Below are 47,347 nucleotides of genomic sequence, written 5' to 3'. Positions count from 1 at the left end.
CAGCGGCCGGCACTACCGTGCCCGTTTACCGGAAGGGCTGGCGCTCCTCCAGCACACAGTTGCTCCAGGGACGGATTCACGGCGTCCCCCGCGAATCCAACCCGCCCCGCCAAACCCTCAGACCAGCTGTTGCTGTTGCCGTTGCCCAGCGGGTGCAGGGCCGCAGGCCCTGCGATGCAGAAAACCCTACTTCCCGCGCAGGCGGCTGTGCCTGAACCCGTAGAAGAAGTAGATCACGAAGCCGACGAACGTCCACACGCCCATCAGCATCCAGTTGTGCAACGTCATCGCCGACAAAAGCGCCAGGCAGCTGATCACGCCCAGGCTGCAGACCAGCCATGCACCCGGAATGCGGAACGGGCGCGGCAGGTCGGGCTGCGTGCGGCGCAGGATCAGTACGCCGGCGCAGACCGCCGCGAAGGCGATCAGCGTGCCCATCGAGGTCAGCTCGCCGAGGATGTCCAGCGGGAACAGCGCCGCCAGCAGGGCGATGCCGATGCCGGTGATGACGGTGTTGATATGTGGCGTGCGGTACTTCGGGTGGATCTTGGTGAACACCGGCGGCAACAGGCCGTCGCGCCCCATGATCATGAAGATGCGCGGCTGGCCGATGATCATCACCAGCACCACCGACGACAGGCCGATCAACGCACCGATTTCCACCACCACGCGCAACCAGCCCAGCTGCGGATGCGCGGCCACGGCGGTCACCACCGGCTCATCGGTGCCCAGCAGCTGGTAGGGCACCAGGCCGGTCATGACCGCGGCCATCGCGATGTACAGCACCGTGCAGATCACCAGCGACAGCATCATGCCGATCGGCATGTCGCGCTGCGGTTTGTGTGATTCCTGCGCGGCCACCGAAACCGCTTCGAAGCCGATGTAGGCGAAGAACACCATCGCCGCGCCACGCAGCACGCCTTCCATGCCGTACTTGCCGGGGCCTTCGTTGGCCGGGATGAACGGGGTCCAGTTGCTGGTGTCCACGTACTTCCAGCCGACCACGATCACCAGCACGATCAGCCCGGTCTTGAGGATGACCATGGCCATGTTCATCGCCGAGGATTTGCTGATGCCGACGTAGCACAGCCAGGTCAACAGCAGCACCAGGATCGCGGCGGGAATGTTGGCGATGGCGCCGGTGGGCCGCAGCTGCGCATCCAAGGGCGCGCTGACCAGCGCCGCCGGTAGATGGATGTCGAAATGGCTGAGCAGGCTGAGGAAATACCCGGTCCAGCTGACCGCCACGGCCGAGGCGGAGACGCCGTACTCGAGCACCAGCATCCAGCCGATGAACCAGGCCGAGAGCTCGCCGAAGGTGGCGTAGGTATAGGTGTAGGCGCTGCCGGAAACCGGCACCATCGCCGCGAACTCGGCATAGGCCAGGGCGCAGAAGGCGCAGCAGATCGCGGCCAGCACGAACGAGAGCATGATGGCCGGGCCGGCGTGGTTGGCGGCGGCCTGGCCGGTGATGACGAAGATGCCGCCGCCGATCACGGCGCCGATGCCGAGTGCGGTCAGGCCCCAGGGGCCGAGGTGGCGACGCAGGCTCAGGCCGTTGGCGTCTTCATGGGCGGCATGCGGATGCTTGGTGGCCCACAGTTGCTTGAACATGTGTGGTGGTCTTGTGCGATGCGCCCGGTGACCGGGCGCGGGCGGAAATGCTTGCGGATATCGACGGGCCGGCGCAGGGGCCGGCCCGTCGGGAGGATCAGGGCGACTTGGCCAGCTTGCTGTGGCGCATGCCGTAGCCGAAGTAGATCAGCAGGCCCAGCACGGTCCAGCCTACGAACAGGTGCCAATGCACCACGAACGCCTGCCAGAACAGGAACAGGCACGACAGCGCGCCCAGCGGGCAGATCACCCACACCAGCGGCACGCGGAACGGACGGTGCAGCTCCGGGCGGGTGTAGCGCAGGATCAGCACGCCGATGCAGACCGTGGCGAAGGCCAGCAGGGTGCCCATGGAAACCAGTTCGCCCAGCACGTTCAGCGGCACCAGGCCGGCCAGCGACGCGGCGATGACGCCGACCACGATCGTGGCCCAGTACGGCGTGCGGAAGCGCTTGTGGACCTTGCCGAACACTTTCGGCAGCAGGCCATCGCGCGAGATGGTGTAGGCGATGCGGGTCTGGCCCATCATCATCACCAGCACCACCGAGGACAGGCCGGCGATCGCGCCGATTTCCACTGCGGTCTTCAGCCAGGACAGGCTCGGGTAGGCTTCCAGCGCGGTGGCCACCGGCTTGTCGGTGCCCAGCAGGTGGTAGGGCAGCATGCCGGTCAGCACCGCGCAGACGATGATGTAGACGATGGTGCACACCGCCAGCGAGCCGAGCAGGCCGATCGGCATGTTGCGCTGCGGGTCCTTGGTTTCACCGGCGGCGGTGGAGACCGCATCGAAGCCGATGTAGGCGAAGAACACGATGGTGGCCGCGCGGAACACGCCGCTCCAGCCGAACTCGCCGGACACGCCGGTGTTTTCCGGGATGAACGGGTGCCAGTTGGCCGGGTCCACGTGGGCCGCGCCGATGCCCACGAACAGGCAGATCACGAAGACCTTGATGGCCACGATGATCGCGTTGACGAACGCGGACTGGGTCACGCCCACGTACAGCAGGCCGGTCACCGCCGCCACGATCAGCACCGCCGGCAGGTTGAACAGCTTGCCGGAGGCGGCGAACTCGTGCCCGTTCCAGGCGATCGGCGCCGCGCTCAGCGCGTCCGGGAACGGCATGTGCAGCGTGGTGGTGATGAAGCTGATCAGGTACGCCGACCAGCCCACCGCGACCGAGGCCGAGGCGAACAGGTACTCCAGCACCAGGCACCAGCCGATGAACCAGGCCATGCCCTCGCCGAGCGTGGCGTAGGAGTAGGAATAGGCGCTGCCGGAGACCGGCATCATCGCTGCGAACTCGGCGTAGCACAGGCCGGCCAGCGCGCAGGCGATGCCGGCGAACACGAACGACAGCATGACCGCCGGGCCGGCGTGGTTGGCCGCGGCCTGGCCGGTAAGCACGAAAATGCCTGCGCCGATCACCGCACCAATGCCAAGCATGATGAGGTGTTTCGCCGTGAGGGTCCGTTTCAACGTGGCTTCGCCATCCAGGCTGCCTTCGATGGGTTCGCCGGCATCGACGTGCCCGGCCGGTTCGACCGGCTTGACCCTCAACAGAGCTTTCAGCATGCAGTACTTCCTGATGATCGGATTGGGAGGGCCGCCAGTACATTGCCGGCGGCCTGGAATCGTGAAAGCCGTGCGAACGGCCCGCTGTACCTTAGCCAATGCTGAAGGCACCGCACAAGCGCAAACGCAACAATGAACGGCGATAATGGCAGGTATTTTTCCAAGCACCCCGCATTCATGAGCGAAACCACCGAATCCCTTGCCGCACTTGACGATCGCTTGCGCGGCCTGCTGCATGACTATGCGCGCAAAGAACCCGCCCACGACGCCCTTGCTGCCGAATTCAGCACATTGATCGACGATGTGGAAGATGCATTCCGCCGCGAACGCCTGGCCGGCCACTTCACCGCCAGCTGCTGGCTGGTCAGCGCCGATGGCCAGCGGCTGCTGCTGACCCACCACCGCAAGCTGCAGCGCTGGCTGCAGCTGGGTGGCCACGCCGACGGCGACCGCGATCTGGCCCGGGTAGCGTTGAAGGAAGCCGAGGAGGAATCGGGCCTGAGCGGCCTGGTGCTGGATGATCCGGCCATCTTCGATATCGACAAGCACTGGATTCCCGAGCGCAAGGATGTGCCGGGGCACTGGCACTACGACGTGCGTTTCGTGATCCGTGCGCTGGGGGGAGAGGATTTCGTGCTCAGCGAGGAGTCGCTGGAGCTGGCCTGGCGCCCGGTGGCCGAGGTCGCCAGCGATCCCCAGTCGGACGAATCGATGCAGCGCATGGCGCGCCGTTGGCTGGCGCGCTGAAAGACGCATCCACGCACGGCGTGGATCCACTCCGGGATCGCCCTGGTAGATCCACGCCACGCGTGGATGACGCAATGCCGGACGCATTCCGCCGGGCCACGCCCGGCGACGTACATCTCAATACAGGATGCGGGTGCGCAAGGTGCCCGGAATCGCCGCCAGCTCGTCACGCACCGCGCTGGCCTGCTCCTCGCTGGCGGTGATGTCGATCACCACGTAACCCACCTTCGGGTCGGTGCGCAGGAACTGGCCGTCGATGTTGACGTTGTGCCGCGAGAAGATCTCGTTGACCTTGGACAGCACGCCCGGCACGTTCTGGTGGATGTGCAGCAGGCGCAGGCTGTCGGCGTGCTCGGGCAGGGTCACTTCCGGGAAGTTGACCGCCGACAGGGTGCTTCCGTTGTCGCTGTAGCGCACCAGCTTGGCCGCCACTTCGATGCCGATGTTGTCCTGCGCTTCCAGCGTGCTGCCGCCGACGTGCGGGGTCAGGATCACGTTGTCGTGGCGGGTCAGCGGCGATTCGAAGATATCGCCGTTGCCCTTCGGCTCGACCGGGAACACATCCAGTGCAGCGCCACCGATGTGGCCGCTGGCCAGTGCGGCATCCAGCGCATCGATGTCGACCACGGTGCCGCGCGCGGCGTTGATCAGGTGCGCGCCGCGGCGCATCTTCGCCAGCTCGGTGCTGCCGATCATCCACTGCGTGGACGGTGTCTCCGGCACGTGCAGGGTCACGATGTCAGCACGCGCCAGCAGGTCGTCCAGGCTGGCCGCCGCACGGGTATTGCCCAGCGACAGCTTGGTTTCCACATCGTGGAAGATCACCTGCATGCCCAGCGATTCGGCCAGTACGCCGACCTGGGTGCCGATGTGCCCGTAGCCGATGATGCCCAGGACCTTGCCGCGCACCTCATGGCTGCCGCTGGCCGATTTCGACCAGCCGCCGCGATGGCATTCGGCGTTCTTCTGCGGGATGCCGCGGGTCAGCATGATCGCTTCGGCGATCACCAGTTCGGCCACGCTGCGGGTATTGGAGTAGGGCGCGTTGAATACCGGAATGCCGGCCAGCTCGGCCGCATCCAGGTCGACCTGGTTGGTGCCGATGCAGAAACAGCCGACCGCGATCAGGCGCTTGGCCTCGGCCAGCACCTCGGCACTGAGCTGGGTGCGCGAGCGGATGCCGACGATGTGGGCTTCGGCGATGCGCGCCTTCAGTTCGTCCTCGGGAAGCGCCTTGGTGTGCGCCTCGATCTGGCTGTAGCCGGCGGCGCTGAACACCTCCACGGCGGTCTGGCTGACCCCCTCCAGCAACAGCACGCGGATATCCTGCTTCGGGAACGAGGTCTTCTTCGGCGACATGGGGCGGCACGGCCAGTGGGACAGGGGCTGACCACTATGCCAGATCGCAACGCCCATGGTGCAGTGCGCAATTGGTTGCAACTGCAGCTATTGAAGGCTCTGCAGGGCTGGACGCTGGGCCCGGCCACTGGCACGCTTGCCCGTTCTTCACGCCCCGCGCTGGACCGTCATGACCGATTCCCGCATCGCCTCGTTGCAGCAGGCCTGTCCCGGCCTGAAGCTGAAGACCGACCCTGCCGACCTGGAGCATTACGGCCGCGACTGGACCCGGCGCTGGACACCGGCGCCGCTGGCGATCGCGTTGCCGGCCACGGTTGAAGAAGTGCAGGCGGTGATGCGCTGGACCGCGGCCGAGGGCGTGGCGGTGGTTCCCTCCGGCGGTCGCACCGGCCTTTCCGGCGGTGCGGTAGCGGCCAATGGCGAGCTGGTGCTGAGCCTGGAGCGGATGAACAAGGCGCTGGACTACGATGCGGTCGACCGCACCCTGGTGGTGCAGGCCGGCATGCCGCTGGAGGCGCTGCACAACGCGGCCCTTGAACATGGCCTCATCTATCCGGTGGACTTCGCGGCGCGCGGGTCGTGCTCGATCGGCGGCAACATCGCCACCAATGCCGGTGGCATCCGGGTGATCCGCTACGGCAATACCCGTGAATGGATCGCTGGACTGAAAGTGGTTACCGCCACGGGCGAACTGCTCGAGCTCAACAAGGGCCTGATCAAGAACTCCAGCGGCTACGATTTCCGCCAGCTGCTGATCGGATCGGAGGGCACGCTGGGCGTGATCGTCGAGGCCACGGTGAAGCTTACCGACCCGCCGCCGGCCAGCAACGTGATGCTGCTGGCGCTGCCCAGCTTCGATGTGCTGATGCAGGTGTTCGCCGCCTTCCGTGCGCGGCTGCAGCTGCAGGCCTTTGAATTCTTCACCGACCGGGCGCTGGAACATGTTCTGGCCCATGGTGCGCAGGCACCGTTCGATGAAGTGCATCCCTATTACGTGGTGACCGAGTTTGCTGCCGGTGACGAGGCGCAGGAAGCGGCGGCGATGGCGGCCTTCGAGGACTGCATGGGCAACGGCTGGGTCAGCGACGGCGTGATCAGTGCCAGCGATGCCCAGGCGGCGCAGCTGTGGCGCCTGCGCGAGGGCATCACCGAGGCGCTGGCACCTTACAAGCCCTACAAGAACGATGTCTCGGTGCGGATCTCGTCGATGCCGGCGTTCCTGGCCGAGACCCAGGCGCTGATCGGCGAGGCCTACCCGCACTTCGACGTGGTCTGGTTCGGCCACATCGGCGACGGCAACCTGCACATCAACGTGCTCAAGCCGGACGGCACCAGCGATGCGGACTTCGTAAGCCAGTGCGAGCATGTCACCAAGCTGCTGGCGCAGGTGCTGGCGCGCTTCAATGGCAGCATTTCGGCCGAGCACGGCATCGGCCTGGTCAAGAAGGGCTACCTGGACAGCACCCGTGGACCGGCCGAGATCGCGCTGATGAAGGCGGTCAAGCGCGCATTCGATCCCGAAGGGCGGCTGAATCCCGGCAAATTGTTCGACCTTTGACACAGGCAAAGTCTTCACCCAGCCGTTACGCTCCACCCACCCAATCGATGAACTCCCCGACCATGATCCGTCCGTTCCTGCTGCTTGCCCTGTTGTCCCTGCCGCTGGCCGGCGTCGCTTCGAGTTTTGCCGGCACCTCGGCCGGTTCGGCGACGGGCGCCTCTTCGGGTTCCTCGGGCAGCAGTTCCGGCGATGACAAGGTGGTGCTGGCTGCCCGCGATGATGCGGCTGCGTTTGTCGCCAGCGATGGCCAGATCCGTGGCGCGCGCCTGCAGGCGGCACTGGTGCACCTGCGTGAGCAGGATGCAGCTGCGCAGCAGCAGAGCGACCTGCAGCTGGCACGCGCCCTGCTGGCGCGTTGATCCAGCGCCCGGGTAGTGCCGGCCGCTGGCCGGGAACCTCATGACACCTGCGTGGAACGCTGCCGGGCATGGCCCAACGCGACGGAGGCGGATGGGCTGGCTCGCTGCGTTGGCGTGGCTGGTCATTCCAACAGCCCATGCCGCCGACCGCCTGCAGCTGGACCCGGCCGGGCTGAGCCCGGCGCAGCAGCAGGTCGCAATGCAGACACTGGCTGATGTGCAGTCGTTGCTGCCCGACGGCCTGCTGCGTGCCTTGCCCGCGCAGGTGCAGGTCGGCTGGCGTGACGACCTGCCCGCCAACGTGCATGGCCGTGCCTTCGCCGGGGGCATCGCGCTGCGCCGCGACCTGCTGGACGACGATGTAGCCGGTGCCCGACGCGCACGGCGCAGTGCGCTGGTGCACGAACTGACCCATGTTGCCGACCGCACGGGGGCGCACTGGTCACGCAGCGCCCGTTGGCGTGACCTTGCAGGTTGGCAGCGCAAGCCCTGGCATCTGGGTCGCGGTGACAACGCCTTCCGCGACCGCAGTCCCGATGCCTACGAACTGACCGACCCGGCCGAGTACCTGGCGGTGAACGCCGAACACTTCGTGCTCGATGCAGAGTTCGCCTGCCGCCGTCCGGCCTTTGCGCAGTGGTACCAGGCGCATTTCGGTACGCCGCCCTCGCTGCCCGCGCCGCACTGTGCGGGCACCGTTCCGCTGCTGCAGGCCGATGCGGAAGAGGGCGCTGCATCGCTGCTCGCACTGGACCCGGCGCGGGTGTATGCCGTGGACTACCTGTTCGCCGAGGGCAGTGCGCAGCCGATGAGCCGCTGGGGCCACAGCATGCTGCGGCTGGTGATCTGCCGTCCTGGACGCGCACCGGGCCCGGACTGCAGGCTGGACCTGGAGCATCATCGGGTGCTGTCCTTCCGCGCCTTCGTCGGCGATGTGCAGATCTCCAACTGGCGTGGCCTGACCGGTGGTTATCCTTCGCGCCTGTTCGTGCTGCCGCTGCAGCAGGTGGTGGACGAATACACCAAGGTCGAACTGCGCGGACTGGCCTCGCTGCCGCTGCAGCTGGACCGCAGCGAGATCGCCAGCCTGCTCGAGCGCACCGCCCAGGTGCACTGGAGCTATGACGGTCGCTATTACTTCGTCAGCAACAACTGCGCGGTGGAGACGGCGAAGCTGCTGCAGGCCGGTGTCCCGCGCCTGGGCGAAGCCGGGCTGGCACAGCTGAGCCCGCGCGGGCTGCGCCGCCGCCTGGCGCGGCTGCACGCACTGGACGAGCAGGTGCTGGCCGATCCCGTGCAGGCCCAGGCGCAGGGCTATTACTTTGCTTCTGCGCGCGACCACTACCAGCAGCTGTTCGCGGTTGCCGCCGCGCAGATGGCGTTGCCGGCGCGCGATGTGCGCGCATGGCTGGCGCTGCCGGCGCAACAGCGCGCACCGTGGTTGCTGCGTGGTGATGTACGTGCCAGTGCCGGCCTGTTGCTGCTGGAACAGGCGGCGCAGCGGCGCGCGGAGCTGCGTGCGCGCGATGCACTGAAGCGACGGTTGCTGGCCAACCCGGACAGCAGCGCTACCCGCTCGCTGCGCGCGTTGCTGGAACAGAGCGGGCAGTGGTTGCGGCCGGGCCAGTTGCTGGCCGACGCTGGCTACGGCCTGCCGCAGGCGGACGAACAGGCGGAGGTGGCACGGGCAGCGGCCGCTGCCAGCGTACAGGCGGTACCCGCTTGGCAGGCGCTGCGCGTGCAGCTGCGCGCGCAGTTGCCGTCATCACAGCAGCGCGAGCTGGATGACATCGACCGCAATCTCGCTGTGTTGGGTGCGCACGTGCGTGAGCAGGCGGCCGCAGTGCCGCCTACTGGCGCGGCAGCTCGATGATGAAACGACTGCCGCCGCTGGTGCCCGGGGTGCAGTAGACCTGGCCGCCGTGCGCATCGGCGATGGCCTTGACCACCGCCAGGCCGAGGCCACTGCCACCGCCCAGGCGCGATCGTGAGCCGTCGCCGCGCATGAATGGATTGAAGATGTCCGCATGCAGGGCCGGGTCGATGCCCGGGCCTTCGTCTTCAATCGCCACCTGCACATGGGCCACGGTGTCATGCACGGCGATGCGTACCTTGCCCGGGTTGGCATAGCGGCGCGCGTTTTCCAGCAAGGCCAGCAGCGCCTGCCGCAACCGCGTCGGGTCGCAATGGGCGGGGTGCTCCTCGCGGCTGGTTTCCAGCTCCAGCACGAAGCCGGCGCTGCGGAACGCGGGATCCACCAGGGTCATCACCGAATGCACCTCGGCCACCACATCGGTACGGGCGCGGCGCACGTCGAGGCGGGCGTTGTCGGCCAGGCTCAACACCCGCAGGTCCTCGATCAGCCGTGACAGGCCCTCGACCTGCGCGAGCAGGCTGCGAAACTGCGACTCATCGGGCTGGAACACGCCTTCGGCCAGGCCCTGCAGGCGGCCGCGCAGGATCGTCACCGGCGTGCGCAGTTCGTGGGCGATGGCCGCGTGCCACATCACCCGTTCGCTTTCCATATGCTGCAGGCGGCGTGCCATTGCGTTGAAATCGTCCACCAGCGCTGCGACCTCGCCGGGCGAGTTGGCCTCGGCCGTGGCGCGCGCGCCGAGATCGCCGCCAGCCAGCGCACGCACGCTGTCCACCAGTGAATTGAGCGGCGACAGGATGCGGTGGGCCAGTCGAAACGAGGCGGCAATCGCCAGCGCCAGCCCGGTCAGGATCACCCCGACCATCCAGGCCAGCTCCGGTCCGCTTGGCAGCCAACCTTCCGGCTCTTCGGCGCTGGCCGGGAAGAACTCGATCAGTACGGCGTACAGCAGCCACGAAGAGAGGATCACCATCACGATGACGCCGACGACCATCAGCGACATCGACACGATGATGTGCCGGCTGAGCCCGGAGCGGCGCATCAGCGGTCGGCCATCAGGCGGTAGCCGACACCGCGCACGCTGGCCGGAATCTGGGTGAGACCCACTTCGTCCAGCTTGCGCCGCAGCTTGCTGACATGGCTGTCCACGGTGCGTTCCAGTGCTTCGCTTTCCGGCAGGCATTCGTGCATCAGTTCGCTGCGGCTGAAGATCCGTGACGGGGCCAATGCCATGCAATGCAGCAGCTTGAACTCGGTCAGGGTCAGCAGCAGTTCGTGGCTGTAGCCGTCGCCTTCCACATGCACGGCGTGGGTGGCGGTGTCGATCAGCAGCGGGCCCACGCGCAGGGCGCTGGGGGCATCCGCCCGCGGGCTGCGCAGCGTACGCCGCAGTACTGCACGCACGCGCGCCGCCACTTCTGCCGGGTTGAACGGCTTGACCACATAGTCATCGGCACCCATCCGCAATGCGGTCAGCTTGTCCAGATCCTGGTCCAGCGCGGTCAGCATGATCACCGGCGTTTCGCCGCGCTGGCGCAGCTGGGTCAGCACGCTCCAGCCATCCAGTCGCGGCAGCTGCACGTCCAGCAGCACAAGGTCCGGGCGCATGCTGCGATGCAGGTCCAGGGCGATCTGGCCATCGGCCGCACGCAGGGTGCGCAGGCCCTCGCGTTCAAGGTAGGCGGCAAGGATGTCGGCGATCTCGGCTTCGTCCTCGACGATCAGGACCAGCGCCGCGAGGGCAGGGGAGGCATGCATGGCAAGGCGAGGCCGGAAGGTGCTTGTCCTCCATCGTATCTCCACAGTTCCTCCATCGAAACCCCATCATCGCCACGCACACTGCGCGCTTCATGATTCCTCAGCCGCGTCTGCGGCACTGTGCACAGCAATGAGAACCTTCAGGACTCCGGTCGCGCTGGTCGCGGCCTTCGCCTTGGCCATGACGGCCTGCTCCCGCCCCGAACCCACCGTCGAAGCCGTGCCGCGTGTCAGCGTGGTCACCGTTGGCCCGCAGGTGGTGCAGCGCGATGATGAACTACCCGGTCGGGTGGCGGCGGTGCGCACCGCGCAGATCCGTGCGCAGGTCGGCGGCATCGTGCAGCGCCGGATGTTCGAGCAGGGCGCGGAGGTGCATGCCGGAGAGCCTCTGTTCCAGATCGACCCGGCGGCGTTCCGCGCCGACGTCGATTCGGCGCTGGCTGCACTGCAGCGCAGCGAGGCGGCACTGGGGCGCAGCCGGCTGCAGTCACAGCGGCTGCAGGCATTGGCGGCCGCACAGGCGGTCAGCCAGCAGCACCGCGACGATGCCAGTGCAGAGCATGAGCAGGCCCGGGCAGCGGTCAACGAGGCGCGCGCGATCCTTGCGCGACGCCAGCTCGACCTGCGCTACGCCACGGTCAGCGCACCGATCGATGGCCGCATCGATCAGGCGCTGGTGACCGAAGGCGCGCTGGTCGGCGTCGCCGATGCCGAGCCGATGGCGGTGGTGCAGCAGATCGACCAGGTCTACGTGGACGTGCGCCAGCCTGCTTCGCAGCTGCAGTCCCTGCAGCGCAGCGCGGTGGACGGCGAGTTGCCGGTGACGATCATCGGCGCGGCGGGTACGCCGCTGCCCGAGCGCGGCCGGCTGCTGTTCTCCGGTGTCAATGTCGATGCACGCACCGGCGATGTGATCCTGCGCATCCTGGTCGACAACCCGGAGCGGCAGTTGTTGCCGGGCATGTACGTGCGTGCGCGGGTGCCCCGTGGTGCGCCGGCCAGCGCGTTGCTGCTGCCGCAGCAGGCAGTGCTCCGCAGCGCCGGTGGCCAGGCCTATGCCTGGGTCATCGCCGCCGATGGCAAGGCGGTGATCCGCACGCTGGAGGTGGACGGCAGCGTCAACCGGCAATGGCTGGTGCGGCACGGCCTGAAGGCCGGCGAGAAGGTGGTGGTGGAAGGCCAGGAGCGCCTGCAGGAAGGCGTACTGGTCGATCCGCGCGACTGGCAGGTGCCGGTCGCCAGTGCCAGCGCACCGCCGACATCCGAACGCCAGGGCTAAGCCCTTCCAGGAACCCACGACATGGCCCGTTTCTTCATCGATCGCCCGGTATTTGCCTGGGTGCTGGCGATCTTCGTCATCCTGGCCGGCGTGCTGGCCATTCCGCGGCTGGCGGTCGAGCGCTACCCGGCGGTCGCACCGCCCAGCGTCAGCATCTATGCCAGCTATCCCGGCGCCAGCCCGCAGACATTGAATGATGCGGTGGTCGGCCTGATCGAGCGCGAGCTGTCCAGCGTCAAGCATCTGCTGTACTTCGAATCGTCGGTGGACACCTCCGGTGAAGCGTCGATCACCGCCACCTTCAAGCCCGGCACCGACCCTGAGCTGGCGCAGGTGGACGTGCAGAACCGGATCAAGGCGATCGAGCCGCGCCTGCCGCGCAGCGTGCGCCAGAACGGCCTGTTCGTGGAGGCGGCCGACTCGGGGTTCCTGATGCTGGTGGGCCTGCGCTCACCCGATGGCAGTGTCAGCGAAGCGGCGCTGGGCGATTTCATGGCGCGCAACATCATCGAGGAGCTGCGGCGCATCGACGGCGTCGGCCGCGTGCAGCTGTTCGGTGCCGAACAGGCGATGCGGATCTGGTTGGATCCGACCCGCCTGACCGGCTACGGCCTGACCATGGGCGATGTCGCCAGCGCGATCGAGCAGCAGAACCTTGAAATCTCGCCGGGCCGCATCGGCGATTCGCCCGGTGTTCCCGGCCAGCGCATCACCGTGCCCTTGAGTGCCGAAGGCCAGCTGTCCACGCCCGGGCAGTTCGCGGCGATCGTGCTGCGCGCCGGTGCCGATGGTTCGCGGGTGCTGCTTGGCGATGTCGCCCGGGTCGAACTGGGCGCGCAGAGCTATGCCTGGGGCACGCGCGAAGATGGCTACCCGGCGACGGCCGCCGGCGTGCAGCTGCGCCCCGGTGCGAATGCGGTGCGTACCGCCACGGCGGTGCGCGAACGCATGGCCGACCTGCAGCCGCTGCTGCCGCAGGGTGTCGAATCCAGCATTCCGTTCGATACCGCGCCCTTCGTGAAAGTATCGATCCAGAAGGTGCTGCAGACCCTGATCGAGGCGATGCTGCTGGTGTTTGCAGTGATGTACCTGTTCCTGCAGAACTGGCGCTATACGCTGATCCCCGCCCTGGTCGCGCCGATCGCGCTGCTGGGCACCTTCGCGGTGATGCTGGCGCTGGGGTTCTCGATCAACGTGTTGACCATGTTCGGCATGGTGCTGGCGATCGGCATCATTGTTGACGACGCGATCGTGGTGGTCGAGGGCGTGGAGCGGATCATGGCCGAAGAGGGGCTGCCGCCGCGCGAGGCCACGATCAAGGCGATGCGTGAGCTGACCGGTGCGGTGATCGGCATCACCCTGGTGCTGACGGCGGTGTTCATCCCGATGGCGCTGGCCAGTGGTTCGGTTGGTGCGATCTACCGCCAGTTCAGCGTGGCGATGTCGGTGTCCATCCTGTTTTCGGCCCTGCTGGCGCTGAGCCTGACCCCGGCGCTCTGCGCGACGCTGCTGCGGCAGGGCACACGTGGTCACCATGGTCGCGGCGGCGTGTTCGGTGCGTTCAACAGCGGCTTCGAGCGGATGACCGGGCGTTACCAGCAGGGCGTGGCGGCCGTACTGCGGCGCAGTGGCCGGGTGATGGGCCTGTTCGCTGCCTTGCTGGTGGCACTGCTGATCGGCCTGCATTGGTTGCCGGGTGCGTTCCTGCCGGAAGAGGACCAGGGCTATTTCATGACTTCCATCCAGCTGCCGGCCGAAGCAACCGCCGAGCGTACGCTGGCGGTGGTCGAAGCCTACGAACAGCATGTCGCCTCGCGGCCGGCGATCGCGTCCAACCAGGCCATCCTCGGCTACAGCTTTTCCGGTTCCGGCCCAAGTGCGGCGCTGACCTACACCATGTTGAAGGACTGGGGTGAACGCGGCGGCAGCACCGCATCGGACGAGGTGAAGGCGGCGCAGCAGGCCATGGCAACGGTCCCGGAAGGCGAGGTGATGAGCGTGATGCCGCCGGCCATCGACAGCCTTGGCCGTTCCTCCGGCTTCTCGCTGGCGCTGCAGGCGCGTACCGGACAGGGCCAGGCCGAGCTGCGCGCTGCCCTGCAGCAGCTGTTGAAGCTGGCAGAGGCAAGTCCGTTGCTGGCCGAAGTGAATGCCGATGGCCTGCCGGCGGGCAGCAATGTCCGGCTGGACATCGATCGCGCCAAGGCCGAAGCGATGGGCGTGGCGTTCACCGACATCAGTGCCACGTTGTCGGCGGCAATGGGCTCGCAGTACGTCAACGATTTTCCCAATCGTGGGCGCATGCAGCAGGTGATCATGCAGGCCGATGCGCCGTACCGGATGGAGCTGGAGGACGTGCTGAAGCTGTATGTCCGCAACAGCGAAGGCGGCATGGTGGCGCTGTCCGAACTGGTCACCCCACACTGGGCCGAGGCGCCGCTGCAGCTGCAACGTTACCTGGGGTTCCCGGCATTGAATCTGTCCGGTGCACCTGCCGGCGGGGTGTCCACCGGCCAGGCGATGGTCGAGATGGAGCGCCTTGCCCAGCGCCTGCCAGCGGGTTTCGCCCTGCAGTGGACCAGCCAGTCGCTGCAGGAACGCGAGTCGGGTGCCCAGGCGCCGTGGTTGCTGCTGCTGTCGATGCTGGTGGTGTTCCTGGTGCTGGCGGCACTGTACGAGAGCTGGTCGATCCCGCTGGCGGTGATGCTGGTGGTGCCGTTGGGCCTGCTCGGCGCTGTTGCTGCGGTGTTGCTGCGCGGGATGCCCAATGACGTGTTCTTCAAGGTCGGCATGATCACGGTGATCGGACTCTCGGCGAAGAACGCGATCCTGATCGTCGAGTTCGCCCGCCAACTGCAACAGCAGGGACGCGGTCTGGTCGAGGCGACCATCGAAGCAGCACGCCTGCGATTGCGACCGATCGTGATGACCTCGCTGGCGTTCGCGCTGGGCGTGGTGCCGCTGATGCTGGCGCAGGGGGCTTCAAAGGAAACGCAACAGGCCATCGGTACCGGTGTGTTCGGCGGCATGGTCAGTGCGACCGTGTTGGCCGTGTTCTTCGTGCCGGTGTTCTATGTGGTGGTGCAGGGGGCGCAGCAGTGGCTTGCGCAGCGCCTGCGCCGACGCCGGCCGACGCCGGGAGGAAGCGTGGATGGAAAGCAGGTGGATGGAAAGCAGGAACCCTGAGGGCCTGTACGAGGCGCAGCTGCGCGTGTTGGAGCAGCAGCTGCGGGATGCGCTGCTGGACGGCGACCGTGGCGCAGCCACTGCGCTGCTGTCACCGGTGTTGTTCATGATGGACGGGCAGGGCGGCCGGATGCTCGACCTGCCCTGGCTGAGGGACTGGCAGCAAGGGCGCCTGCAGATTCTTGCGCTGCAGGTGCATGCAGTTGAAACGCTGCTGTGTGGACGCCTGGCGTTGTTGTCCGGCGATGTTCAGCTGCATGTGCATTGGCGGGGACGCGAACACATGCAGCGCTTGCGCCTGTTGCGCGTCTGGACAAGCGCTTCCAGTGCCATCGGCGCGCAGCTGCTGTCGATGGCGGTGCTGGCAGGCTGAACAGGGTCATGCAGCTTTCAGGCCCCGTTTGCGTGCGGATGGTAGGGTCCAGGGTCTCTGTAGTTTCGACAAGGAGTCGAGCCATGCGTGTAATTCCCAGTCTGTTGGCTGCCTCCCTCGGCCTCGCGCTGAGCGCCTGCCAACCGGCCCAGACGCCGGCCGCCAGTAATGCAGGCGATGCGGCCGCAACGCCGGCACCGGCACCGGTGGCCGCCGACGCTGATGGCGGTGGCAAAGGCGCCGGCAACGAAACCCTCTATCGCTGCGGCGACCTTGATGTGCGCGCGACCTTCAACGGAGAGGACGCAGCGACGGTTGTGATTGGCGGGCGCAGTTTCGCGATGTCCTCCGAACGTGCGGCCTCCGGTTCGAAGTATGGCGACGGCAAGGGCAACAGCTTCTGGACCCGCGGCAGTGATGAAGCGCTGCTCAGCCTGAAGGGCGAGGCGGACCGTGAATGCAGCGCGGTGGAAGCGACCGAGGGCGATGGCAGTGCCGGCAACGCGGCGTTCCGTGCCACCGGTAACGAGCCGGGCTGGCTGGCCGTCGTCGACGGCGATACGCCGGGCCTGCAGGTGGATGTGGATTACGGCGAGCGCCGCTTCACCGTCGCCAAACCGACCGAGGGTGCGGATGGCTGGGTGGGCAAGGCGGCGGATGGCACCGACATCAAGCTGAGCTTCCAGCGCACCACCTGCCAGGACGGCATGAGTGGCGAGACATTCGAGGCCAAGGCGATGCTGGCCGTGGGCACGCGCCAGTACCACGGTTGTGGCAACTTCGGCGGCAAATAAGAAAAAGGGGCGGAGGGGATGATGTTGTTTGTGCCATGAACGACGTCATCCCCTCCGTCCCCTTTTCTGCGTCAGCCCTCGCAGGGCTTCAGATCCAGATCGGGGGACAGGTCGTAGCGCAGGTTCACGCCGATCAACGCCTGCCGGATCGCGCAGTCATCGCGATGGCGGGCCACCAGGTCGGCAAAGATCTTCTCTCGATCGTCGCAGAACCTGGCGATGGCGGCCTCCAGCTCGCGACGACGGGCGTCGTCGTAGGGTTCTTCGCCGGCAAAATGCTGGCAGCTGTTCTCCCGTTCGATGAAGGCCTGCACATCGGCCGGCATGCCGCAGTAGATGCGGATGTCCTGCACGAAAGCGACGTCGTCGGGGACGCTGCAACCGGCGGCAGCCCGCGCCTGTTGCTCCTCGTCGGGGGTGTCCGCCAGCGTCGCCACAGCATCTGGTTCATCTGCGGCCGGTGTAACCGCAGCGGCAACGGTGTCCGCAGCGGCGGGCTGCGTCACCGCGTCCGCCGCGACGTCAGCGGTGCTGTCCGCTGCCCGCGGCGAGCACGCCACGAGCAGGGACAGGCAGGCGATCAGCGCAGCGCGATTAGTCGGCACGGCCGGCAAATTCGCCGGTGGCGGTGTTCACCAGCACACGCTCGCCGTTGACGATGTACTCCGGCACCATGATCTCGATGCCGGTGTTGAGCTTGGCCGGCTTCGGGCGCTTGGTGGCGGTGCCGCCCTTCAGTTCCGGCGGCGTCTCGATCACTTCCAGCACCACCGAGGCCGGCAGCTGGATGGCCACCGGCTGCTCGTCGATCACCTGCACGTAGATGCCGGTCAGGCCGTCGGTGATGTAGCCGGCGTCATCGCCGATCACGTCCGCGTCCAGGGTGTAGGGGGTGTAGTCCTCGTCGTCCAGGAACACGAACGCATCGCCGTCCTTGTACGAGTAGGTGGACTGGCGACGCAGCAGTTCGACTTCGACCAGGTTGTCGTCGGCATCGAAGCTGGCGTCGAGCTTGTTGCCGCCCGGCACGCTGTACATGATGAAGCGGAAGCGGACGTTGCCGCCGCGACCCTGCGGCGAGCTGCGCTCGATGTCGCGGATCTGGTAGACGCCGTTGTTGAACTCGACGACGTTGCCCTTCTTGATGTCGTTGGCTTTCATGATGATGTTGGTCGTTGGGGGAGGGCGCCGTCCCGGCGCCCGGGGGGAATCACTTCGGAGCGAGCCGGGTGGCGCCGTCCAGGCGGATGGTCTCGCCGTTGATGTAGGTGTTGCCGAGGATGTGGCCGACCAGGCTGGCGAAGTCTTCCGGCTTGCCCAGGCGCGACGGGAACGGGATCGAGGCGGCCAGCGATTCCTGCACGGCTTCGGGCATGCCATCGACCATCGGTGTCCAGAACACGCCCGGCGCGATGGTGTTGACGCGGATGCCGAAGCGCGACAGCTCGCGGGCCATCGGCAGGGTCATCGCCACCACGCCGCCCTTGGAGGCGGAGTAGGCGGCCTGGCCGATCTGGCCTTCGTAGGCAGCAACGCTGGCGGTGTTGATGATGACGCCGCGCTCGCCGTCCACGCCGGCCTCGTTGTGCTGCATGCGGTTGGCTGCGGCCTTGGCGACGTTGAAGCTGCCGACCAGGTTGACCATCACCGTGCCCTGGAACCCGGCCAGCGGCATCGGGCCTTCCTTGCCCAGCACGCGGCCAGCGCCGAGGATGCCGGCGCAGTTCATGGCGACATTCAGGCCGCCGAGGAAATCGCAGGCCTGGTCGATGGCCGCCGACACGGACGCTTCATCACTGACGTTGACGTTGAAATAGCGGGCGTTGTCCTGCCCCAGGCCGGCAACAGCGGCCGCGCCCTTGGCGTCGTTGAGGTCGAACAGAGCGACCTTGCCGCCCTCGGCAACCAGGTGCTGGGCCACGGCCAGGCCGAGGCCGGAGACGCCGCCAGTGATCACGGCACGTACGGAAGACAGCTGCATTGCACGGTCCTGCAGGTTCAAGAACCGCCGATTCTAACGGAAGCGACGGCAGCCGCCGTTGTGCACTGCGCCGCCGGCCTCAGCCCAGTTCGCGGGCGCGGCGCAGGCGACGTTCGAAATCCGCTGCGGGCAGGCCATGGGCGAACAGGAAGCCCTGGCCGACGGTCACCCCCAGGTCGAGCAGGCACTGCCGTTGTGGCTCGGTCTCCACGCCTTCGGCGACCACGCCCAGCCCCAGGCTGCGCGCGATCGCGCAGACTGCCTCGCACACCGCCACATCCGAGCGGTTGCGGGGAATGCCTTCGACGAACAACTGGCTCAGCTTCAGCCCATGGATGGGCAGGCGCCGCAGGTAGTTCAGGGCGCTGTAGCCTTCGCCGAAGTCGTCGATGGTCAGCATCACCCCCATTTCGCGCAGGCGGGCGAAGGTGCGCAGGGTGTCCGGCGCATCCTCGATCAGCACCCGCTCGGTGAACTCCAGTTCCAGCACGCTGCCGGGCAGGCCGAACTCATCCAGCACCTGCCGCACCCAGCGGGCGAGATCCTCACCGACGAACTGCCGCCAGGACACGTTGACCGCCACCCGCACCAGGCCGAGCCCGTCATCCTGCCATTGCCGTACCTGCCGGCAGGCCTCGCGCAGCGCCCATTGGCCGATGCGCACGATGTCGCCGGTGTGCTCGGCGTGGCGGATGAACAGGTCCGGACGCATCTGCCCCAGCTGCGTGTTGTGCCAGCGCATCAGCGCCTCGCAGGCGATGGTGGCGCCGCTGCGGAGGTTGACCTGTGGCTGGTACACCAGGTGGAACTCGTCGCCATCGAGGGCCTTGTGCAGCCGGCTCTCGATCTGCAGGCGGTCATGCTGGCGCTGTGCCAGTTCCGGGGAGAACACCTGCCAACCGTTGCGGGTGCGGCGCTTGCACTCGTACATCGCCGTGTCGGCGTTCTGGATCAGCTGCTGCGGCCGGTTGCCATCGCGCGGTGCGCGGGCGATGCCGATGCTGGCGGTCACCGGGAACTCGTCGCTGCCCAGCTGGAACGGTGCCGAGAACGCCGCCGTGATGCGCTCGGCCAGCTGTTCGGCCTGGTCCGGCTGGTCGCGCAGGTCGCAGATCACCAGGAACTCATCGCCGCCAAAGCGTGCAAGCAGGCCTTCGGTGCCGATCGCAGTGGCGATGCGCCGGGTCGCTTCGATCAACAGTTCATCACCGGCGTTGTGGCCAAGCAGGTCGTTGACCACCTTGAAGCGGTCCAGGTCGATGTACAGCACCGCCACGCGGTCGTGGCTGGGGCTGTGCATGCGCACGCCGAGGTCGCTCAGCACTGCATCGCGGTTCATGATTCCGGTCAGCGGGTCGGTGCGGGCCTGCACGCGCAGGGTTTCCTCGGCCTGCTTGCGCTCGGTGATGTCCTGCACGGTGCCGGTGATGCGGGCGGCATCGACATCGCCGGCCGAGACCTCGCCGATCATCCGTATCCAGAACGAGTGGCCATCGCGGCGTTGGCCCTGCAGCTCCAGGCCGAAGCTGCTGCGGTGTTCGATGGTGTCGGCCAGCGCCTGCTGCAGGGCGGCGCGGTCGTCGCTGCGCAGGCAGTCCAGCAGGTCGGGCATGTCCTCCAGGTCGGCCGGCTGGCCGACGATGCGCCGCGCTTCATCGGTGAGGTACAGGCGCTGCAGGCCGCGATCCCACTCCCAACCGCCGATATGGGCCAGTGACTGCGCGCGCGCGAACAGGGTGTTGTTGCGCTTCAGTTCGGTGATGTCACTGAACATCGCATAGACATGGTCGGCCTGGTCGCAGCCGTTGCCGAACACCGGCACGTTGGTGGTGGACAACCACAGCATGCGTCCGCGCGGGCGGTGGTACAGGCCGATGATGGTGCTGCGGATCACCCGCCCGGCCTGGAAACAGCGGCTGGTCGGCCACTGTGACTGGGTCAACGGGTGGCCATGCTCGTCGACGATGATCCACGCTTCGGGATCGAGCATCGCGTTCAAGCCCACGCCGCCACCGGTGAGGCCGAGGATGCGATGTGCGGCCGGGTTGGCCGACAGCACGCGCAGGTCGCGGTCGAACAGGATCACGCCCTTGTCGATCGATTCCATCAACAGGCGATAGCGTGACTCTGCGCGCCAGCGCCCGCTCAGGTCGCGGGCGACGGCGACGATGCAGGGTTGGCCGCGGTCCTGGAAGCCGGCCGAGTGCACCTCCACCGGAAAGCGGCTGCCATCACCGCGCATGTTGGTCACTTCGATGACGTAGGTGTCGCCGCGGTTCAGCGCTTCCCACACCGGTTGCAGATGGTCGCTGGGCAGGTCGGGATTGAGCAGTTCGATCGGCTGGCCGACGATGTCCTCGCGCGGGCGGTCGTAGGCGACGATGCCTGCGCGGTTGACGTCCAGCACCACGCCTTCGGCGCTGAGGATGCTGACCGGGTCGGGCACGGCGTCGAACAACGCGGCATAGCGTGCCTGGGTATCCAGTTCGCGCTGCTGCGCATCGGCCAGCGCCTGCCGTGCCTGGCGCAGCAGCCTGGCCTGGGCCGGCGGCGGCGAAGCAGCCAGCGCCGCGTCCAGAGCGGCCAGCGCGACGTCGGTTGCGGCGGGTGTATCGCCGATGGCCGGACGGTCGCGCGGGCCGCTGTCGTTCATGTCGCTGCCAGCGCCTGCCCGACGCGGCTGGCGGTCGCGCGGCCGAGCAGTCCGGCCAGCCAGCGGCCGGTCTCGGCCAGCGACGGCAGGTCGACCCCGCACTCCAGGCCCAGGCCCTGCAGCAGGTACACCACGTCCTCGCTGGCCACGTTGCCGCTGGCGCCCTTCGCGTAGGGGCAGCCGCCGGCACCGGACACCGCACTGTCGACTACGCGCACGCCTTCTTCCAGGCAGGCGGCGATGTTGGCGATGGCCTGGCCGTAGGTGTCGTGGAAGTGCACGGCCAGTGCGCTCATCGGGATCTCGGCAGCCACCGCCTGCAGCATCGCGCGGGCCTTGCGTGGCGTGCCGACGCCGATGGTGTCGCCCAGCGAGATCTCATAGCACCCCATCTGGTGCAGTGCGCGGGCCACGCGCACCACATCGGCCAGCGGCACTTCGCCCTGGTACGGGCAGCCGAGCACGGTGGAGACGTAGCCACGCACGCGCACGCCGTCGGCGGCCGCGCGGCGCAGGATCGGCTCGAAGCGGGCCAGCGATTCATCGATGCCGGCGTTGGTGTTGGTGCGATTGAATGCTTCCGATGCAGCGGTGAACACCGCGATCTCCTGCACGCCGACGGCGCGCGCACGGTCGTAGCCCTGTTCGTTCGGCACCAGCACCGGATAGGCGATGCCGGGGCGGCGCTGGATGCCCGCATAGACCTCGGCAGCATCGGCCAGTTGCGGGACCCAGCGCGGGCTGACGAAGCTGGTCGCCTCGATGGTGCGCAGGCCGGTGGCCGACAGGCGATCGATCAGGGCGATCTTGTCGGCGGTGGCCACGGCCTGCTTTTCGTTCTGCAGCCCGTCGCGCGGGCCGACCTCGACGATGCGGACGAAATCGCTCATCGCGGCACCCCCATGAAAAGCGGGGCGGGGCGGGCAGGGCGGATGGGATCGGCTGGGGTCACGACGGTTCCTGGGAAACGGGGGGCGGCCCGGTCTTCGCCAGGCTGCCAGATGAGATACGCAGGCGGGTCGCACAAGCGGCCACGCCTGCGCCTGGTGGCGACGCAGGGGTCTACCCGGGCAGGTGGCAGACCGCCTCGATGTTGTTGCCGTCGGGGTCGATCACGAAGGCGGCGTAATAGTCCGGGTGGTACCAGGGACGCAGGCCGGGCGCACCATTGTCGCGCCCCCCTGCGGCCAGCGCGGCGGCGTGGAAGGCATCAACCTGGGCGCGTTCGGCGCAGACGAAGGCCACGTGCACGCCCTGGCTGAGCGGCGCCGCATTGCCCAGCCAGAAGAACGGCTTGCCGTGGTTGCCGAAACCCACGTGGTCGTGGGCACCGGTCTGTTCGGCGCTGACCTCCATCACCACGCCGATCTGCAGCGGTGCCAGCGCCTGCAGGAAGAAGGCCTTGCTGCGCGGCAGGTCGCCGCTGTTCAAGCCGATATGGTCCAGCATGTCAGGCCTCCGTGACCCAGTGCGGCGCGCGTTTGTCGAGGAAGGCACCCAGGCCCTCCTGGCCTTCGGCCGATACCCGGAGGCGGGCGATCAGGGCGGCATTGTCACGGTCCAGGCTGTCGCGATCATGGGCGTCGCGAACCTGCCGGACCAGCAGCTTGGCCGAAGCCGAGGCGATCGGCCCGGCCTTGTCGAGCAGGGCCAGCTGTCGCTGCACCGCCTCGTCCAGGCGTTCGGGCTCCACCAGCTGGTGGATCAGGCCGATACGCAGGGCGGTGTCGGCGTCGAAGTGCTCACCGGTGGCGAACCAGCGGCGGGACTGGCGGCTGCCGATGGCCTCGATCACATAGGGCGAGATCACTGCAGGGAGCAGGCCCAGACGGCTTTCGGTCAGGCCGAAGCGGGCGGCGCTGGTAGCGATGGCGATATCGCAGCAGGCCACCAGGCCGACGCCACCACCGAAGGCGGCGCCGTGGACGCGGGCGAGGGTGGGCTTGGGCAGCTCGTCCAGGGTGCGCATCAGCCGGGCCAGGGCCAGGGCGTCGTCACGGTTGTCGGCCTCGCTGGCGGAGGCCATGCCGCGCATCCACTGCATGTCGGCACCGGCGGAGAAGGAGGCACCGTGGCCGGCCACCACCACCGTGCGCACCGTGTCATCGCGGCCGGCCGCTTCCAGGGCTGCGGTCAGCCGGGCGATCAGGCCGGCGTCAAAGGCGTTGTGCAGCTCCGGCCGGTTCAGCCAGAGGGTCAGGACAGCGCCGTTGCGCTCGATCTGCAAAGCATCGTTCATGGGATTCCGGGGGTTGCTCCATACCTGTATGGATCATAGCGGGCCATTGGTCATGGGCCATGACGCGACGCGGGAATGTTAGAATCGAGAACCATTTACATCCAGCAGAGAACACGCTAGATGACGCTGTCCGAACTGCCCCTGCACGCCTCGGCCGTGGTCGATTCCGTGCAGGACCTGCATGCCAACGATGCCATCGCCCGGCGCCTGCGCGAGCTGGGCTTCGTCAAGGGCGAGGAAGTGCGCCTGGTGGCGCGAGGCCCGGTTGGTGGCGAGCCGCTGCTGGTGCAGGTCGGGTTCACCCGTTTCGCGCTGCGTATCAGTGAGGCCCGGCGCGTGGTCATCGACCCGGCCAGCCAGGAGGGACGTGCATGAGCGCCACCGCAACCGCCGCCCCGCTGCGCATCGCGCTGGTCGGCAACCCCAACAGCGGCAAGACCGCGCTGTTCAACCAGCTGACCGGCAGCCGGCAGAAGGTCGCCAATTACACCGGCGTCACCGTTGAGCGCAAGGAAGGCCGCCTGCGTGCGCCGTCCGGCCGCGAGTTCGCCGTGCTCGACCTGCCGGGCGCCTACAGCCTGCAGCCGGCCAGCCTGGACGAGGCGATCACCCGCGACCTGTGCCGGGGGTTCTACCCGGGCGAGGCCGCGCCGGACGTCCTTCTGTGCGTGATCGACGCCACCAACCTGCGCCTGCACCTGCGCTTCGCCCTGGAACTGCGCGAGCTGGGCAAGCCGATGATCATCGCCCTGAACATGGTCGACGCCGCGCAGCGCCGCGGCATCCAGATCGATGTGGCCGCGCTGGAGCGCGAGATCGGTGTGCCGGTGGTGGAAACCGTGGCGGTACGCAAGCAGGGCGCGCGTGCACTGGTGGAACGCCTGGATACGATGGTGCCGCACCTGGATGCGCCGCTGGCCGGCGTTGAGAGCGGCGTGGACTACCACGCGCAGGTGCGCGCGATCCTGGCCGCAGCCGTGCGGATGCCGGCACGGACGGCGAAGATCGACGACACGCTGGACCGCTGGCTGCTGCATCCGGTGTTTGGCCTGATCACGCTGGTGGTGGTGATGTTCCTGATCTTCCAGGCGGTGTTCGCCTGGGCCACGCCGCTGATGGATGGCATCGAGGCCGGCTTTGCCTGGCTGGGTGAGCTGGCTGCCAGCGTGCTGCCGGCAGGGCCGCTGACCAGCCTGCTGACCGACGGCATCATCGCCGGCCTGGGCGGCGTGGTGGTGTTCCTGCCGCAGATCCTGATCCTGTTCGCCTTCATCCTGGCGCTGGAAGAGTCCGGTTACCTGCCACGCGCCGCGTTCCTGCTGGACCGCATGATGGCGGCGGCCGGCCTGTCGGGGCGGTCGTTCATCCCGCTGCTGTCCAGCTTTGCCTGCGCGGTGCCGGGCATCATGGCCACCCGCAGCATCCAGGACCCGCGTGACCGCCTGGCCACGATCCTGGTGGCACCGCTGATGACCTGCTCGGCAAGGCTGCCGGTGTATGCGCTGTTGATCGGTGCGTTCATACCGGCCGGCAGGATCGGCATCTTCAACCAGCAGGGCCTGGTGCTGTTCGGCCTGTACGTGGCGGGCATCCTCAGCGCGCTGGTGATGTCGTGGGTGATGAAGAAGTGGCGCCGCGACAAGAGCGAGCACCCGCTGATGCTGGAGCTGCCGTCGTACCGCATTCCGCATCCGCGCGACCTCGCCGTCGGCCTGTACGAGCGCGGCATGATCTTCCTCAAGCGTGTCGGCGGCATCATCCTGGCGCTGACCATCCTGCTGTGGTTCCTGCTGTCGTTCCCGGGCGCGCCCGCCGACGCGACGATGCCGGCCATCGACTACAGCTACGCCGGCCAGATCGGTCATGCGATGACCGCGATCTTCGCGCCGCTGGGCTTCAACTGGCAGATCTGCATCGCGCTGATCCCGGGCCTCGCTGCGCGCGAAGTAGCGGTGTCCTCGCTGGCGACGGTGTATGCGCTGTCGGCCGCCGATGATGATGCGGCGATCTCCGCACTGTCGCCGGTGGTGGCCGACGGCTGGTCGCTGGCTACCGGCCTGGCCCTGCTGGTGTGGTTCATCTACGCGCCGATGTGCATTTCGACGCTGGCCACCATCAAGCGCGAGACCAACTCGTGGAAGACGATGGGCTTCTCGGCGTTCTACCTGTTTGCTGCCGCCTATGTCGCGGCGCTGATCACCTACCAGGTGACCGTGGCGCTGGGAGGCGGCTGATGGATGCCGGCCTGCTGGTCCAGTACCTGATCATCGCGGTGGCCGTGCTGGTCAGTGCGTGGGTGGTGTTGAAGAAGCAGGCGCCCGGCACCGTGCGCAAGCTGCGCGGCGCGCTGGCACTGGCGCTGCTGAAGCCGGGCCGTGCGGCCTGGCTGCAGGCGCTGGGCCGGAAGATCGCGCCGCCGGCCACTGGCGGTGGCGGTGCGTGCGGCGGCTGCGACAGCTGCGGACCGACGCCGCCGAAGCAGCACTAGAGAGGCGTCTGGGCGCTGCCCTGGTGAGTGCGGACCTTGGTCCGCACTGCCGATTGATCATCCACGCATGGCGTGGATCTACCCATCCCCAGCGCTGCCCTCCAGCGGTGTCGGAATTGATCATCCACGCAGGACTTGGATCTACGTTGCAGGCAGGGTGAGGCGACCGGTTCGCGGCGATGCGTCAACCTGCCCGCGTGCCAAGCTCCGCTGCCAGTGCCAACCAGCGTTCGCGCTGTTGCGGCGTGCTACTGCGCACCGGGCCCAGCCGGCTGACCCGCACCGGGCGGATGCCGCAGAACTCAAGGATGGTGGCACGGATCTGGGTGATGCCCGGATCGCGGTAGATCCAGCGGTAGTACCAGGGCGGCGTATCCAGCGTGGTGATGACCCGCGCGCTGCGCCCCGCCAGCAGCCGGTCCCACCACACCGAATCGCGACGGTAGCGGAAGGCGAAGCCCGGCAGCAGCACGCGATCGAAGAAGCCCTTCAGCAGTGCCGGCATCGCGCCCCACCACGTCGGGTAGACCAGCACCAGGTGGTCGCAGGCCTGGATCGCGTCTGCTGCATCCTGCAGGTCGGTTTCCAGTGGCTGGATCTGGCGATAACCGTGGCGCAGCACCGGGTCGAACTGAAGGTCGCCCAAGGCGATCATGCGCACGTGGTGGCCGGCGTTGCGGGCGGCGGTCGCGTAGCGCTGGGCGAGGGCGCCGCACAGGCTGTCGCGGTCGGGATGGCCAAGCAGGATCAGGATGGAGCGGGGCACGGCAGTCTCGGGGGCTGGAAAGCATCCGACGTTGCGCTATGCCCCAAGGGCAGAGTCAAACCCCGCCAGGGCAGCCAGCGGGAGCCAGCACGCAGGGACCATCGCCCTGCTGCAGCCATTGCCGCAGCTCGTCAGCCACATGCAGCAGCTCGATCTCGACGCGGGCAAGGCGCTCGCGCTCGGCGGCAATCGCAGTGCGCTGGCGTTCCAGCAGGGCGAGCACGGCTGGCCAGTCCAGCTGGCCGTCGCCACGCTGCAGGCGGGTGATGGTGGCCAATCCGATGCCCAGCCCCAGTGCCTGCCGGATCAGCTGCACCCAGGCCACGTCCTGCTCGCTGTAGTCGCGATAGCGGTTCAGGCGCGGCACTGGCGGCAGCAGGCCGCGTGCCTCGTACAGGCGGATGGCCTTGGCGCTGGCGCCGGTACGGCGGGCGACTTCGGAAATGCGCACCGTTTCAGCCCTGCATCCGCGCAGGCGGCATGTTGGCTTCAGCGCTTGGCGCGGGCGGTTTGCAAAGGTGCATGGGGTGCGGGCCAGCGCTTGAAGGGGCACGCAGCGTAGCAGCGACAGTGCTTGCCGGACCATGCGTGCTGCCGCTAGCCTGCGTGCATGAACCAGACTCCCCTGCGATTGCTTATTCACGGCGCCTCCGGGCGCATGGGCCAGGCCCTGTTGCGGCTGGCCGCCGAACATCCTGATTCCCTGCAGATCGTCGCTGCGGTGACCGGCCGCGCGCCGGCGCAGCGGGTGATCGACGGCGTGCCGTTCTTCGCGGCCAGCGAGTTGCCGGGGGCGCCGGTGTTCGATGTGGCGATCGACTTCAGCCTGCCCGAGGGCTTCGATGCGCTGCTGGCACTGTGCGTGGAGCGCGGTGCGGGACTGGTATCGGGCACCACCGGTATTTCCAGTGTGCAGCGCCAGGCACTGGAAGCAGCGGCGGCGAAGATCCCGCTGGTGTGGGCGTCGAACTTCAGCCTGGGCGTGGCAGTGCTCGATGAGCTGGTGGAGCGTGCGGCGCAGGCGCTGGCCGGCTGGAACTGCGACATCGTCGAATCGCACCATACGCAGAAGAAGGACGCTCCCTCGGGCACGGCGTTGACCCTGGGTGCCGCGGCGCAGCGGGGCGGTGCCGAGCCGCAGTACGCCAGCCTGCGCGCCGGAGACATCGTCGGCGAGCATCTGGTGCAGTTCACCGGCCTGGGCGAGCGCATCGAGCTGGTGCACCGGGCCACCAACCGCGACATCTTTGCCCGCGGGGCGCTGTTTGCCGCTCGCCAGCTGCAGGGCCGGGCGGCAGGCAGCTACCGGGTACGTGACCTGCTGGACGGCCCCCTGTAAACGGTAGCGGCGGGGGCCGCCCCCCCGGGGGGGGGGGGGCCCACCCGGGGGGGGGCCCCCCCCCCGGGGGGGCGGCCCCCGCCGCTACCCTTGAGTGGCTGCATACGGCCCCGGATTGAAATGAATGCGCAATCGCCTGTTCATGAATGGCGATAACCGCTGGCGCGAGCGCCCCGGCACCGCTACAATTCGCACTCGCCGAATCACGAAAGCCGGACCGGTCCCAGACCGTACGTCCGCGCTTTTTTGCAACCGGATTTCCGTGAAGCGCAGGCGTGACTTCGGCACCCCCTCGGTAGCCAAAGTGAGAATTCCGTGACCCAAGCCGCAATCCTCGTCCTCGAAGACGGCACCGTATTCGAGGGCGAATCCGTAGGCGCGCCCGGCCTGTCCGTCGGTGAAGTGGTGTTCAACACCGCCATGACCGGCTACCAGGAAGTGTTGACCGACCCGTCCTACGCCCGGCAGATGGTCACGCTGACCTATCCGCACATTGGCAACACCGGCATGACCGACCAGGACGATGAAGCGTCCAAGGTGTGGTCGGCCGGCCTGATCGTGCGCGACGTACCGCGCCGCCCGAGCAGCTGGCGCAGCCAGGTGTCGCTGCAGGACTGGCTGATCCAGCGTGGCGTGGTCGCCATCGCTGGCATCGACACCCGCAAGCTGACCCGCATCCTGCGCGAGAAGGGCGCCCAGAACGGCGCGCTGATGGCCGGCGACGGCATCGACGTGGAAAAGGCACTGGAAGCGGCCCGCAAGTTCCCGGGCCTGAAGGGCATGGATCTGGCCAAGGTCGTGACTACCGACAAGACCTACGTCTGGACCGAGGGCCAGCTGGACCTGGACGCCAACGCCTTCGTCAGCGTGCCGGCCCAGTACAAGGTCGTGGCGTACGACTTCGGCGTGAAGACCAACATCCTGCGCATGCTGGCCGAGCGCGGCTGTGAGGTCACCGTAGTGCCGGCGCAGACCCCGGCCGCTGAAGTGCTGGCGCTGAAGCCGGACGGCGTGTTCCTGTCCAACGGCCCGGGTGACCCGGAACCGTGCGACTACGCGATCGCCGCGATCAAGACCTTCATCGACGTGAAGATTCCGACCTTCGGCATCTGCCTGGGCCATCAGCTGCTGGGCCTGGCCTCGGGCGCGAAGACGATCAAGATGGGCCATGGCCACCACGGCGCGAACCATCCGGTGCAGGACCTGGACAGCGGCCGGGTGATGATCACCTCGCAGAACCACGGCTTCGCGGTGGATGAAGCGACCCTGCCGGCCACCCTGCGGGTGACCCACCGTTCGCTGTTCGACGGCACCAACCAGGGCATCGCCCGCACCGATGTGCCGGCGTTCTCGTTCCAGGGCCACCCGGAAGCCTCGCCGGGCCCGCATGACGTCGGTCCGCTGTTCGATCGTTTCGTGACCCTGATGGCCGAGGCGAAGGCTTGATGCGCAGCGCCGCTCTGCTGCTGTCGCTGTGCTGCGCCGCGGGTGCGGCACAGGCTGCGCCGGCGTCCGCTGCGGACATGGACGCGCTGCTGCACACGTTGAAGAAGGACTCGGTCGGTGCGTCGTCGGCGGCGATGATGGTCGAGGAGGTGCCAACGCTCAAAGCGCTGGCCGAAAGCGATCGCCAATGCGCCCGCACCTCCATCCAGTCGTTCTTCTACGTTCATGCGCGCCAGTCGTTGATCAACAGCCTTGGCGAGGACGGTGACGTGATCGTCGCGGACTGGTCGCGCTTCCTGGCCACACCGTCCGGAAAGGGTTACCTGATCCTCACCCGCGCGCTCCCGGAGTCGGCAGCGGACGCGTCGGTCAACGTCAACGACGAGGCGTACGCCGCCGGATTCGACGCCTTTCTCGGCAGTACGTCCTTCAAGCGCCTGGATGCTGGTTTCGATGCAATGAGCGTCCCTGACGAATTTGCGGTGAAACTGAGCCAGGGATTGCAGGACCAGTGCGGGATTGCGCTGAAACCCGAAGAGATTTCCTGATCGACAGCGTGCGATCACTCCCCCTTGTCACGCTGTACTGACTTAGAGAAGAAAATGCCCAAGCGCACTGACCTCAAGACCATCCTCATCATCGGTGCCGGCCCGATCGTCATCGGCCAGGCCTGTGAGTTCGATTACTCCGGCGCCCAGGCCTGCAAGGCCCTGCGAGATGAGGGCTACCGCGTGGTGCTGGTCAACAGCAATCCGGCCACGATCATGACCGACCCGGAGATGGCCGACGCCGTCTACATCGAGCCGATCAACTGGCAGACCGTCGAGAAGATCATCGCCAAGGAAAAGCCCGACGCGCTGCTGCCGACCATGGGTGGCCAGACCGCGCTGAACTGCGCGCTGGACCTGGCCGATCACGGCGTGCTGGAGAAGTACAACGTCGAGCTGATCGGCGCCAAGCGCGATGCGATCCGCATGGCCGAAGACCGCGAACTGTTCCGCGTGGCGATGAGCGAGATCGGCCTGGAGTGCCCGACCGCTGCCGTTGCCCACACCCTGGACGAAGCGCTGGAGATCCAGACCCGCGTCGGCTATCCGACCATCATCCGCCCCAGCTTCACCCTGGGCGGCAGTGGCGGCGGCATCGCCTACAACCGCGAAGAGCTGATCGAGATCGTCAACCGCGGCCTGGAACTGTCGCCGACCACCGAAGTGCTGGTCGAAGAGTCGGTGCTGGGCTGGAAGGAATTCGAGATGGAAGTGGTCCGCGATACCGCGGACAACTGCATCATCGTCTGCTCGATCGAAAACCTGGACCCGATGGGCGTGCACACCGGTGACTCGATCACCGTGGCCCCGGCGCAGACCCTGACCGACAAGGAATACCAGCGCCTGCGCGATGCCTCCATCGCCGTGCTGCGCAAGATCGGCGTGGATACCGGTGGTTCGAACGTGCAGTTCGGCATCAACCCGGGCACCGGCCGCGTGGTGGTGATCGAGATGAACCCGCGCGTGTCGCGTTCCTCGGCGCTGGCGTCCAAGGCCACCGGCTTCCCGATCGCCAAGGTCGCCGCCAAGCTGGCCGTGGGCTACACCCTGGACGAACTGAAGAACGAGATCACCGGCGGCCTGACCCCGGCCTCGTTCGAGCCGTCCATCGACTACGTCGTCACCAAGATTCCGCGCTTTGCTTTCGAGAAGTTCCCGGCCGCCGATGCACGCCTGACCACCCAGATGAAGTCGGTGGGCGAGGTGATGGCGATGGGCCGCACCTTCCAGGAATCGATGCAGAAGGCCCTGCGTGGCCTGGAAACCGGCAAGGTCGGCTTCGACCCGACCGGCCTGGACCTGGCCAGCGAAGACGACCTGCAGACCCTGCGCCGCGAGCTGAAGGCGCCGGGTCCGGAGCGCCTGTTCTTCGTCGCCGACGCGTTCCGCGCCGGCATGAGCGTGGAGGACATCTTCAAGCTGTCCTACATCGATCCGTGGTTCCTGGACCAGATCGAAGAAATCATCGCCGCCGAGACCCAGGTCGCGGCCGATGGGATCGATGCACTGGATGCGGCGCGCCTGCGCAAGCTCAAGCGTGCCGGCTTCTCCGACGCCCGCCTGGCCCAGCTGACCGGCACCAACGAAGCGGCCGTGCGTGCGCTGCGTCGCGCACACAAGGTGCGCCCGGTGTACAAGCGCGTGGACTCCTGTGCCGCCGAGTTCTCCACCAGCACTGCCTACCTGTACTCGACCTATGAGGACGAGTGTGAAGCCGCGCCGAGCAACCGCGACAAGATCATGATCCTCGGCGGTGGCCCGAACCGCATCGGCCAGGGCATCGAGTTCGACTACTGCTGCGTGCACGCGGCACTGGCGCTGCGCGAGGATGGCTATGAAACCATCATGGTCAACTGCAACCCGGAAACCGTGTCGACCGACTACGACACCTCCGACCGCCTGTACTTCGAGCCGCTGACCCTGGAAGACGTGCTGGAAATCGTCGAGCTGGAGCAGCCGAAGGGCGTGATCGTGCAGTACGGCGGCCAGACCCCGCTGAAGCTGGCTCGCGCGCTGGAAGCCAACGGCGTGCCGGTGATCGGCACAAGCCCGGACTCGATCGACCTGGCCGAAGACCGCGAGCGCTTCCAGCAGCTGGTGGACAACCTGGGCCTGAAGCAGCCGCCGAACCGCATTGCCCGCAACGACCAGGAAGCCCTGCTGCTGGCGCGCGAGATCGGTTACCCGCTGGTGGTGCGCCCGAGCTACGTGCTGGGTGGGCGCGCGATGGAAATCGTCTACGGCGAATCCGATCTGGCCCGCTACGTGCGTGACGCGGTGAAGGTGTCCAACGATTCGCCGGTGCTGCTGGATCGCTTCCTCGACAACGCCGTCGAGTGCGACGTGGACATCATCGCCGACGCCCAGGGCAACGTCCTGATCGGTGGCGTGATGGAGCACATCGAAGAGGCTGGCGTGCACTCGGGCGATTCCTCCTGCTCGCTGCCGCCTTACTCGCTGTCGGCTGAAACCCAGGCCGAGCTGCGTCGCCAGGTGGTCGAGCTGGCCAAGGCCCTGAACGTGGTGGGCCTGATGAACACCCAGTTCGCGATCCAGACCGATGAGGAAGGCAACGACACCATCTTCCTGCTGGAAGTGAATCCGCGTGCCTCGCGCACCGTGCCCTTCGTGTCCAAGGCCACCGGCATGCCGCTGGCCAAGATCGCGGCGCGCTGCATGGCGGGCAAGACCCTGGAAGAGCAGGGCGCCACCAAGGAAATCGTGCCGGACTACTACTCGGTGAAGGAAGCGATCTTCCCGTTCGCCAAGTTCCAGGGCGTCGACCCGATCCTCGGGCCGGAGATGCGCTCCACCGGTGAGGTGATGGGCGTGGGCCGCAGCTTCAACGCCGCCTTTGCGCGCGCGCAGGAAGCCGGTGGCATCAAGGCGCCGCCAGTGGGCAAGGCGTTCGTGTCGGTGCGCGACCCGGACAAGAAGCGCGTGCTGCCGGTGGCCAAGGCCCTGCTGGCGCGTGGCTACAGCCTGGTTGCCACCCGTGGCACCGCAGCGTGGCTGCAGCAGCACGGCATGGACTGCGAGATCATCAACAAGGTGGTCGAGGGTCGCCCGCACATCGTCGATTCGATCAAGAACGGCGAGATCGTCTATATCGTCAACACGACCGAAGGCCGTGCCGCGATCAACGACTCGTTCTCGATCCGTCGCGAGGCACTGCAGCACCGTGTCACCTATTCGACCACCATTGCCGGTGCCAAGGCGCTGGTGGATTCACTGGAATTCCGCGGTACCGGCCCGGTCTGGTCGCTGCAGGAACTGCACAAGGAGTTGAACGCATGAGAGCACCCATCACGATGAAGGGCGCGCAGCGTCTGCGCGACGAACTGGATCACCTGAAGTCGGTCAAGCGTCCGAAGGTGATCGCCGCGATCGCCGAAGCGCGCGAGCACGGCGACCTGAAGGAGAACGCCGAGTACCACGCCGCGCGCGAGGAACAGGGCTTCATCGAAGGCCGCATCAAGCAGCTGGAAGGCGAGCTGTCACACGCCGAGATCATCGACGTGAGCAAGCTCAATGCAGGCTCCAAGGTGGTATTCGGGGCCAGCGTGATCCTGGCCGACGTGGAATCGGACGAAGAGAAGAAGTACCAGATCGTTGGTGATCTGGAAGCGGACATCAAACTCGGCCTGATCGCGATTTCCTCGCCGGTCGCCCGCGCGATGATCGGCAAGCTGGAAGGTGACTCGATCGTGATCGATGCGCCGGCCGGCCAGCGCGAGTACGAGATCGTCAGCGTCAGCTACCAGGACTGATCCGTGGCGACGGCAACCCTGCTGTTGCCGGCACGCAGCCGCTTTGCGGTGGCTGCATTGCCGGATGACGTGGCGCGCGCCCTGGGCCGCGCCACCACCTCGCAGGGCGACGCCGGTGAACGCGCGCAGCTGCTGCGCCACTTCACGGTGGCCGCGCCGCACTGGCCGGTGGCCGCATTGACCCGCCAGCGTGACGTCGGTGATGCCGCCGGCGCCTGCTGGCTGCGTGCCGATCCGGCCTGCATGGTGCCGGACATGCATGGCGCGCGGATGATGGGCCACGGCGAAACGCTGCGGCCCAGCCTGGCCGATACGCTGGCGTTGCTGCCCGTGCTGCAGCCGCTGTTTGCGGATGCAGGCTTCGTGCTGGATGCACCCGATCCGTCACGCTGGTACCTGCGCCTGCCCATCGGTACTGAACTGCCGGAGTTCGACAGCCCCGACGAGGTGCTGGGTGATGACCTGTTCTCGCACCTGCCGCCGGGCGAGGCGGGCCGTCGCTGGCGCGCACTGATGACCGAAGCGCAGGTGCTGCTGCACACCCACTCGTGGAACCAGCAGCGCGCCGCGCAGGGCCAGCAGCCGATCAATTCGCTGTGGTTCTGGGGTGGTGGCGTGATGCCGGTATCGGTGGCCACGCCGCACGCGCAGGTGCGCAGCCGCGATGCGCTGCTGCAGGGCCTGGCCCAGGCCGCAGGTGTCGCGGTGGATGGCGAGCAGTCGGTCGATGCACTGGTCGACCTGCGCCAGCTGCGCTCGCTGCAGCAGCTGGGCAACGATGCAATCCGGCCGCTGCTGGCCGCGCTCAAGCGTGGCGAGCTGCAGCGGCTGGTGCTGGATTTCGAGGACGGCCTGCAGTTCCAGCTGGATCGCGGCCAGCGCTGGCAGTTCTGGAAGAAGCCACGGCAGCTTCACGACGCCTGACGTGGTGGTAGCGCCGGGCCATGCCCGGCGGATGCCCTAGCGCGATTCCGTAACGTAGGTCGGCAGTTGCCAGTGGCGCTGACCGGCGCCCAGGCAGTGCCGGCCGACGAAGGTTGCCGCCAGCACCAGGCGGGCTCCATCCCAGGCCCAATGCCGGTCTGTCCCGCAGCGGTCCGTAGCGCTTGCAAAGCCTTCTTCAAGGAACACGGCATGCGGGTAGAGCGGGAACAGCGTGGATGCGGTGATCGGCACGGGCGCAAAGGGCGGTCGGTCGCGGATCACCCAGCTGCCGGCTGGCCGGATGTAGCGGCCGGTCGTGCAGTTCAACATCGCCAGCACATGCGTTGCATCGATCCGCTCGATGCGCAGGTAGCGGGAAGAGGCTGCAGCGCAACCCGCGCCGGCCTCGGCGCGGGGTAGCAGCGCTTGCAGTAGATCGGCACGTTCGGCCAGCGCGGCATCCTCGTCGTGGGCTTCAACCAGCAGCGGTGGCGGCACCAGGCGAGGTGCCACCCGTGCGGCCGGCACCTGCGATTCCGGCCGCAAACCCTTGCCCACCAACGCCCCTGGGGTGTGCAAGCGGCCCTGTGCCTCGTCCATCTTCAGCAGCAGTGCGGCATTACCGTTCTCTGCCAGTGGCCATGCCTGGCCCGCCGTGTCGGTCATCCTGACCGGCCGCCCGCGCACCAGTGCATCCAGCAGCGCCTGCGCATGTGGTGGTGCCAGAGCCAGGCCGGCCTCAAGCGCATCCACCGGGCCGATATCACCCAGGTCCGCGCCATCCACATGCAGCCGCAGCCGGCCCTCTGGATGCACCCGCGGGCTGCGGGGCGCGCCGTCACTGCCATCAGCCAGCGACAATCGCGCCGTCACGGGGGTGTCTGGTCCAGCGGCACGCTCGATGAGCACGCCCAGCATCAACGCGGCCGGTGGGCCGAACGCCACCATCCGGCAGGTGCCTGTGTTATCGCATGCCAGGTGTCCGTTCTGTTCAAGGAACGTGAACTGCGCGGGCGTGCCGGCGAAGCTGACAGGTGCCAGCGTCAGTGACGCCAGCGCCAGTAGAGGAAATCGAAGCGTAGTCATGTTCCAGGTTTCCGGGTCAGCGGACCGTGCTGACAAGCGTCGGCAGCGTCCAGTGCCCGCCCGCCACGCCACGACACAGACCGGTACTGAACGCACTGCTTGGCTGGAATCTGCGGCCATCCCAGGCCCAGTCCCAGCCGGAAACGCAGTCGCCGATGCCGCGGCCCTTGTAGCGCGCGTACAACGTGCGATCGGAGCGCGAGAAGCCTTCTGCCTCCAGCGTGACCGTCTCAGGTGCGAACGGCGGCTGATCGCGCGCGATCCAGAAGCCATTGCTGTAGTTGTACGCGCCCATCTGGCACAACGCCTGCACCAGCACGTGGTGGTCGTCCAACCGCTCGATCACCATTTCCGGTGTTCCCTCGTACTCGATCAGGCGCGGACAGTCGTCGTTGTCGCCGAGCGTGGCAATCAGCGCGTCGCGCAGCGCTTCGCTGCTGCCCAGCCCGCTATCGCCGGGGCGGCCGGCCGCCAGCACACCGCGCACGATCACCGGCTTGGCCACTGCGGCGGGCACGCTCGCTTCGGCACGCGTGCCGCGGCGTACCAGCGCACCGGGCGTGCCCACGCGCCCTTGGACCTCGTCCATTTTCAGCAGCACCGCGGCGGCACCACGATCGGAAATCGGCCAGCGCGTGCCCCTGCTGTCGATCACCTCGATGCGTGCCTGGCCGGGCAGGGCGGCCAGCAGGCCTTCTACCTGCGTCGGCCGCAGCATCACTGCTTCGTCGGCCCCGGTGTCCTGCACTGGGCCCAGATCACGACCGTTCACGTGCAGGCGCATTGAACCTTCAGGCACTGCACTTTCGCCATCCTCGCCGACCCGCAGCCGCGCCTTCACCGCCGTGCCGGGGCCGCCGGCACGTTCCAGCATCAGGCCCAGCAGGCTGTCCGCCTTTTCAGGGCTGTAGCCGGCTGCACGGCAGGTGCCGGTGTTGTCGCAGGCCAGGAACCAGTCGTGGTGTACGAACTCGATACCGGGGGTTGGCGGCGTGTTTGCGGCCTGGGAAGCAAGTGGCAGCAGGAGGCTGGCAAGCAGTACGGACAGCAGGCGGTACATGGCGAATTCCGTTTCAGAAGCGAACAAGCATGGGCGATCGCCACGCTTGCGCCAAGCCCGGAAGAGCCTGGCGAGCCGAGCGGGGTATCATGCGCGGGTCTTCCGCAACCCGGCGATGCCGATGTCCCTTGCCGCCGATGCTGCGCTGCCGTCTTCCGATACGCCGATGATCCGCCGTCGCGATGCAGTCGCGCCCGGTAGCTGGCCGGAGGGCACGCTGCCGCTGCTGGCACGCCTGTATGCCGCACGTGGTGCGCACACGCCGGAGCTGGCCCTGCCCAAGCTCGGCAACCTGCATGCGCCGGAACTGCTGACCGGCATCGACGCGGCAGTGGACCTGCTGGTGCAAGCCATCGCCGCCGACAAGCGCATCCTGGTAGTCGGTGATTTCGACTGCGACGGCGCCACCGCCTGCGCGGTCGGTGTGCGCGGGCTGCGCATGCTCGGCGCGCAACATGTCTTCCACGCAGTGCCCAACCGCATGGTGCACGGCTATGGTCTGTCGCCGTCACTGGTGGACGAGCTGGCTGCGCTGCAGCCGGATCTGCTGGTCACCGTCGACCACGGCATTGCCTGCCATGCCGGCGTGACCGCGGCCAAGGCGCGTGGCTGGCAGGTGCTGGTGACCGATCACCATCTGCCCGGTCCACAGCTGCCACCGGCCGATGTCATCGTCGACCCCAACCTCGACGGCGACGCCTTCCCCAGCAAGGCGCTGGCCGGTGTCGGCGTGATCTTCTACGTGCTGATGGCGCTGCGCCGGCAGATGCGCGAAGCGGGGGTATTTGCCGATGGCAAAGGGCCGGACCTGACCACGCTGCTGGACCTGGTGGCGGTGGGCACAGTGGCCGACCTGGTGGTGCTCGATGCCAACAATCGCGCCCTGGTCAGCGCGGGATTGCGCCGGCTGCGCAATGGCCAGGGCTGCGTCGGCCTGAAGGCATTGATCGAGGCCAGCGGCCGCGATGCTGCACGCTTGACCGCCACCGACATCGGCTTCGGGCTTGGCCCGCGCTTGAACGCGGCCGGTCGGCTGGAAGACATGGCATTGGGTATCGCCCTGCTGCTCACCGAAGATCCGCGGCAGGCCCGCGACATCGCGCAGACGCTGGAACAGATCAACGCCGAGCGGCGTGCGGTCCAGCAGTCGATGACCGATGACGCCGAACACGCGCTGTCGCGGGTGGTGCTCGATACCGCAGGCCAGCGCCCGGTGGCGGCCTGCTTGTTCGATGCTGATTGGCACCCCGGCGTGGTTGGCCTGGTTGCTTCAAAGATGAAGGATCGCCTGCATCGGCCGGTGATCGCGTTCGCGCCGGCCGAGCCGGGCGCCGACACCCTGCGCGGCTCGGCGCGTTCGATCGCCGGCCTGCATATCCGTGATGCGCTGGCGCTGGTCGATGCACGCCATCCCGGCTTGATCGAGCGCTTCGGCGGTCACGCGATGGCCGCCGGGTTGAGCATGCGCCTGGATCATCTGGCTGCCTTCGAAGCCGCGTTCGTCGCCACCGTGCTGGAAATGCTCGACCCGGCTGCACTGCAGCAGCAGGTGCTCAGCGACGGCGAACTGGCCGCGGACGAACTCGATCATCGCCATGCCGATGCGCTGCGTTTGGCGGGTCCATGGGGGCAGGGCTTTCCCGAGCCGCTGTTCGATGGCCACTTCGAAGTGGCCAACTGGCGCGTGCTGAAGGAGCGTCATCTGAAGCTGGAACTGCGCCTGCCCGGCGTACCCGGCACGATCAACGCGATCCATTTCGGCGGCTGGCACGGCAATGCGCCCGGTCGCCACGTGCATCTCGCCTACCGGCTCGCCTGCGATGACTATCGTGGCGGCGCCGCCATCCAGCTGATCGTCGAGCACTGCCTGCCGGCGTAGTCCATGCCGGGCATGGCCCGGCGCTATCGCTTCGGAAGGGTCAGCGTACGTCGGTCACCCGCGTCGGCAGTTCCCAGGTACCCCCGGGAACGCCGCGGCACAGGCCGCCACTGATCGCCGAGGTCGCGACGAAGCGGGTGCCATCCCACGTCCACGTTTCATCCGACACGCAGTCGGCCAGACCGCGGCCCTTGTGCGAGGCGACGATCTGTCCGTCGCCGTAGTCGATCGCGTCGCTGGTCACCCATTGCGGCTGGTAGGGCGCTTTCTCACCGATGACCCAGTAACCATCACCGGTGTTGTAGGCCGCGCGCCAGCAGGGGACGTTGACCAGCAGATGCTTGGTGTCCAGGCGCTGGATCTGCAGTGGTGAATTGCTGATCGGAAGATCCGGGTCGGTGTCGAGCAGGCCTTCGCAGCTGGGTTCTTCCAGAGTGGCGCGCAGCGCCGCACGCAGCGCCGGCGAGGCGGCCAGCTTGGAAAACGCCGGGTCGTCCGGTGGCGTCGACAGCGTCGGTGCCTTGCGCACCACGGGTTTGGCAACGGCGGCAGGCACGCTGCTTTCGGCAGCGGCCCCCTTGCGCATCACCGCGCCCGGCGTGCCCACGCGGCCCTGGAACTCGTCGGTCTTCAACAGCACAGCCGCTGCGCCCTTGTCCGACAGCGGCCACGTGTGGCCGGCGGCATCGACAACCGCGATGCCACCATCGCGCACCAGCGCGGACAGCACTGCGCTGGTCTGTGCCGCGCTGAGCACATGGACACCCGGCTCCGTGGCCGGCGCCAGCACACCGAGGTCACGCTGCTGGATGCGCAGGTGCAGCGCGCCCTTGGGCTGCGGCTGGTCATCGATCGGCTGCAACGACAGCCGACCGCTGATGGCCTGATTGGGGCCGCCCGCCCGGGTCAGCAGCACGCTCAGGGTGCTGTCATCGCCACTGGCGTAGCCGGCCGCGCGGCACGTGCGCGTGTTGTCGCAGGCCACGACCCAGTCGTGATGCTGGAAATAGAGGCCTGCAGGCGCATCGACGGCGCCGGCGGCCAACGGCCAGCACAGGGCCAGCAGGGTGGGAAGCAGGGGAGAACGCATGGGCATCCTTGCACGGGATCGGGAAGTCGCACATGGTGCGCCCAGTGGCAGCGAAGAACCAGCATCGAATCACGTTAACCCCGTCCTCCCGGTTGGTGCGTTCAAGCAGTCACGATCCCACTGGAGTCCTGTCATGGTCTTCGCCCGTTGCTGCACCGTACTGCTGTTGGCCCTGGCAAGCTGGCCGGCACTGCCCCAGGCGTCGCGGCGTCCGGCACCGCCGATGACGTCCACACCGCTGCTGATCGCGCCCGCCGCCGAACAGCCCGTGCAACTGCGACATGCCCGCATCGAAGGCGAGGTCCAGGCCGGTATCGCCCAGACCCGTATCACCCTGGAGTTCCATAACCCCAACCAGCGCGTGCTGGAAGGTGAGCTGCAGTTCCCGCTGGCCGAGGGCCAGCAGATCACGGGGTTCGCCCTGGACATCAACGGCGAGTTGCGCGAGGCAGTACCGGTGCCCAAGGACCGCGGTCGTCAGGTGTTCGAGGAGATCGCCCGTCGTGGCGTCGACCCGGGCCTGCTGGAGCAGACCGCCGGCAACCAGTTCCGGCTGCGCGTGTATCCGCTGCCGGCCGGCGGCAGCCGCCGCGTGCAGTTGGTCGTACGCGAGCCGCTGGCATATGCCGGGCAGGGCTGGCGTTGGACACTGCCGCTGCAGTTCGTCGCCGGCGCCGCAGCCGTCGAACTGGACGTGCGGGCACCGAAGGGGGCTGAGGCAGGAAGCGCGCCGTTCCGCATCGCCGATGGCCGCCTGCACTGGCAAGGACGTGGCGCGCAGTTGCCGGCCCAGCTGCAATGGACGCTGCCGGCCGAGCGCAAGGCACAGGTGCAGGTTGCGCGCTGGCAGGACGGTCACTACCTGTTGGCGCAGCTGCCGGTGCCGACGTCGACCGCGCCGCGCCGTGTGCCGTCGGAAGTGGGGCTGCTGTGGGACGGTTCGGGTTCCGCAGGCCAGCGCGACCGCACCCGCGAGTTCGCGCTGCTGGATCGCTACTTTGCTGCGATGGGCGAGGGCAACGTCGCGCTGACCGTGCTGCGTGATCGCGCCGAGCCCGTGCGTCATTTCCGTATACGCAGCGGTGACTGGAGTGAACTGCGGCGCGCGTTGATGGCGGTGCAGCCGGATGGCGCCAGCGCGCTGGCGCAGTGGCAGCCGCAGCCCTCGGTGAAGGAGTACCTGATGGTCAGCGACGGCCTGCTGACCTATGGGCCGGAAGCACTGCCGGCGTTGGCCGCCGATCAGCGCCTGTTTGCGGTCAGCAGTGCCGGCGCACGCACCGATGCCACCCGCCTGCGCGGTTGGAGCGAGGCGCATGCTGGCAGTTTCGTGGCGCTCGGCAGCGATATCGATGCCGCTGCACGGGAGCTGCTGTCGATGCCGCTGGATGTCCAGATCGATGCCGGCCGTGGCGTGCAGGACGTGGTGGTCGACCGCCGCAGCCAGGCCCAGGGCTGGCTGTGGTTGCATGCGCGGTTGGCGGCCGAAGGTGTGCCGATGCGGGTGCGCATTGCCGGTGGGCAATGGCAGGCACTGCCGGAGAGCTCCACCAGCGCCGATGGCGATCTGCTGGCCGGCCTGTGGGCACAGGCACGCCTGCAGCAGTTGTCGACCGATCGGCGCGGCAATCGCGAGGCGATGCAGCGCCTGTCGCAGCAGTTCAGCCTGGTGGGCCCGGACACTTCACTGATCGTGCTGGAAACGCTGGACGACTACCTGCGCTACGCGATCCGCCCCGCAGGTGCCTTGCGCGCCCAGTACGACCAGCGCTTCGCACGCCAGGTTGCAGATCGCGATGCCGCCGACCGTCAGCGCCTGGACAAGGTGGTGACGCAGTGGCAGCAGCGCCAGCAATGGTGGAGCCGCAGTTGGCCGAAGGGCATGCGCGTGCAGGCGAAGGCGCTGGAAGTGGTCGGTCAGGACGCGTACGCGGCTGCCCCGGTGGCGATGCTCGCCGCGCCTCCTCCCGCGCCAGCGCCGATGGCCGTTGCCGCCGAGCAGCGGGCGGAGTCCAGCAGCGCGCGCGCCCGTCGATCGCCGCCGCGGCAGGCACCTGCCGGCCTGGAGGCCGCGATGGATGCCGTTGCCATCGAACCCACGGCGTCCAATGCACCGGCCGCCGCCAATGACGGCCAGCTGGGAATCCGGTTGGCTGCCTGGCAATCGGATTCGCCGGTCGCCCGCCGCCTGCGCCAGGGGCCGTCGTCGCAGCTGTACGACCGCTATCTGGCCGAGCGCGCTGCGAACGCCAACAGCAGTGCGTTCTTCCTCGACGTGGCCGACCTGTTGATCGAACAGGGGCAGCGCGATCTTGCCCTGCGCGTGCTGTCCAACCTGGCCGAGATGGAGCTGGACAACCGCCATCTGCTGCGCGTTCTCGGCTATCGCCTGCTGCAGGCCGATGCACCCGCACTGGCGGTGCCGGTGTTCGAGCAGGTGCTGGCGATGGGGCAGGAGGAACCGCAGAGCTTCCGTGATCTGGGCCTGGCGCTGGCCGCAGCGGGCAAGCCGCAGCAGGCGCTGGCGCCGCTGTACCAGGTGGTCGTGCGGCCGTGGGATGGTCGTTTCGACGGCATCGCGCTGATCGCCCTGGATGAACTGACCAACCTGGTGGCCGGCAGCAAGCCGCGCCTGGATACCACCGGCATCGACCCGCGCCTGCTGCAGGCGATGCCGCTGGACCTGCGCGTGGTGCTGGCCTGGGATGCCGACAACAGCGACATGGACCTGTGGGTCACCGACCCGAACGGCGAGCGTGCGTACTACGGCAACCGCCTGACCTACCAGGGTGGGCAGATGTCGCAGGACTTCACCGGTGGCTATGGTCCGGAACAGTTCTCGCTGCGCAACGCCAAGCCGGGCAAGTACAAGGTGGAGGCGAACTACTTCGGCAGCCGCCAGCAGCTGGTAACCGGTGCGACGACGCTGATGCTGCGCCTGACTACCCATTGGGGCACGCCGAAGCAGAAGGACCAGATGATCACGATGCGGCTGAAGGATCGTGCCGAGACGGTGCTGGTCGGCGAGTTCGAGGTGCGGTAGCGCCGGGCCATGCCCGGCGGCCGGCGCTGTGATCCTGCGTGATGCTCACTGCGCCGTTGCGATCGGCACGCAACCCGAACAGCGGCCGCAGCCAGCGCACACGGCGCACCAGCAGTTCGTGGATCAGCAGGCAGCCGGCGACGGTACCGACCATCACCAGCGCCGGCTCCAGCCACGCACCCAGCTGCAAGGGCCGCAACCAGTACAACAGCACGATCAACACGGTCTGGTGCAGGATGTACCAGCTGAACACCGCCTCGCGGCAGTAGCTCAAGCCACGCCATGGCCGGGCCAGCAGGACCTGCGCCCATCCGAAGAGGGCCAGCAGGGAACACCAGGTGTACAGCGCTCGGCCAACGCGCTCGGTCTGCGCCCACGGCAGCGCCAGCACCCACTGCGGCAGATCGCCAACATCGGGCATCCGCGCCAGTGCACGGATGCCCAGTTCGACAGTCAGCCCGACAACGGCCAGCATCAGGGTCAACCGCCGGCCGCGCACCAGCAGATCCCAGCCGCGCTGCCAGCGCGCGGCGAGGAAGCCGCCGAGGAACAGGGGCAGCGATTCGGCGTGGACGTACAGGTCATCGACCAGCGCATGGGTTGGCGGGTGGGCGGGCAGGATCACCAGCAGCGCCCACGCCAGCCACAGCACCGGCAGCAGCAGGCCCAGCGTGGCCACCCAGCGGTCGCCCGCAGGCAGGCCCGGCAGGCGGTGGCGCAGCGGCCGCACTACGCTGGCCAACACGATCGCCAGCAGCGTGTAAGGGATCAGATAGGCCAGGTACCACAGGTGGTTCCAGGTGAAGCCATAGGCGGCACCGGTGAAGCTGGCTCCCGGCCACGGCCGGAACTGCCAGTAGCGCCACAGGAATGCACCGAGCCCTGGCGTGACGTCGCCCTTGTCCACCGCTTCACAGTAGGCCTGCAGCGAAACGACCGCGACGATGCCGAACAACAGCGGCAACAACAGCCGCCCGCCGCGCCGCAGCGCGAATCGCCAACGGCTCTGCGCGGGCAGGCACAGGCCCAGTGCAATGCCGGAGATGGCAAACAGCAGCGGCATGCGCCAACGATTCAGCGCGATCATCGGCCATTGCAGCCACTCCGCGGTGTGGACGCTCTTGAGGTGGAAGTCCCATCCGGCCACGTAGGCCATGGCCACGTGGTAGAGGATCAACAGCCCGAAGGCACCGATACGCAGGGTGTCGAGGTCGTGGCGGCGGGTCATGGCGGTATCCGTGTTGGCGTCCTAGCAGAGTGGAAGTCCTTGTGGGCTGTCGCCAGCAGCAAGGGGCGATTGGATGCCCGGCAGGGCCCAATGGCGGAGCTGGGGGACGAATGGCGTGGGTCAGTGGGGCTGTGGTTGGCGATAATCCAGTGATGGATGAGTACAACCAGCAGGACCCGGACGTGCGTGGCGAATCGATGGGCAACGGCAGGCAAGGGCGGCAGGCAGCCGTGTTCTGGGTCGTACTGTTCCTGGGGACGGCGGCGGCCAATGTGCTGGCCAAGGCCATGATGGCGGCGCGCGATGGGCTGCCCTCCCAATGGATGGCGGCCACGATTGACGAGTTCAGCAGTGCGCTGGTGTCGCTGCTGCTGCTGGCGGTGCTGATCCGCGCCGCTTCGCGCTGGCCGCTGCACACCGATACCTGGCGACAGCGCTTGGCGCCGTACCTGTTGGGCGCGGTTGCGTGGTGGCTGCTGCATGTGAGTGCGATGGTCCTGCTGCGCAAGGCCGTCCACGCCGTGCTTGGCAGCCACTACACCTTTGGGGACTGGCCGGCGCAATGGTTCTACGAGTTCTTCAAGGACATCCAGACCTATGCGCTGCTGGTCTCGGCAGTCCATGCCCTGGCCTGGTTCGGCCGCCGCCGCCAGGGTGAAGCGACCCTGCTGGCCGCACCCGACGAGGGGCCTCCGGTCGAGCCGGTCGATCGCCCCGACCATTTCCTTGTGCGCAAGCTGGGCAAGGAGTTCCTGGTGGCCACGGCCGACGTCGAGTACGCCCAGGCCGCCGGCAACTATGTGAACCTGCGGGTGCGCGGGCATGACTACCCGCTGCGGATCACCATGGCAGTGCTGGAGGCGCGGCTGGACCCGGTCCTGTTCCTGCGCAGCCACCGCAGCTGGCTGGTCAACCGTGACCAGCTGCGCTCGATCGAGCCGCTGGATGGGGGCGAGGCCTTGCTGCACATGGCCGATGGGGCCAAGGTACCCTGCAGCCGGCGCCAGCTGCCGTTGCTGCGCCAGGCCTTGGGCGGGTAGGGGCGTGGCAGGGCGGGACCGGCTTCTGCGCCGGTTCACCCCGGCCTGCGGTATCATTTGCAGTCATCTTTTGAATGCATAACCGCCGACATGATCGAACTGAATCCTGTCCGCCAGCGCATCGCCGATCTGACCGATCGCGTGTTGTCGCTCCGGGGGTATCTTTGACTACGACGCCAAGAAAGAGCGTCTTGAGGAAGTAACGCGGGAGCTGGAAAGCCCCGACGTCTGGAACAACGCCGAGTACGCCCAGAACCTGGGGCGCGAGCGCTCGACCCTGGAAAAGACCGTGGGCGGCATCGCCGCGGTGCTGGAAGGCCTGAGCGACGCCACCGAACTGCTGGAGCTGGCCGAGTCCGAGCAGGACGAGGACACCGCGCTGGCCGTGGTGGCCGACCTGGACAAGCACCAGGCGCACGTGGAGAAGCTGGAGTTCCAGCGCATGTTCTCCGGGCAGATGGACACCGCCCCGGCGTTCGTCGACATCCAGGCTGGTGCCGGTGGTACCGAAGCCCAGGACTGGGCCGAGATCCTGCTGCGCATGTACCTGCGCTGGTGTGAATCGCGTGGCTGGAAGACCGAGCTGATGGAAGTGTCCGGTGGCGACGTCGCGGGCATCAAGTCGGCCACGCTCCGCGTGGAAGGCGACTACGCCTACGGCTGGCTGAAGACCGAGACCGGCGTGCACCGCCTGGTGCGCAAGTCGCCGTTCGACTCGGACAACCGCCGCCATACCAGCTTCACCTCGGTGTTCGTGTCGCCGGAAGTGGACAACAACATCGAAATCGACATCAACCCGGCCGATCTGCGTACCGACGTGTACCGCTCGTCCGGTGCCGGTGGTCAGCACGTCAACAAGACCGAGTCGGCGGTGCGTATCACCCACATCCCGACCAACACGGTCGTGGCTTGCCAGACCGGCCGTAGCCAGCACCAGAACCGCGACAACGCGATGAAGATGCTGGCCGCCAAGCTGTACGAGCTGGAGATCCAGAAGCGCAACGCCGAGCGTGATGCGGTGGAAGCCACCAAGTCCGATATCGGCTGGGGCAGCCAGATCCGCAACTACGTGCTCGACCAGAGCCGTATCAAGGACCTGCGCACCGGCATCGAGCGTTCGGATACGCAGAAGGTGCTCGATGGTGACCTTGACGAGTTCGTCGAGGCCAGCCTGAAGGCCGGCCTGGCGGTCGGCTCCAAGCGCATCGATGCCTGATGCGTGCCCGGCGACAGCGGTACCGTCCGCTGCCCGGGCCCTGCGTTGGGGGACGTCTTCGGCGTCCCGCAACGCCGTTGAAACCTGCAGGGCAGGGCAATGATGCGCAGTGAAGCCGAACGCAAGGAACTGGGAGGCTTTCTCAAGGCCTGCCGTGCGCGGGTCGACCCCGCAACGCTGGGGCTGCCAGCCGGCCGCCGACGCACGCCGGGCCTGAAGCGCGAGGAAGTTGCGCTGGCGATCGGGGTCAGCGTCAGCTGGTACACCTGGATCGAGCAGGGCCGCGAAGTGCGCGCCTCGCCCGAGGTGCTGGAGCGCCTGGCGCAGGTACTGCGATTGAGCGACGACGAGCGCGCCTACGCGTTCGCGCTGTCCGGCTATGGCGTGCCGCTGGAATCGCCCGACGAGACGGTAACCGACGGCCTGCGCCAGCTGGTGGAGGCGATGCAGCCGATCCCGGCCTACGTGCGCAATACCCGATTCGACATCCTGGCCTGGAACCCGGCCATTGCCGATCTGTTTGTTGATTACGGTCAGCTGGCGCCGCACGAACGCAACACGCTGCGGCTGATGTTCCTGTATCCGCCGTACCGCACGCTGATCCTCAACTGGGAAGAAATGACCCGCGGGCTGCTGGCCAGCTTCCGCGCGGCGATGGCGCAGGCGCCGGACAAGGCGCCGTTCCTGGCACTGGCCGAGGACATCGGCGCGCACAGCGAGCAGTTCCGCCAGTGGTGGCCGGAGCACGATGTGCGTCGTTTCGACGAAGGTGCGAAGAAGCTGAACCATCCCACGCGCGGTCTGCTGGACCTGCAGTACGTGGCGCTGGTGCCAGAGAGCCGGCACGACCTGTCACTGGTGACCTACCTGCCGCGAAGGTAGGTTGGTCGGCAGGGCTTGCAGCCCTGCACCTGCTGTAGTGCCGGCCGCTGGCCGGCAACCTCAACAGCAACAGCAACAGCGGGCTTTCCGTGGGGTGGCGGGGCGGTGTCGGAGTGCGGGGACGCCGCAAGTACGTCCGTGTAGGATTGGCCGCGGCATCCATGCCGCGGACACCCCGCACTCCGACACC

General features: G+C 67.6%; 40 protein-coding genes. 22 read left to right on the top strand and 18 right to left on the bottom strand.

Going from position 1 to position 47,347, the window contains the following annotated elements:
- Positions 1-186: 186 nt before the first annotated feature.
- Entirely contained in the window at positions 187-1,614 is a 1,428-nt protein-coding gene (locus ABIA73_RS20185) for an amino acid permease (protein ID WP_025874783.1), read from the bottom strand.
- 97 nt (positions 1,615-1,711) lie between these two features.
- Entirely contained in the window at positions 1,712-3,187 is a 1,476-nt protein-coding gene (locus ABIA73_RS20180; RefSeq protein ID WP_025874781.1) for an amino acid permease, read from the bottom strand.
- Between the two features lie 132 nt (positions 3,188-3,319).
- On the opposite strand from ABIA73_RS20180, the gene ABIA73_RS20175 reads away from it, so the two are divergent.
- Positions 3,320-3,934, top strand: a complete 615-nt coding sequence (locus ABIA73_RS20175; protein WP_354276209.1) for an NUDIX hydrolase — start codon at positions 3,320-3,322, stop codon at positions 3,932-3,934.
- 117 nt (positions 3,935-4,051) lie between these two features.
- On the opposite strand, the gene serA is transcribed toward ABIA73_RS20175, so the two are convergent.
- Positions 4,052-5,293 carry a phosphoglycerate dehydrogenase gene (gene serA / locus ABIA73_RS20170; protein ID WP_032975510.1) on the bottom strand — a complete coding sequence of 414 codons (1,242 nt, stop codon included), beginning with the start codon at positions 5,291-5,293 and terminating at the stop codon, positions 4,052-4,054.
- Between the two features lie 169 nt (positions 5,294-5,462).
- Here serA and ABIA73_RS20165 point away from each other — a divergent pair, with 169 nt between their 5' ends.
- The 3 genes from ABIA73_RS20165 (at position 5,463) to ABIA73_RS20155 (ending at position 9,086) form a co-directional block, all read left to right on the top strand.
- Positions 5,463-6,851, top strand: a complete 1,389-nt coding sequence (locus ABIA73_RS20165; protein ID WP_354276208.1) for a D-2-hydroxyglutarate dehydrogenase — start codon at positions 5,463-5,465, stop codon at positions 6,849-6,851.
- Positions 6,852-6,913: 62 nt separating this feature from the next.
- On the top strand, positions 6,914-7,213 hold the full coding sequence (locus ABIA73_RS20160) for a DUF2388 domain-containing protein (RefSeq protein ID WP_032975508.1): 300 nt from the start codon (positions 6,914-6,916) through the stop codon (positions 7,211-7,213).
- 40 nt (positions 7,214-7,253) lie between these two features.
- Entirely contained in the window at positions 7,254-9,086 is a 1,833-nt protein-coding gene (locus ABIA73_RS20155; protein WP_080148855.1) for a DUF7844 domain-containing protein, read from the top strand.
- Here the strand turns inward: ABIA73_RS20155 and ABIA73_RS20150 are convergent.
- On the bottom strand, positions 9,064-10,131 hold the full coding sequence (locus ABIA73_RS20150) for an ATP-binding protein (protein ID WP_025874770.1): 1,068 nt from the start codon (positions 10,129-10,131) through the stop codon (positions 9,064-9,066). The genes ABIA73_RS20155 and ABIA73_RS20150 overlap by 23 nt on opposite strands.
- Complete coding sequence (locus ABIA73_RS20145; RefSeq protein ID WP_059064093.1) at positions 10,131-10,847, bottom strand: response regulator; 717 nt, start codon at positions 10,845-10,847, stop codon at positions 10,131-10,133. Before ABIA73_RS20145 ends, ABIA73_RS20150 begins: the two co-directional genes overlap by 1 nt.
- A 130-nt stretch (positions 10,848-10,977) precedes the next feature.
- On the opposite strand from ABIA73_RS20145, the gene ABIA73_RS20140 reads away from it, so the two are divergent.
- The 4 genes from ABIA73_RS20140 (at position 10,978) to ABIA73_RS20125 (ending at position 16,479) form a co-directional block, all read left to right on the top strand.
- Positions 10,978-12,126: an efflux RND transporter periplasmic adaptor subunit gene (locus ABIA73_RS20140; protein ID WP_032975505.1), complete on the top strand. Its 1,149-nt coding sequence runs from the start codon at positions 10,978-10,980 to the stop codon at positions 12,124-12,126.
- 21 nt (positions 12,127-12,147) lie between these two features.
- Positions 12,148-15,312 carry a multidrug efflux RND transporter permease subunit gene (locus ABIA73_RS20135; protein WP_218789257.1) on the top strand — a complete coding sequence of 1,055 codons (3,165 nt, stop codon included), beginning with the start codon at positions 12,148-12,150 and terminating at the stop codon, positions 15,310-15,312.
- Complete coding sequence (locus ABIA73_RS20130; RefSeq protein ID WP_100436217.1) at positions 15,293-15,685, top strand: nuclear transport factor 2 family protein; 393 nt, start codon at positions 15,293-15,295, stop codon at positions 15,683-15,685. The genes ABIA73_RS20135 and ABIA73_RS20130 overlap by 20 nt, the downstream gene beginning before the upstream one ends.
- A gap of 83 nt (positions 15,686-15,768) precedes the next feature.
- On the top strand, positions 15,769-16,479 hold the full coding sequence (locus ABIA73_RS20125) for a COG3650 family protein (protein WP_354276207.1): 711 nt from the start codon (positions 15,769-15,771) through the stop codon (positions 16,477-16,479).
- Positions 16,480-16,550: 71 nt separating this feature from the next.
- Here ABIA73_RS20125 and ABIA73_RS20120 read toward each other — a convergent pair whose 3' ends face one another.
- The 7 genes from ABIA73_RS20120 to ABIA73_RS20090 all read right to left on the bottom strand — a co-directional run bounded on the left by ABIA73_RS20120 (position 16,551) and on the right by ABIA73_RS20090 (position 23,352).
- The gene (locus ABIA73_RS20120; protein WP_301866653.1) at positions 16,551-17,084 is read right to left on the bottom strand and encodes a hypothetical protein; all 534 of its coding nucleotides are present in this window, start codon (positions 17,082-17,084) and stop codon (positions 16,551-16,553) included.
- Entirely contained in the window at positions 17,074-17,640 is a 567-nt protein-coding gene (gene yeiP, locus ABIA73_RS20115; RefSeq protein WP_006363947.1) for an elongation factor P-like protein YeiP, read from the bottom strand. Before yeiP ends, ABIA73_RS20120 begins: the two co-directional genes overlap by 11 nt.
- A gap of 49 nt (positions 17,641-17,689) precedes the next feature.
- Positions 17,690-18,460: an SDR family NAD(P)-dependent oxidoreductase gene (locus tag ABIA73_RS20110; RefSeq protein ID WP_032975499.1), complete on the bottom strand. Its 771-nt coding sequence runs from the start codon at positions 18,458-18,460 to the stop codon at positions 17,690-17,692.
- 79 nt (positions 18,461-18,539) lie between these two features.
- The gene (locus tag ABIA73_RS20105; RefSeq protein ID WP_279207649.1) at positions 18,540-21,113 is read right to left on the bottom strand and encodes a sensor domain-containing protein; all 2,574 of its coding nucleotides are present in this window, start codon (positions 21,111-21,113) and stop codon (positions 18,540-18,542) included.
- Positions 21,110-22,003: a hydroxymethylglutaryl-CoA lyase gene (locus ABIA73_RS20100; RefSeq protein ID WP_080148851.1), complete on the bottom strand. Its 894-nt coding sequence runs from the start codon at positions 22,001-22,003 to the stop codon at positions 21,110-21,112. Before ABIA73_RS20100 ends, ABIA73_RS20105 begins: the two co-directional genes overlap by 4 nt.
- 172 nt (positions 22,004-22,175) lie before the next feature.
- Entirely contained in the window at positions 22,176-22,562 is a 387-nt protein-coding gene (locus ABIA73_RS20095) for a VOC family protein (protein ID WP_033831002.1), read from the bottom strand.
- A gap of 1 nt (position 22,563) precedes the next feature.
- A complete protein-coding gene (locus ABIA73_RS20090) occupies positions 22,564-23,352 on the bottom strand; it encodes an enoyl-CoA hydratase-related protein (protein ID WP_033831003.1) in 789 nt (262 codons plus the stop codon).
- 120 nt (positions 23,353-23,472) lie between these two features.
- Here ABIA73_RS20090 and ABIA73_RS20085 point away from each other — a divergent pair, with 120 nt between their 5' ends.
- Genes ABIA73_RS20085 through ABIA73_RS20075 form a run of 3 tightly spaced genes read left to right on the top strand, consistent with a single transcriptional unit; the run spans position 23,473 to position 25,840 of the window.
- Positions 23,473-23,727, top strand: coding sequence for a FeoA family protein (locus ABIA73_RS20085; protein WP_025874743.1), 255 nt, complete (start codon positions 23,473-23,475; stop codon positions 23,725-23,727).
- Positions 23,724-25,586, top strand: a complete 1,863-nt coding sequence (gene feoB / locus ABIA73_RS20080) for a ferrous iron transport protein B (RefSeq protein ID WP_032975492.1) — start codon at positions 23,724-23,726, stop codon at positions 25,584-25,586. The genes ABIA73_RS20085 and feoB overlap by 4 nt, the downstream gene beginning before the upstream one ends.
- Complete coding sequence (locus tag ABIA73_RS20075) at positions 25,586-25,840, top strand: DUF6587 family protein (RefSeq protein ID WP_025874739.1); 255 nt, start codon at positions 25,586-25,588, stop codon at positions 25,838-25,840. The genes feoB and ABIA73_RS20075 overlap by 1 nt, the downstream gene beginning before the upstream one ends.
- A 184-nt stretch (positions 25,841-26,024) precedes the next feature.
- On the opposite strand, the gene ABIA73_RS20070 is transcribed toward ABIA73_RS20075, so the two are convergent.
- Entirely contained in the window at positions 26,025-26,606 is a 582-nt protein-coding gene (locus ABIA73_RS20070; RefSeq protein WP_088100898.1) for an NAD(P)H-dependent oxidoreductase, read from the bottom strand.
- A 55-nt stretch (positions 26,607-26,661) separates the two neighbouring features.
- The gene (locus tag ABIA73_RS20065; protein ID WP_354276206.1) at positions 26,662-27,057 is read right to left on the bottom strand and encodes a MerR family transcriptional regulator; all 396 of its coding nucleotides are present in this window, start codon (positions 27,055-27,057) and stop codon (positions 26,662-26,664) included.
- 159 nt (positions 27,058-27,216) lie between these two features.
- On the opposite strand from ABIA73_RS20065, the gene dapB reads away from it, so the two are divergent.
- From dapB to ABIA73_RS20035, 6 genes are all read left to right on the top strand, one after another.
- Positions 27,217-27,945, top strand: a complete 729-nt coding sequence (dapB, locus tag ABIA73_RS20060; RefSeq protein ID WP_080277594.1) for a 4-hydroxy-tetrahydrodipicolinate reductase — start codon at positions 27,217-27,219, stop codon at positions 27,943-27,945.
- A 315-nt stretch (positions 27,946-28,260) separates the two neighbouring features.
- Complete coding sequence (gene carA / locus ABIA73_RS20055; RefSeq protein WP_223482423.1) at positions 28,261-29,391, top strand: glutamine-hydrolyzing carbamoyl-phosphate synthase small subunit; 1,131 nt, start codon at positions 28,261-28,263, stop codon at positions 29,389-29,391.
- Positions 29,391-29,939 carry a hypothetical protein gene (locus ABIA73_RS20050; protein WP_033831007.1) on the top strand — a complete coding sequence of 183 codons (549 nt, stop codon included), beginning with the start codon at positions 29,391-29,393 and terminating at the stop codon, positions 29,937-29,939. Before carA ends, ABIA73_RS20050 begins: the two co-directional genes overlap by 1 nt.
- 54 nt (positions 29,940-29,993) lie before the next feature.
- Complete coding sequence (gene carB / locus ABIA73_RS20045; RefSeq protein ID WP_354276205.1) at positions 29,994-33,236, top strand: carbamoyl-phosphate synthase large subunit; 3,243 nt, start codon at positions 29,994-29,996, stop codon at positions 33,234-33,236.
- A gap of 8 nt (positions 33,237-33,244) precedes the next feature.
- Positions 33,245-33,709 (top strand): transcription elongation factor GreA, encoded by a 465-nt coding sequence (gene greA, locus ABIA73_RS20040; protein ID WP_025874725.1) that lies wholly within the window; start codon positions 33,245-33,247, stop codon positions 33,707-33,709.
- A gap of 3 nt (positions 33,710-33,712) precedes the next feature.
- Entirely contained in the window at positions 33,713-34,633 is a 921-nt protein-coding gene (locus ABIA73_RS20035) for a phosphoglycerate mutase (RefSeq protein WP_025874723.1), read from the top strand.
- Positions 34,634-34,669: 36 nt separating this feature from the next.
- Here the strand turns inward: ABIA73_RS20035 and ABIA73_RS20030 are convergent, their stop codons facing one another.
- Positions 34,670-35,719 (bottom strand): DUF1176 domain-containing protein, encoded by a 1,050-nt coding sequence (locus ABIA73_RS20030; protein ID WP_354276204.1) that lies wholly within the window; start codon positions 35,717-35,719, stop codon positions 34,670-34,672.
- Between the two features lie 16 nt (positions 35,720-35,735).
- Positions 35,736-36,779 carry a DUF1176 domain-containing protein gene (locus tag ABIA73_RS20025; protein ID WP_140227032.1) on the bottom strand — a complete coding sequence of 348 codons (1,044 nt, stop codon included), beginning with the start codon at positions 36,777-36,779 and terminating at the stop codon, positions 35,736-35,738.
- 121 nt (positions 36,780-36,900) lie between these two features.
- Between ABIA73_RS20025 and recJ the strand changes: the two genes are divergently transcribed.
- Entirely contained in the window at positions 36,901-38,658 is a 1,758-nt protein-coding gene (gene recJ, locus ABIA73_RS20020) for a single-stranded-DNA-specific exonuclease RecJ (protein WP_032975538.1), read from the top strand.
- 40 nt (positions 38,659-38,698) lie between these two features.
- Here recJ and ABIA73_RS20015 read toward each other — a convergent pair whose 3' ends face one another.
- Entirely contained in the window at positions 38,699-39,748 is a 1,050-nt protein-coding gene (locus tag ABIA73_RS20015) for a DUF1176 domain-containing protein (RefSeq protein ID WP_279207632.1), read from the bottom strand.
- A gap of 133 nt (positions 39,749-39,881) precedes the next feature.
- Here ABIA73_RS20015 and ABIA73_RS20010 point away from each other — a divergent pair, with 133 nt between their 5' ends.
- Positions 39,882-42,791 (top strand): DUF2135 domain-containing protein, encoded by a 2,910-nt coding sequence (locus tag ABIA73_RS20010; RefSeq protein WP_354276203.1) that lies wholly within the window; start codon positions 39,882-39,884, stop codon positions 42,789-42,791.
- Here ABIA73_RS20010 and ABIA73_RS20005 read toward each other — a convergent pair.
- Positions 42,730-44,019: an acyltransferase family protein gene (locus ABIA73_RS20005; RefSeq protein WP_354276202.1), complete on the bottom strand. Its 1,290-nt coding sequence runs from the start codon at positions 44,017-44,019 to the stop codon at positions 42,730-42,732. The genes ABIA73_RS20010 and ABIA73_RS20005 overlap by 62 nt on opposite strands.
- Positions 44,020-44,216: 197 nt before the next feature.
- Here ABIA73_RS20005 and ABIA73_RS20000 point away from each other — a divergent pair, with 197 nt between their 5' ends.
- From ABIA73_RS20000 to ABIA73_RS19990, 3 genes are all read left to right on the top strand, one after another.
- Positions 44,217-45,059, top strand: coding sequence for a LytTR family DNA-binding domain-containing protein (locus ABIA73_RS20000; protein ID WP_248148793.1), 843 nt, complete (start codon positions 44,217-44,219; stop codon positions 45,057-45,059).
- 90 nt (positions 45,060-45,149) lie between these two features.
- A protein-coding gene (gene prfB / locus ABIA73_RS19995) for a peptide chain release factor 2 (protein WP_099818762.1) occupies positions 45,150-46,275 on the top strand; the annotation gives its coding sequence in 2 pieces (ribosomal slippage) (positions 45,150-45,224 and positions 45,226-46,275; 1,125 coding nt in all).
- A 99-nt stretch (positions 46,276-46,374) separates the two neighbouring features.
- Complete coding sequence (locus ABIA73_RS19990) at positions 46,375-47,157, top strand: helix-turn-helix transcriptional regulator (protein WP_025874707.1); 783 nt, start codon at positions 46,375-46,377, stop codon at positions 47,155-47,157.
- Positions 47,158-47,347 lie beyond the last annotated feature (190 nt).

The sequence above is a fragment of the Stenotrophomonas sp. 2694 genome, assembly GCF_040548715.1.
Taxonomy (GTDB): Bacteria; Pseudomonadota; Gammaproteobacteria; order Xanthomonadales; family Xanthomonadaceae; genus Stenotrophomonas; species Stenotrophomonas indicatrix.
Note: the sequence above shows the minus strand (reverse complement) of the source record. Positions and strands in the feature narration are given on the sequence as shown.

What these genes read in the sequence shown, in the direction of transcription:
- ABIA73_RS20105 (WP_279207649.1), bottom strand. Translation starts at nt 21,113, where the DNA reads ATGAACGACAGCGGCCCGCGCGACCGTCCGGCCATCGGCGATACACCC.
- yeiP (WP_006363947.1), bottom strand. Translation starts at nt 17,640, where the DNA reads ATGAAAGCCAACGACATCAAGAAGGGCAACGTCGTCGAGTTCAACAAC.
- ABIA73_RS20085 (WP_025874743.1), top strand. Translation starts at nt 23,473, where the DNA reads ATGACGCTGTCCGAACTGCCCCTGCACGCCTCGGCCGTGGTCGATTCC.
- ABIA73_RS20165 (WP_354276208.1), top strand. Translation starts at nt 5,463, where the DNA reads ATGACCGATTCCCGCATCGCCTCGTTGCAGCAGGCCTGTCCCGGCCTG.
- ABIA73_RS20000 (WP_248148793.1), top strand. Translation starts at nt 44,217, where the DNA reads ATGGGCAACGGCAGGCAAGGGCGGCAGGCAGCCGTGTTCTGGGTCGTA.
- ABIA73_RS20160 (WP_032975508.1), top strand. Translation starts at nt 6,914, where the DNA reads ATGATCCGTCCGTTCCTGCTGCTTGCCCTGTTGTCCCTGCCGCTGGCC.
- ABIA73_RS20155 (WP_080148855.1), top strand. Translation starts at nt 7,254, where the DNA reads ATGACACCTGCGTGGAACGCTGCCGGGCATGGCCCAACGCGACGGAGG.
- ABIA73_RS20140 (WP_032975505.1), top strand. Translation starts at nt 10,978, where the DNA reads ATGAGAACCTTCAGGACTCCGGTCGCGCTGGTCGCGGCCTTCGCCTTG.
- ABIA73_RS20125 (WP_354276207.1), top strand. Translation starts at nt 15,769, where the DNA reads ATGCGTGTAATTCCCAGTCTGTTGGCTGCCTCCCTCGGCCTCGCGCTG.
- ABIA73_RS20175 (WP_354276209.1), top strand. Translation starts at nt 3,320, where the DNA reads ATGAACGGCGATAATGGCAGGTATTTTTCCAAGCACCCCGCATTCATG.
- ABIA73_RS20185 (WP_025874783.1), bottom strand. Translation starts at nt 1,614, where the DNA reads ATGTTCAAGCAACTGTGGGCCACCAAGCATCCGCATGCCGCCCATGAA.
- ABIA73_RS20145 (WP_059064093.1), bottom strand. Translation starts at nt 10,847, where the DNA reads ATGCATGCCTCCCCTGCCCTCGCGGCGCTGGTCCTGATCGTCGAGGAC.
- ABIA73_RS20005 (WP_354276202.1), bottom strand. Translation starts at nt 44,019, where the DNA reads ATGACCCGCCGCCACGACCTCGACACCCTGCGTATCGGTGCCTTCGGG.
- ABIA73_RS20135 (WP_218789257.1), top strand. Translation starts at nt 12,148, where the DNA reads ATGGCCCGTTTCTTCATCGATCGCCCGGTATTTGCCTGGGTGCTGGCG.
- ABIA73_RS20030 (WP_354276204.1), bottom strand. Translation starts at nt 35,719, where the DNA reads ATGACTACGCTTCGATTTCCTCTACTGGCGCTGGCGTCACTGACGCTG.
- ABIA73_RS20050 (WP_033831007.1), top strand. Translation starts at nt 29,391, where the DNA reads ATGCGCAGCGCCGCTCTGCTGCTGTCGCTGTGCTGCGCCGCGGGTGCG.
- serA (WP_032975510.1), bottom strand. Translation starts at nt 5,293, where the DNA reads ATGTCGCCGAAGAAGACCTCGTTCCCGAAGCAGGATATCCGCGTGCTG.
- ABIA73_RS19990 (WP_025874707.1), top strand. Translation starts at nt 46,375, where the DNA reads ATGATGCGCAGTGAAGCCGAACGCAAGGAACTGGGAGGCTTTCTCAAG.
- recJ (WP_032975538.1), top strand. Translation starts at nt 36,901, where the DNA reads ATGTCCCTTGCCGCCGATGCTGCGCTGCCGTCTTCCGATACGCCGATG.
- ABIA73_RS20095 (WP_033831002.1), bottom strand. Translation starts at nt 22,562, where the DNA reads ATGCTGGACCATATCGGCTTGAACAGCGGCGACCTGCCGCGCAGCAAG.
- ABIA73_RS20075 (WP_025874739.1), top strand. Translation starts at nt 25,586, where the DNA reads ATGGATGCCGGCCTGCTGGTCCAGTACCTGATCATCGCGGTGGCCGTG.
- ABIA73_RS20100 (WP_080148851.1), bottom strand. Translation starts at nt 22,003, where the DNA reads ATGAGCGATTTCGTCCGCATCGTCGAGGTCGGCCCGCGCGACGGGCTG.
- ABIA73_RS20025 (WP_140227032.1), bottom strand. Translation starts at nt 36,779, where the DNA reads ATGTACCGCCTGCTGTCCGTACTGCTTGCCAGCCTCCTGCTGCCACTT.
- ABIA73_RS20010 (WP_354276203.1), top strand. Translation starts at nt 39,882, where the DNA reads ATGGTCTTCGCCCGTTGCTGCACCGTACTGCTGTTGGCCCTGGCAAGC.
- ABIA73_RS20110 (WP_032975499.1), bottom strand. Translation starts at nt 18,460, where the DNA reads ATGCAGCTGTCTTCCGTACGTGCCGTGATCACTGGCGGCGTCTCCGGC.
- ABIA73_RS20180 (WP_025874781.1), bottom strand. Translation starts at nt 3,187, where the DNA reads ATGCTGAAAGCTCTGTTGAGGGTCAAGCCGGTCGAACCGGCCGGGCAC.
- feoB (WP_032975492.1), top strand. Translation starts at nt 23,724, where the DNA reads ATGAGCGCCACCGCAACCGCCGCCCCGCTGCGCATCGCGCTGGTCGGC.
- ABIA73_RS20015 (WP_279207632.1), bottom strand. Translation starts at nt 39,748, where the DNA reads ATGCGTTCTCCCCTGCTTCCCACCCTGCTGGCCCTGTGCTGGCCGTTG.
- ABIA73_RS20130 (WP_100436217.1), top strand. Translation starts at nt 15,293, where the DNA reads ATGGAAAGCAGGAACCCTGAGGGCCTGTACGAGGCGCAGCTGCGCGTG.
- ABIA73_RS20150 (WP_025874770.1), bottom strand. Translation starts at nt 10,131, where the DNA reads ATGCGCCGCTCCGGGCTCAGCCGGCACATCATCGTGTCGATGTCGCTG.
- carB (WP_354276205.1), top strand. Translation starts at nt 29,994, where the DNA reads ATGCCCAAGCGCACTGACCTCAAGACCATCCTCATCATCGGTGCCGGC.
- dapB (WP_080277594.1), top strand. Translation starts at nt 27,217, where the DNA reads ATGAACCAGACTCCCCTGCGATTGCTTATTCACGGCGCCTCCGGGCGC.
- ABIA73_RS20090 (WP_033831003.1), bottom strand. Translation starts at nt 23,352, where the DNA reads ATGAACGATGCTTTGCAGATCGAGCGCAACGGCGCTGTCCTGACCCTC.